The sequence below is a fragment of the Arthrobacter sp. GMC3 genome (assembly GCF_002929305.1).
In the GTDB taxonomy this organism is placed as follows: domain Bacteria; phylum Actinomycetota; class Actinomycetes; order Actinomycetales; family Micrococcaceae; genus Specibacter.
Genome location: NZ_PJIO01000001.1, coordinates 340938 through 397858, shown reverse-complemented (window position 1 = coordinate 397858; position 56921 = coordinate 340938). Strand labels below are relative to the sequence as shown.

Annotated in this window: 50 protein-coding genes and 1 tRNA gene (2 of these 51 cut by a window edge); 20 read left to right on the top strand and 31 right to left on the bottom strand. The window is 61.0% G+C overall.

From position 1 onward, the window contains the following. Positions 1-8383, bottom strand: partial view of a VWA domain-containing protein gene (locus CXQ94_RS01795; RefSeq protein WP_181034035.1) — the 5' portion only. Its footprint begins 404 nt before the window's first position; 8383 of the gene's 8787 nt are visible here — the first part of the coding sequence; its start codon is at positions 8381-8383; its stop codon lies off the left edge, out of view. 510 nt (positions 8384-8893) lie between these two features. Next, positions 8894-12346, bottom strand: coding sequence for a bifunctional proline dehydrogenase/L-glutamate gamma-semialdehyde dehydrogenase (locus CXQ94_RS01790; protein WP_258066553.1), 3453 nt, complete (start codon positions 12344-12346; stop codon positions 8894-8896). A 145-nt stretch (positions 12347-12491) separates the two neighbouring features. Here CXQ94_RS01790 and CXQ94_RS01785 point away from each other — a divergent pair, with 145 nt between their 5' ends. The 5 genes from CXQ94_RS01785 (at position 12492) to CXQ94_RS01765 (ending at position 16461) form a co-directional block, all read left to right on the top strand. Further along, positions 12492-13430: a LysR family transcriptional regulator gene (locus tag CXQ94_RS01785; protein ID WP_104086500.1), complete on the top strand. Its 939-nt coding sequence runs from the start codon at positions 12492-12494 to the stop codon at positions 13428-13430. Further along, positions 13427-14626 carry an SLC13 family permease gene (locus CXQ94_RS01780; protein WP_104086499.1) on the top strand — a complete coding sequence of 400 codons (1200 nt, stop codon included), beginning with the start codon at positions 13427-13429 and terminating at the stop codon, positions 14624-14626. Before CXQ94_RS01785 ends, CXQ94_RS01780 begins: the two co-directional genes overlap by 4 nt. A gap of 51 nt (positions 14627-14677) precedes the next feature. Continuing rightward, positions 14678-15631 (top strand): DNA-3-methyladenine glycosylase, encoded by a 954-nt coding sequence (locus CXQ94_RS01775; protein WP_104086498.1) that lies wholly within the window; start codon positions 14678-14680, stop codon positions 15629-15631. Positions 15632-15837: 206 nt separating this feature from the next. Next, entirely contained in the window at positions 15838-16140 is a 303-nt protein-coding gene (locus CXQ94_RS01770; RefSeq protein ID WP_146070210.1) for a hypothetical protein, read from the top strand. Between the two features lie 42 nt (positions 16141-16182). After that, on the top strand, positions 16183-16461 hold the full coding sequence (locus CXQ94_RS01765) for a putative quinol monooxygenase (RefSeq protein WP_104086496.1): 279 nt from the start codon (positions 16183-16185) through the stop codon (positions 16459-16461). Between the two features lie 85 nt (positions 16462-16546). Here CXQ94_RS01765 and CXQ94_RS01760 read toward each other — a convergent pair whose 3' ends face one another. The 3 genes from CXQ94_RS01760 to CXQ94_RS01750 form a co-directional block, all read right to left on the bottom strand. After that, positions 16547-16912, bottom strand: coding sequence for a co-chaperone YbbN (locus CXQ94_RS01760; protein ID WP_104086495.1), 366 nt, complete (start codon positions 16910-16912; stop codon positions 16547-16549). A 72-nt stretch (positions 16913-16984) separates the two neighbouring features. After that, the gene (locus CXQ94_RS01755; RefSeq protein ID WP_104086788.1) at positions 16985-18199 is read right to left on the bottom strand and encodes an MFS transporter; all 1215 of its coding nucleotides are present in this window, start codon (positions 18197-18199) and stop codon (positions 16985-16987) included. A gap of 83 nt (positions 18200-18282) precedes the next feature. Continuing rightward, a complete protein-coding gene (locus tag CXQ94_RS01750) occupies positions 18283-18729 on the bottom strand; it encodes a MarR family winged helix-turn-helix transcriptional regulator (protein WP_104086494.1) in 447 nt (148 codons plus the stop codon). 58 nt (positions 18730-18787) lie between these two features. Between CXQ94_RS01750 and CXQ94_RS01745 the strand changes: the two genes are divergently transcribed. After that, the gene (locus tag CXQ94_RS01745; protein ID WP_104086493.1) at positions 18788-19345 is read left to right on the top strand and encodes a GNAT family N-acetyltransferase; all 558 of its coding nucleotides are present in this window, start codon (positions 18788-18790) and stop codon (positions 19343-19345) included. Between the two features lie 93 nt (positions 19346-19438). Continuing rightward, positions 19439-19681, top strand: a complete 243-nt coding sequence (locus tag CXQ94_RS01740; protein WP_104086492.1) for a hypothetical protein — start codon at positions 19439-19441, stop codon at positions 19679-19681. 11 nt (positions 19682-19692) lie between these two features. Here CXQ94_RS01740 and CXQ94_RS01735 read toward each other — a convergent pair whose 3' ends face one another. The 3 genes from CXQ94_RS01735 to CXQ94_RS01725 all read right to left on the bottom strand — a co-directional run bounded on the left by CXQ94_RS01735 (position 19693) and on the right by CXQ94_RS01725 (position 21020). Next, positions 19693-20337 carry a hypothetical protein gene (locus tag CXQ94_RS01735; RefSeq protein ID WP_104086491.1) on the bottom strand — a complete coding sequence of 215 codons (645 nt, stop codon included), beginning with the start codon at positions 20335-20337 and terminating at the stop codon, positions 19693-19695. A 142-nt stretch (positions 20338-20479) separates the two neighbouring features. Further along, positions 20480-20564: transfer RNA gene (locus CXQ94_RS01730), tRNA-Tyr, on the bottom strand. Between the two features lie 150 nt (positions 20565-20714). Further along, a complete protein-coding gene (locus CXQ94_RS01725; RefSeq protein ID WP_104086490.1) occupies positions 20715-21020 on the bottom strand; it encodes a hypothetical protein in 306 nt (101 codons plus the stop codon). 420 nt (positions 21021-21440) lie between these two features. Between CXQ94_RS01725 and CXQ94_RS01720 the strand changes: the two genes are divergently transcribed. Continuing rightward, positions 21441-21929, top strand: coding sequence for a YajQ family cyclic di-GMP-binding protein (locus CXQ94_RS01720; RefSeq protein ID WP_103464955.1), 489 nt, complete (start codon positions 21441-21443; stop codon positions 21927-21929). A gap of 128 nt (positions 21930-22057) precedes the next feature. Beyond that, complete coding sequence (locus tag CXQ94_RS01715; RefSeq protein WP_181034034.1) at positions 22058-22834, top strand: VOC family protein; 777 nt, start codon at positions 22058-22060, stop codon at positions 22832-22834. A 90-nt stretch (positions 22835-22924) separates the two neighbouring features. On the opposite strand, the gene CXQ94_RS01710 is transcribed toward CXQ94_RS01715, so the two are convergent. Beyond that, positions 22925-26398, bottom strand: a complete 3474-nt coding sequence (locus tag CXQ94_RS01710) for a M66 family metalloprotease (protein ID WP_181034033.1) — start codon at positions 26396-26398, stop codon at positions 22925-22927. Between the two features lie 304 nt (positions 26399-26702). On the opposite strand from CXQ94_RS01710, the gene CXQ94_RS01705 reads away from it, so the two are divergent. Both CXQ94_RS01705 and CXQ94_RS01700 read left to right on the top strand, forming a co-directional pair. Continuing rightward, entirely contained in the window at positions 26703-27059 is a 357-nt protein-coding gene (locus CXQ94_RS01705) for a GntR family transcriptional regulator (RefSeq protein ID WP_104086488.1), read from the top strand. Beyond that, on the top strand, positions 27056-28030 hold the full coding sequence (locus CXQ94_RS01700; RefSeq protein ID WP_104086487.1) for a DUF1648 domain-containing protein: 975 nt from the start codon (positions 27056-27058) through the stop codon (positions 28028-28030). Before CXQ94_RS01705 ends, CXQ94_RS01700 begins: the two co-directional genes overlap by 4 nt. Positions 28031-28056: 26 nt before the next feature. Here CXQ94_RS01700 and CXQ94_RS01695 read toward each other — a convergent pair whose 3' ends face one another. From CXQ94_RS01695 to CXQ94_RS01685, 3 genes are read right to left on the bottom strand one after another with little or no spacing between them, the layout of a single operon-like run. After that, complete coding sequence (locus CXQ94_RS01695; RefSeq protein WP_104086486.1) at positions 28057-28731, bottom strand: response regulator transcription factor; 675 nt, start codon at positions 28729-28731, stop codon at positions 28057-28059. A gap of 1 nt (position 28732) precedes the next feature. Then, the gene (locus CXQ94_RS01690) at positions 28733-30052 is read right to left on the bottom strand and encodes a sensor histidine kinase (RefSeq protein WP_181034032.1); all 1320 of its coding nucleotides are present in this window, start codon (positions 30050-30052) and stop codon (positions 28733-28735) included. Further along, complete coding sequence (locus CXQ94_RS01685) at positions 30039-30740, bottom strand: histidine phosphatase family protein (protein WP_104086484.1); 702 nt, start codon at positions 30738-30740, stop codon at positions 30039-30041. The genes CXQ94_RS01690 and CXQ94_RS01685 overlap by 14 nt, the downstream gene beginning before the upstream one ends. Before the next feature lie 176 nt (positions 30741-30916). Here CXQ94_RS01685 and CXQ94_RS01680 point away from each other — a divergent pair, with 176 nt between their 5' ends. Further along, complete coding sequence (locus CXQ94_RS01680; protein WP_104086483.1) at positions 30917-32041, top strand: aminotransferase class V-fold PLP-dependent enzyme; 1125 nt, start codon at positions 30917-30919, stop codon at positions 32039-32041. A 2-nt stretch (positions 32042-32043) separates the two neighbouring features. Here CXQ94_RS01680 and htpX read toward each other — a convergent pair whose 3' ends face one another. Next, positions 32044-32916, bottom strand: a complete 873-nt coding sequence (gene htpX / locus CXQ94_RS01675) for a zinc metalloprotease HtpX (protein WP_104086482.1) — start codon at positions 32914-32916, stop codon at positions 32044-32046. Positions 32917-32981: 65 nt separating this feature from the next. Further along, on the bottom strand, positions 32982-34268 hold the full coding sequence (locus CXQ94_RS01670) for an MFS transporter (RefSeq protein WP_104086481.1): 1287 nt from the start codon (positions 34266-34268) through the stop codon (positions 32982-32984). Between the two features lie 73 nt (positions 34269-34341). Between CXQ94_RS01670 and CXQ94_RS01665 the strand changes: the two genes are divergently transcribed. Beyond that, entirely contained in the window at positions 34342-34728 is a 387-nt protein-coding gene (locus tag CXQ94_RS01665; RefSeq protein ID WP_104086480.1) for an ankyrin repeat domain-containing protein, read from the top strand. Positions 34729-34968: 240 nt separating this feature from the next. Here the strand turns inward: CXQ94_RS01665 and CXQ94_RS01660 are convergent, their stop codons facing one another. Then, entirely contained in the window at positions 34969-36435 is a 1467-nt protein-coding gene (locus CXQ94_RS01660) for a catalase (RefSeq protein ID WP_104086479.1), read from the bottom strand. 36 nt (positions 36436-36471) lie between these two features. Further along, complete coding sequence (locus CXQ94_RS01655; RefSeq protein WP_181034031.1) at positions 36472-36906, bottom strand: Fur family transcriptional regulator; 435 nt, start codon at positions 36904-36906, stop codon at positions 36472-36474. A gap of 149 nt (positions 36907-37055) precedes the next feature. Here CXQ94_RS01655 and CXQ94_RS01650 point away from each other — a divergent pair, with 149 nt between their 5' ends. Beyond that, the gene (locus tag CXQ94_RS01650; protein WP_104086478.1) at positions 37056-37691 is read left to right on the top strand and encodes a DUF2461 domain-containing protein; all 636 of its coding nucleotides are present in this window, start codon (positions 37056-37058) and stop codon (positions 37689-37691) included. Between the two features lie 101 nt (positions 37692-37792). On the opposite strand, the gene CXQ94_RS01645 is transcribed toward CXQ94_RS01650, so the two are convergent. Further along, positions 37793-38602 carry an oxygenase MpaB family protein gene (locus CXQ94_RS01645; protein WP_104086477.1) on the bottom strand — a complete coding sequence of 270 codons (810 nt, stop codon included), beginning with the start codon at positions 38600-38602 and terminating at the stop codon, positions 37793-37795. A 124-nt stretch (positions 38603-38726) separates the two neighbouring features. Here CXQ94_RS01645 and CXQ94_RS01640 point away from each other — a divergent pair, with 124 nt between their 5' ends. Further along, on the top strand, positions 38727-39893 hold the full coding sequence (locus tag CXQ94_RS01640; protein WP_104086476.1) for an N-formylglutamate amidohydrolase: 1167 nt from the start codon (positions 38727-38729) through the stop codon (positions 39891-39893). A gap of 145 nt (positions 39894-40038) precedes the next feature. On the opposite strand, the gene CXQ94_RS22390 is transcribed toward CXQ94_RS01640, so the two are convergent. From CXQ94_RS22390 to CXQ94_RS01620, 4 genes are all read right to left on the bottom strand, one after another. Then, on the bottom strand, positions 40039-41415 hold the full coding sequence (locus CXQ94_RS22390; RefSeq protein WP_181034030.1) for an Ig-like domain-containing protein: 1377 nt from the start codon (positions 41413-41415) through the stop codon (positions 40039-40041). Between the two features lie 161 nt (positions 41416-41576). After that, positions 41577-42917, bottom strand: coding sequence for an anaerobic C4-dicarboxylate transporter (locus CXQ94_RS01630; RefSeq protein ID WP_104086475.1), 1341 nt, complete (start codon positions 42915-42917; stop codon positions 41577-41579). Between the two features lie 110 nt (positions 42918-43027). Further along, positions 43028-44536, bottom strand: a complete 1509-nt coding sequence (locus CXQ94_RS01625) for an amino acid permease (protein WP_104086474.1) — start codon at positions 44534-44536, stop codon at positions 43028-43030. A gap of 151 nt (positions 44537-44687) precedes the next feature. Continuing rightward, positions 44688-46103 (bottom strand): FAD-dependent oxidoreductase, encoded by a 1416-nt coding sequence (locus tag CXQ94_RS01620; protein WP_104086473.1) that lies wholly within the window; start codon positions 46101-46103, stop codon positions 44688-44690. A gap of 237 nt (positions 46104-46340) precedes the next feature. Between CXQ94_RS01620 and rarD the strand changes: the two genes are divergently transcribed. After that, positions 46341-47315: an EamA family transporter RarD gene (gene rarD, locus CXQ94_RS01615; protein WP_258066548.1), complete on the top strand. Its 975-nt coding sequence runs from the start codon at positions 46341-46343 to the stop codon at positions 47313-47315. A gap of 36 nt (positions 47316-47351) precedes the next feature. Further along, positions 47352-48734, top strand: a complete 1383-nt coding sequence (locus CXQ94_RS01610) for an NAD(P)/FAD-dependent oxidoreductase (protein ID WP_104086471.1) — start codon at positions 47352-47354, stop codon at positions 48732-48734. Between the two features lie 147 nt (positions 48735-48881). Here CXQ94_RS01610 and CXQ94_RS01605 read toward each other — a convergent pair whose 3' ends face one another. The 3 genes from CXQ94_RS01605 to CXQ94_RS01595 all read right to left on the bottom strand — a co-directional run bounded on the left by CXQ94_RS01605 (position 48882) and on the right by CXQ94_RS01595 (position 51141). Then, positions 48882-49718 (bottom strand): universal stress protein, encoded by an 837-nt coding sequence (locus CXQ94_RS01605; protein WP_104086470.1) that lies wholly within the window; start codon positions 49716-49718, stop codon positions 48882-48884. Positions 49719-49847: 129 nt separating this feature from the next. Next, the gene (locus CXQ94_RS01600) at positions 49848-50849 is read right to left on the bottom strand and encodes a hypothetical protein (protein WP_146070208.1); all 1002 of its coding nucleotides are present in this window, start codon (positions 50847-50849) and stop codon (positions 49848-49850) included. 40 nt (positions 50850-50889) lie between these two features. Continuing rightward, entirely contained in the window at positions 50890-51141 is a 252-nt protein-coding gene (locus tag CXQ94_RS01595; RefSeq protein WP_104086468.1) for a hypothetical protein, read from the bottom strand. A gap of 199 nt (positions 51142-51340) precedes the next feature. Between CXQ94_RS01595 and CXQ94_RS01590 the strand changes: the two genes are divergently transcribed. Further along, positions 51341-51883 (top strand): NUDIX hydrolase, encoded by a 543-nt coding sequence (locus CXQ94_RS01590; RefSeq protein WP_104086467.1) that lies wholly within the window; start codon positions 51341-51343, stop codon positions 51881-51883. A 55-nt stretch (positions 51884-51938) separates the two neighbouring features. Here CXQ94_RS01590 and CXQ94_RS01585 read toward each other — a convergent pair whose 3' ends face one another. From CXQ94_RS01585 to soxR, 4 genes are all read right to left on the bottom strand, one after another. After that, positions 51939-52241: a GNAT family N-acetyltransferase gene (locus CXQ94_RS01585; RefSeq protein WP_258066610.1), complete on the bottom strand. Its 303-nt coding sequence runs from the start codon at positions 52239-52241 to the stop codon at positions 51939-51941. Positions 52242-52244: 3 nt separating this feature from the next. Continuing rightward, the gene (locus CXQ94_RS01580) at positions 52245-52880 is read right to left on the bottom strand and encodes a nucleotidyltransferase family protein (protein WP_258066546.1); all 636 of its coding nucleotides are present in this window, start codon (positions 52878-52880) and stop codon (positions 52245-52247) included. A gap of 161 nt (positions 52881-53041) precedes the next feature. Next, positions 53042-53785, bottom strand: a complete 744-nt coding sequence (locus tag CXQ94_RS23010; RefSeq protein WP_104086464.1) for a class I SAM-dependent methyltransferase — start codon at positions 53783-53785, stop codon at positions 53042-53044. Beyond that, on the bottom strand, positions 53782-54291 hold the full coding sequence (gene soxR, locus CXQ94_RS01570) for a redox-sensitive transcriptional activator SoxR (RefSeq protein ID WP_104086463.1): 510 nt from the start codon (positions 54289-54291) through the stop codon (positions 53782-53784). Before soxR ends, CXQ94_RS23010 begins: the two co-directional genes overlap by 4 nt. 138 nt (positions 54292-54429) lie before the next feature. Between soxR and CXQ94_RS01565 the strand changes: the two genes are divergently transcribed. Next, positions 54430-55110 carry a VOC family protein gene (locus CXQ94_RS01565; RefSeq protein WP_146070207.1) on the top strand — a complete coding sequence of 227 codons (681 nt, stop codon included), beginning with the start codon at positions 54430-54432 and terminating at the stop codon, positions 55108-55110. On the opposite strand, the gene CXQ94_RS01560 is transcribed toward CXQ94_RS01565, so the two are convergent. Further along, on the bottom strand, positions 55084-55605 hold the full coding sequence (locus tag CXQ94_RS01560) for a GNAT family N-acetyltransferase (protein WP_258066543.1): 522 nt from the start codon (positions 55603-55605) through the stop codon (positions 55084-55086). The genes CXQ94_RS01565 and CXQ94_RS01560 overlap by 27 nt on opposite strands. 25 nt (positions 55606-55630) lie before the next feature. After that, positions 55631-56140, bottom strand: a complete 510-nt coding sequence (locus CXQ94_RS01555) for a hypothetical protein (protein ID WP_104086460.1) — start codon at positions 56138-56140, stop codon at positions 55631-55633. Between the two features lie 205 nt (positions 56141-56345). On the opposite strand from CXQ94_RS01555, the gene CXQ94_RS22130 reads away from it, so the two are divergent. Continuing rightward, positions 56346-56669 carry a hypothetical protein gene (locus CXQ94_RS22130; protein WP_181034029.1) on the top strand — a complete coding sequence of 108 codons (324 nt, stop codon included), beginning with the start codon at positions 56346-56348 and terminating at the stop codon, positions 56667-56669. A gap of 39 nt (positions 56670-56708) precedes the next feature. On the opposite strand, the gene CXQ94_RS01550 is transcribed toward CXQ94_RS22130, so the two are convergent. Further along, a protein-coding gene (locus CXQ94_RS01550) for a hypothetical protein (protein WP_104086459.1) crosses the window boundary here: on the bottom strand, positions 56709-56921 show its end. 432 nt of this gene lie beyond the right edge of the window; only the last 213 of its 645 coding nucleotides appear in the window; its start codon lies beyond the right edge, outside the window — the gene reads right to left on this strand; its stop codon occupies positions 56709-56711.

The window sequence follows — 56921 nt, the reverse complement described above, 5'->3', positions numbered from 1 at the left end:
TATTGATGCTCAATCCCTGCGGCATGGGGTCCTTGACCAGCACTTGGTGAGTGTCGTACTTGCCGTGGTTGGTGACCACCATCTGGTAGTTGATTATCTGGCCCTTGCCGGATTCGACGGCGTCGCCCGAGATGGGCTTGTGCGTCTTCACGATGCCCATGTCGTAGGCATCGATAAGTCCACAATCATCCGCAGAGCTGGTGAATTCACCCGACGTCACCTCACCCTTGTTCAGAATCGATGTTCCATCCACTCCGTGGCACTTCTCCACAGGCGCCGTGATGTCGACATCAAGAACAATGGCGACCTGGTAGCTGAACGTGGTGGCCGGCGGAATGCTGCCGCTGGCTACCGTTGCCGTTGTACCCGGTGCCCACGACGCCGTCTTGGGTGCCGGGGTTCCGGCACCAACGGCAACTGCCGTCCAGTTGCCCTTGGCCTGGACACCGGCTGCAAGCCCCGGCGTCGTATCCTTCAAGACAAACTGTGCCGAGGTAGTTGCTGACGGGTTCTTGGCTTCGAGCAGGAACGTGACGTTCCAGGTGCCATCTGCATTGCGGTTGGAGGACAACAACTTCTTTCCGACAACGGGGATGGCCGGATCCGAACATGCCACAGCAGTCAGGTCCTTCCCTGCAACAGTAAGGACGGCAGCGTTCAGGAACCCGCCGGGAGTCGATTGGTCCGGGTTGCATGTCATGCTTCCCGAGTCGACCGCCTTCTGGGTCAGGTTCGCGTTCACACTCACCGTATACGTGTCGGTTACCCCGGCAGCGATCACGGCACCGGTAGCCAATACGTTCTTCGGATCCTCCATCGGCTTAGCCCAGGAACCCTTGGCGTCAGCAGGACCAGCCCATGCTGCCGAGTTGACCGTAATACCGGCACCAAACTTCAACGTGTCAGACAGGTTGTATTCGGCGCTGGCACCGTACGGATTAAACTCTCCCTTGGCGGGCTGTGCAACCGTAACGGCATAGACAACATCCCAGGTTCCATCGGCCTTTTGCGTGGTGGAGACCACCGTTTTGGTATGCGTGGGAAGGACATCTTCCGGATCAATACACGCCTCAGACGTCTTCTCATCTGGGCCAACGGTCAGGATGGCCTTGTTGTTCAGCCCACCGTCAGTGACGGCGCACTTGGCCAGTGTTGTTGCCTCGGCAGCAATCTTTACCGTGAACACCACGGTGTACTCATGCTTGGCGCCAGCGGCAATCTCGGTGGAGGTTCCCATAACCGTGACTTTGCCCGCCGCAAACGTTGCCTTCGCATTGTCTACGGTGACGCCTGAAACGACGGTTCCGGTGGTGAACTTCGGCTCGTCCACCAGGGTGTAGAAGTTGGAGGTCGTGTTGGCGGTGTTGTCCACCGTCAACTTGTAGGACACCTTCCATTCCTTGGGAACTGTCACGTTCGGGACCGCGCTGATGGCGGTCTTGACGATCTTGGGTGCGCCCGGAGGGGCACAGGCCGTGACCTCTGTGGTCTTACCGGCAACGGTCAGGCCCGCGGCGTTGTTGAACGCGCCGGGGTTCTTCACGTCAGCCTGGCACTTCCCAGCTTCAGCGTCGATCGCGCCCTTGGGCACGGCGACACCACTAACAGTCACGGTGTAGGCCATGCTCGCGCCAGCGGCCAGAGGCCGCCCCGATGCCAACACCGTTTTAGGCGTCGCATTCGGATCAGCCCAACTTCCGGTGCGTCCGTCACCAGCCCATGCGGCAGCACCAACGACGAACCCGGCACCGTAACGCAAGGTGTCATCGAGGTCGTACACGCCATTCACAGTTCCGGTGTTCTTCACCGTCACCGTGTAGGTGATTCCCCATGTGCCGTCGGCTGCCTGCTTCACGGAACCGGCATCAACAGTCTTCGTGTGGGTCATCGTCGGCAGAACCGGCGGTGCACACGCATCATCGATCATCTCGATGGTGCCAGTGGTCAGGGTTGCCTGGTTGAAGTAACCCGTGCCCGAACCGGCACACTCCAGCAACGAATCCTTCGTCACCTTGGAAATATCGGCCACTACCGAAACCAGGTACACATCCTTCACCGGAGCCTCAGGCGTACCGGCAGCAATCGAAGCACCCGTTGCCAGCTGCTTGGAGAGATTCCAATCCGCAATGGCCACGCCGTTCTTCGTGGCACTGCTGGAGACCACGGTGATCCCGGAAGCGTAGTCTGTTGCATCGGCTAGATCGTAGAACATCGCCTTGGCGCTGCTATTAGTCACCGTCAACGCATACGTCACAACCCAATGGCCGGTCGCGGCATCCCAGACAGGATCCCCGGACATCGACTTATCAAAGGACAGCTTCTCCGGCGGCGCACAGTCGGCCACCGTCGAATCGTTGCCAGCGACCGTCAAGGTAGCCGCATTCAAGAAACCACCATTGCTAGCTTTGTCAGGATTACAGACAGTCGTATTGTCGTCCCAGGCCTTCTGGGTCACTGTCGAATTCACACTCACCGTATACGTGTCGGTAACACCGGCAGCAATAACCGCATTCGTAGCCAACGTTGCCTTGGGGGTCTCCATCGGCTTGGCCCATGAACCCTTGGCGTCAGCGGGACCAGCCCATGCTGCCGAGTTGACCGTAATACCGCCACCAAACTTCAACGTGTCAGAGAGGTTGTACTTGGCGCTGGCACCGAACGGATTGAGCTCTCCCTTAGCAGGCTGAACAACCGTGACGTGGTACACAACATCCCAGGTACCGTCGGCCTTTTGCGTGCTGGAGACGACGGTCTTGCTGTGGCTCGGATTGGCCTCCTTCGGTTGAATACAGGCCTCGGAAGTCAACTCATCCAGACCAACAGTCAGGATTGCCTGGTTGTTCAACCCGTTGTCTGCAATCCCGCACTTCTCCAAGGCGGCTGCACCGTCAGCGATGTTCACGATGAATGCCACCGTGTATTCATGCTTGCCGCCAACAAGAATCTCCTTGGCGTCACGGACCACGGTGACCTTACCGGCTACCACGGTTGCCGGGGCGCCGTCGACGCTGGCACTGACAATGCTCGTTCCTGTGGTGAAGTTCGGCTTGTCTACCAAGGTGTAGAAGTTGGAGGTCGTGTTGGCGGTGTTGTCCACCGTCAGCTTGTATGACACCGTCCACTGTCCGGGAACCAATACGTTCGGAACCACGTCAATGGCGGTCTTGACGATCTTGGGCTTGCTGGGAGGCGCACAGGCTGCGACCTCTGTGGTCTTACCGGCAACGGTCAGGCCCGCGGCGTTGTTGAACGCCCCGGGGTTCTTCAGGTCGGCCTGGCACTTTCCAGCCTCAGTATCGATCGCACCCTTGGGCACGGCGACACCACTAACAGTCACGGTGTAGGCCATGCTTGCACCGGCAGCCAACGGCCGCGCCGATGCCAACACCGTTTTGGGCGTCGCATTCGGATCAGCCCAAACATCAGTGCGCCCGTCACCGCTCCACGAGGCGGCACCCACGAGGAACCCTTCACCGAAGCGCAAGGTGTCATCCAGGTCGTACACGCCACCATTGGTGCCCGTGTTCTTCACAGTCACCGTGTAGGTGATCCCCCACGTACCATCGGCTGCCTGCTTCACGGAACCGGCATCAACAGTCTTCGTGTGGACAAATGTCGTCGACGGCGGCGGCGCACACGCGTCGTCAATCATCTCGATAGTGCCCGTGGTCAGGGTGGCATTGTTGAAGAAGCCTGTCCCGGAACCGGCACACACCAGCAACGAGTCCTTGGTGATCGCCGAAACATCGGCCACCACCGAAACCAGGTACACATCCTTCACCGGAACCTCAGGCGTCCCGGCCGCGATAGGGGCATCATTCGCCAATTGCTGACCCAGCGCCCATCCTCCAACGGCAACGCCATTCTTCGTTGCACTGCTGGAGACCACGCTGATCCCGGAGGCGTAGGCAGTGGCATCATCCAGGTCGTAGAACTGCGCCTTGGCGCTGCTATTGGTCACCGTCAACGCATACGTCACAACCCAATGGCCAGTGGCCGCATCCCAGACAGGATCCCCGGACATCGACTTATCAAAAGTCAGCTTCTCCGGCGGCACACAATCGGACACCGTGGTCGAGTCGCCACCAACGGTCAAGGTAGCCGCATTCAAGAAACCACCATTGCTACCGCCGCCAGGAACACACACGGCAGTCTTGTTGTCCCAGGCATCCAGGGACACGGCCGCATTCACACTCACCGTGTACGTATCTGTAACTCCAGCAGCAATAAGAGTCTTCGGGGCAGGCGGGGCCAGCGTCGTCGTCGGATTCTTCATCGGCTCCGCCCACGTCCCGGACTTGGCGCCAGGGCCAGTCCACGACGCCGAATTCACCGTAATACCAGCACCAAACTTCAACGTGTCAGTTAGTTCATACTCGGCACTGACGCCGAACGGGTTCAGGTCATCACTCTTGGCTGGCTGTGCAACCTTGACCTCGTACACAACATCCCAGGTCCCGTCAGCCTTTTGCGTGCTGGAGATGACAGTTTTGGTCGGTGTCGGACGAACTTCGTCAACATCAACACAGGCGTCGGCGGTGTCGACGTCTTGGCCAACGGACAGCACTGCCTTGTTTTTGAGTCCGCCGTTGTCCTTGCACTTGGGCAAATTAGCTGCAACATCAGCGGCGATGTTCACCGTGAATGCCACGGTGTACCCGCGCTTTGCACCCCCGGCAATCTCAGTGGGGGTTCCCACCACGGTGACCTTGCCCGCTGCATACGTTGCCGGCACACCGGAAACTGTGACCCCGGCAATGGTGACGCCGGCTGGGAAGTTTGGCTCGTCATCCAATGTGTAGTAGTTGGCTGTCGTGTTGGCGCTGTTGTCCACAGTCAACTTGTACATGACGTTCCACTCACCCGGAACATTCACGTTCGGAAGTGCGCTGAGTGCCGTCTTGACGATCTTGGGCTTGCTGGGAGGTGCACAGGCCGTGACCTCCGTTCTTACACCAGTAAAGGTCAGGCCCGCGGCGTTGTTGAACGCCCCCAGGTTCTTTCCGTCAGCAGGGCACTTGCCGACAATAGTATCGATGGCACCCTTAGGCACCATGACACCACTAACCTTGACCGAGTAGACCATGCTCGCACCGGCCGCCAGTGGCCTGCCCGATGCCAATACCGTGGTGGTTGTTGTCCCCGGGTCGGCCCAGGATCCACTGCGCCCATCACCGGTCCACGAGGCGGCACCAACGTTCATGCCCGCACCGAAGCGCAGGGTGTCATCAAGGTCATACACGCCACCGTTGGTGCCTGTGTTCTTCACCGTCACCGTGTAGGTGATCCCCCACCTGCCGTCAGCGCCCTGCTTCACGGAACCGGCATCAACAGTCTTCGTGTGAACAAACTTCGTCGACGGCGGCGGCGCACACGCATCATCGACCATGTCGATGGTGCCCGTGGTCAGGGTGGCCTCGTTGAAGAAACCTGTCCCCTTGCCGTTACATTCCAGCTTCGAGCCCGGGGTGATCTTGGAAATATCGGCAATGACCGAAACCAGGTACACATCCTTTACCGGAGCTTCGGGCGTACCGGCAGCAATGGATGCACCCGTTGCCAACGGCTGGGGCAACGCCCAACCTCCAACGGCAACACCGTTCTTCGTGGCACTGCTGGAGACCACGGTGATCCCGGACGCGTAGTTCGGCTCATCCTTCAGGCTGTAGAACATCGTCTTGGCACTGCTATTGGTCACCGTCAACGCATACGTCACAACCCAATGGCCGGTCGCCGCATCCCACACAGGCGCCCCGGACATCGACTTATCAAAGGACAATTTCTCCGGCGGCGCACAATCGGCCACCACTGTCGACTTGCCCCCCACCGTCAAGGTGGCAGTGTTCAAGAAGCCACCATTGCTGGTCTTATCCGGATTGCACACATTGGTCTTGTCATCCCAGACCTTCTGCGGGACGGTCGAATTCACACTCACCGTGTACGTATCCGTAGCCCCGGCACCGATTACGGCTTTGTCAGCCAACGTTAAAGTCGGGGTCTTCATCGGATCCGCCCACGTCCCGGACTTGGCACCAGGGCCAGTCCACGACGCCGAATTCACCGTAATACCGGCACCAAACTTCAACGTGTCAGTCAGGTCGTAGGTACCCGGCACCACTGCGCTCTTGTTGATGACTTTGACGTCGTAGGAGGTGGTCCAGGTGCCGTCAACGTTTTGAGCGTTGGACGTGACCGTCTTGGTAACGTCCACGCCCTGATCGGCGTGCGCGTTGTTGATGGTACAGACCACGTTTTGGCCTGCCTTCAGGCCGGCCAAGGTGGCCGTGCCGGCTGCTCCCTTGGTGACCGTGACGGTCCCTGTGTCCGTGACACACGACCAGTCACCGGCATTGAATTCGCCAGAGTTGGCGAATCCTGCCTTGGCTGCTTCACTCAAGGAGTACTCCACGCCCGCACTGACAGCGAATTTGGGGGCCGTGTCGCCGCCAGCTGGGTTGGTAACAGTAGCTGATCCTGCTCCGGTGCCACTCAAAACCCAATTGGTATTCGGCGTCGCGGCACCGCTGACAGTCTTCTTCAGCTGCAAAGTGGGGGCGCAGTCAACCGTATTGGTGAGTGCGTATGAATTTAGGCCTGCGAGAAGCACATGGCTTCCGATGTCTCCGGAGGGGACGTTGACACAGCCTGCGGGAACCACCACAGACTCATTGACATCTACAGAGTTTCCGGCTGCATAGCCGTCATAGATGGTGCCGAACACGGGTGCACCCTGCTGAGTCAGTTCCAGCTTTGCCGTGTAGCCGCCAGGCTGAGAACCATCAGCTACCGCGGGGGCACCGTTGATCACCCATTTTTTGGTGACCACCACCTGGGCCGGGATGGGAAGCTGCCTGTTGGTGAACAAACAGCTCATCGGAACATTGGATGCCGCCTGGAATGATGCCGCTCCGGTGGCGGTGTCAAAGGTGGTGGTGACTTCTTTCCCATCAACCTTGCACGTCGCCGAAACAGGGACAAAGTTGGGCTGGAGAGTCTCCTTGATCGTCACGGTTGGCGTTGTGCCAAAAGGGATCTCGATGGGAGTGGTGGTGAACCCGTTCTTGCCGCCGGAGGTCACGGCGGTGGTAGCTGTGGCGCCAATGGTCGAGCCAGCGGAGATCGTGTTGTCGAATTTCCAGTCGTTTGAGAGCTCCGAATTCGGTACCAGATTTCCATTGATGTCCTGGATCTGCTTCTGGATGGTCATCTGGCTATTGCAAACACCCGAGACCAGTTTCGTCAGGACCTCGGCCAAATCTGACTCATTCTGCCCCGTCCCGGTCAGGAAGTAATCAACGCCCTTTGTCTGGCCGGAAAGAGAACGAAGATTAGGTTCGGAGCCAGTGCCGGCGAGCCCCATACCAATGGCAACCACCCGTGTTCCTTGGTTCTTGATGGCGTTTGCGGAGGAAATTCCTGCCTCAACATTTTGGAAAAAGGACCGCTTCCCTCCTACACCGTCGCCGTAGGAATTATCCGAAGTTGGGTTGCCATCGGTCAGCATCAGAACCAGGTCGTACGCTTTGCCCGTCACGGGGTCTCTGGTCGGCACGTCCGGGTCCGTAGCTACCTGGTAGAGACCTGCATCCCAGTTGGTCACGCCGCCGGGGGCTGGCAGATTATTGATGAAGTTGTGCAGCTTTGCTTCATTCGCGGACGTAGTGGCAGTTTGCGCCAGCTTGCGGTTGGCCGCGACCATGGCAGAGTCACTGAAGGAGTACATGGCAAGGGTGGACGGCGTGCCTGTCAGCGTCTTAATGGCGGCGTTGGCAGCAGCTTGCATTAGCGCTTGCTTGCGGTTGCCGTTGTCGCCCATAGACGCCGACTGGTCCAGGACCATGGCAATATTTGATCCGCAAGTGGCGGGTGCCGGCGGATTCACCAAGGAGCTCATCAGCGGCCCGAGGAACCAGTTGTTCTTGTCCGGATCGGAACTGTCGAAGCGAGGATCTTTGGCTCGTCCGTTCGTGCCCTGTGGCAACGTGATATTGGAATTGACCACGGCCTTGGTGCCATCGGAGTCGCCCGTATAGAAGACATACGGAACAGCGGCCACAGTGTCCTTGGTTCCCATACCAAGGGAGGGACTTGTGTACCATCCCGTGGCACCCGCCGTCTGTGAAATCTTCCATTTGCGTCCAGTGGGGACGCTGATGACACATTTGGAATTCGCATCGACAGTGCAGCTTTCCGAACGCTCGTTGGTTCCGGACACCGATGTCGCCGTGAAGACGGCCCCCTCGGGGCCCCTCCCCACATTCTTCTCAGCAGCACGGATACCACCGGACAGTACGGTGATGGTGACGTCACCTGGCGCTGCCATTACGGGGGCCAAACCACCCACCGTCAAGCCAAGGGCCACCATGGCGACAACGAAGGCCATGGCCTTGCGCCTGGTCTTCCGGAGCCGAGCCCTGACAGATGGTTGCGGCTTTGTATACCGCGTCCCGGCTTCCCGGCGACTGGCAGGGATGTTTCCTTGGTCTGACACTGTTTTCGGCCCCCCGAATAGATTTCTTGACTTAAGTCCTGGCGTGCCGAGACAAGCCGCGCGCAATTTATAAATTGCTTTTAATACCATATTAACATTGTTTATTGGATAATGAGACGATCTTCACGGTATTTTTCGGCCAATCGGGCAGGAAACGCGCCTAGGAGGCCCGCACCTTGGCCTATCGGATAGAAAATGTGGCCGACATCATGACCATTCTCAAGCGCCAGGACATACCAAGGGGTTTCGAGTGCGCGGCCGATCCAGCTCGATGAATGGCCCACAAGGAACGTCCTTAAACGAAAAATGCGCCCGTTCCCCTTTCTCGCGCCCGGCAGACCGGGGGCGAGAAAGGGGAACGGGCGCGTAATCCCGGCGGAAGCCGGTGGGAGGCCGTGGGGACTAGATCAGGCCCTCCGAGAGGTGGTTCGGGGTGCCGAAGCGGTGCGCGGTGATGCTCACGGCCTGCTCGTGCAGGAACGGCAGCATTTCAACGCGGCCGGCCTCGGTGACCTCGCCATGGTAGATGGCCAGGTCGGGGCGGCCGTCGGTTGCCTGGTACACGGCGGTGGAGTCTCCGCCGATCAAACGGATGCGTCCGGCACCGAAGCGGCGGGCGGTGGCCAGCCAGTCGGCGTCGTTCTCCACGGTGACGTTGATGCCCAAGCCCACCAGCAATGCTTGTACCGCGTTGGGAAGTACGACGCCGGAGGAGACTACCGGGGTGGCCCCGGCGGTGATGACTGCCGCGAGGACGCGCAGCAGCTTGGCGACAGACTCACCCTCGGCCAGGCGAACCAGGGGGTTCAGCGGCAGGTAGCGGAAGACGTTGCGCTCGGCGGTCAGTGCCGAAACGTCCTTGGCCACGCCGAACTCGGATGCCCATGCCGCGGCGTCGCTGTGCAGTGAACGCGTCAGGAATGCCTGATCCTCGCCGGACAATTCAGAGGCGGCGTTCAGCAACTTGGTGGCTGCCTTACTCAGGGGCGCGGTTGCCGTGGAAACGGCGGTTTCCCACGACCCCAAGCCCATGAGGTAGTTGGGGCCGCCAGCCTTGGTGCCCGCTCCCACGGCCGACTTCTTCCAACCACCAAACGGCTGGCGCTGCACAATAGCACCGGTGATGCTGCGGTTCACGTACAGGTTTCCGGCCTGGACGGTGTCCAACCACAGCCCAATTTCCGCGGAATCCAGCGAGTGCAGGCCCGAAGTGAGGCCGTAGTCGATCCGGTTGACCATCGAGATGGCCTCTTCCAACGTCTCAGCCTGCATGACACCCAGTACGGGGCCGAAGAACTCGGTCAGGTGGAAGTTGGAGCCGGAAGCCACGCCTGTGCGCACGCCTGGGGACCAGAGGCGCCCGGTGTGGTCAAGCATCCGTGGCTCGATGGCCCAGCTTTCGCCCGTGTCCAGGGTGGTCAGGGCGGCCAGCAGTTTCCCACCGGCAGCTTCAATGATCGGCCCCATCTGGGTGGTGGCGGTTTCCGGGTAGCCAACGCTGAGGCTCGCAGCGGCGTCCAGCAGCTGGTTGCGGAAGCGTGCTGACTTGGCCACGGAACCGACCATGATGACCAGTGAAGCGGCGGAGCACTTCTGGCCGGCGTGGCCGAAGGCCGACTGCACCACGTCCTTGGCCGCAAGGTCAAGGTCGGCGCTGGGGGTGACGATGATGGCGTTCTTGCCGGAGGTCTCAGCCAGCAACGGCAGGTCGGTGCGGAAGCTGCGGAACAGTTCGGCGGTCTCGTAGCCGCCGGTCAGGATCAGGCGGTCCACGCTGGGGTGTCCCACGAGGGCCTGCCCGAGCTCGTTTTCACCGAGCTGGACCAGGGCCAGCACGTCACGGGGCACGCCAGCATCCCAAAGGGCCTGAACCATGAGCGATCCGCTGCGCTGGGCCTGAGGCGCCGGCTTAATGACGACGGCGGAGCCCGCGGCAAGTGCCGACAGCGTGGATCCTGCCGGAATGGCGACGGGGAAGTTCCATGGCGGGGTCACAACGGTGAGCTTCGCGGGGACGAACGTTGCGCCGTCGACCGTTTCCAGGTCCTTGGCGCGCTCGGCGTAGTAGTGGGCAAAGTCCACGGCCTCGCTGATTTCGGGGTCGGACTGGTCCAGCGTCTTGCCGGTTTCAGAGGCCATGACCTCCATGAAGTCGGCGCGGCGGGTTTCCATCATGTCACCGGCGCGGTGCAAAATGGCTGCACGCTCGGCACCGCTCATGGCACCCCAGGCCGCAGCGGAGGCGACGGCGGTGTCAACAATCTTGTTCAGCTCGGCCAGTTCGGTCACAGTGGTGGCCGCAACAATGTCATTGGCCAGTACGGAGCCGGGGATGCGGGCCAGAATGTCCTTGCCCCAGGCGTGGTTGGCCACCAGCGACGGGTCTGTGTCCGGGGTGTTGGTGAAGGAATCCGTGGGTGCGGCAACGGCAGGCTGGTTGCGGTCCTGGACGCGGTTCGTCGGCGGAACCGTGGTGTCCAGGTCCGCCAAGGAGGCCAGGAAGCGGTTCTGCTCGCGCTCGAACAGTGCCTCGTTCTCGGAGAGTTCAAACACTGCGGACATGAAGTTGTCCTGGCTGGCACCCTCTTCCAGGCGGCGGATCAGGTAGGCGATAGCGACATCGAACTCGCCCGGGTGAACCACGGGGGTGTAGAGCAGCAACGAGCCGACATCCTTGCGGACGGCCTCGGCCTGGCCCGTGGCCATGCCGAGCAGCATCTCAAATTCCAGCTGCCCGGTGGTGGTGTCGATGCCGCGCTGCTTGGCCAGCAGCCAGGCGTGGGCCACGTCGAAGAGGTTGTGCCCGGCGACACCGATGTTGACGGCGTCGATGTGCTCGGGTGTCAGCGCGTAGTTCACGATGCGCTTGTAGTTGGTGTCCGAGTCCTGCTTGGTGCCCCAGGTGGCCAGCGGCCAGCCAAAGACGGACGCCTGGACCTGTTCCATGGGCAGGTTGGCGCCCTTGACGATGCGAACCTTGACGGCGGCACCGCCGTCGGCGCGGCGCTTGGCGGCCCACTCCTGGAGGTCGATCATGGCGGCGAGAGTGTCTGGCAGGTAGGCCTGCAACACGATGCCGGCTTCAAGGTTCTTGAACTCCGGCTTGTCCAGGATGCGCTTGAACACGGCGATGGTCATGGTGAGGTCTTTGTACTCTTCCATGTCCAGGTTGATGAACTTGGCCTTGGGGAAGGAGTTGGCCAGCGTGTACAGCGGGGTGAGCTTGTCAACGATGTGATCGACGGCGTCGTCGAATGCCCACGGGGAGTGGGGCGCCACGGTGGAGGATTCTTTGATGGAGACGTAGTCGACGTCGTCCCTGGCCAGGAGCTTGAGGGTTCCCTCAAGGCGGCGGGCGGCTTCATGGTCGCCCAAAACGGCTTCGCCGAGTAGGTTGATGTTCAGGTCAACGCCACCCTTGCGGATTTTCGCGATGGCCGGGCCCAGCTTCGCGTCGGTGGCGTCCACGATCAGGTGGCCCACCATTTCGCGGAGCACACGGCGGGCGATCGGGATGACAAGTTGCGGCAGGATCGGCGCCATGACGCCACCGATGCGAACGGCGCTGCGCATGTACCACGGCAAGAATGCCGGGACCTTGGGTGCCAGGATGGCCAGATTGCGGCCAGCCACAGCAAGGTCTTCCGGGCGGACGACGCCGTCAACGAAGCCAACTGTGAAGTCCAGCCCGTTGGGGTCCTTCAGGACACCCGCCAAACGCTGGGCGGAGACGTCGGCCGGGAACTTGGCGGCCTCTGTCAGCCAGTGCCGAACGAGGGCTATCGTTTCCTGTGCAAGATCGTTGCTAGGAACCGGAATGTTTGCGGAGATGGCCGCGGTGACGGAACTTGTCATAGTTGCTGATGCATTCATTTCTACTGGTGCCAAACGGGCGGGGTAAAGGTTTTCTAATCACCAGTATGAGACTTTTGTTCAATAAGCAAAAGTGGTGATTTATGATTAGTATTGATCAGTTTTACTAAGCTATTTGGAGGGGCCCTTGCTGGACGTCAAACGCCTGCGTTTACTGCGTGAACTACATATCCGAGGCACCCTGGCCGACGTCGCCGCTGCCCTGCAATACAGCCCCTCCGCCGTGTCACAGCAACTGGCCCTGCTAGAGAAAGAAGCCGGGGTGAAATTGTTGCGCAAGGTGGGACGGCGGGTGCAACTGACAGCGCAGGCCGAGATCCTTGTGGCACACACGGGTGAGATTCTCGAGTCCCTCGAACGGGCCGAGGCAGACCTCTCAGCATCCCTGACCACCGTGACTGGAACGGTAAAACTGGCCGTGTTCCAGTCGGCCGCCCTGGCGCTGCTCCCCGATACACTCACGGCCATGGCTCAGAGCTACCCGGACGTGCGGATCGAGATGGTGCAACGTGAACCCGAAACCGCACTTTATGAGACCTGGGCCAGGGACTTTGACCTGGTTGTGGCCGAGCAGTACCCCGGCCATGCCGCTCCCCGCCACCCGGAACTGGACAGGATCATCCTCACCACGGACGCCATCAGACTCGCAGTGCCTTCCCACGGCGTTGCCGGTGGCATGTCCCGTCTAGACCAAGCCCCCATCGCCGGCATTGCGGACACAGCGGACCTGCCCTGGGTCATGGAGCCACGCGGTGCTGCCTCCCGGCATTGGGCCGAACAAGCCTGCCGGCAGGCCGGTTTTGAGCCCGATGTGCGCTTCGAGACGGCAGATCTCCAGGCGCAGATTCGGCTCATCGAGTCGGGCAACGCGGTGGGCCTGATGCCCGATCTGATGTGGACCGGGCGTCCCCCGGCCCTGACGCTGATCGACTTGCCCGGGCTCCCGCGGCGCACGGTCTTCACCTCGGCGCGACGTGCCAGCCGCCGCCGTCCAGCCATTTCGGCGTGCCAGGAAATCTTGGAACAAACCGCCCAAAAGGTGGCCGAAATGCCGGTGCAACCATGAGGAAACTGCTGACCGCCGGCTTCCCTGGCGCACTGTTTGTTGTTGGACTAATTCTGCTGAGCACCGGGCTTTTGACGCCCAGCTCCGCACTGGAACTGGCGTCCCGTACAGTGCCCATCCTGCTGTTTGTCCTCGCCATGACCGTGGTGACGGAACTGGCGGACAGCGCCGGGCTCTTCCGCTTTATTACCGCGCGGCTGGCCCGGTTCGGCACCCGAGCTGCCCCGGGCAAGCCACCGCTTGGACGGATCGCTGTCCTCTGGCTTCTGGTTGTGGGGCTGGCCACGCTCAGCACGGTGTTCTTGTCCCTGGACACCACCGCCGTGCTGGTCACGCCCGTGGTGGTTTCGCTGGCGCGCCATGCCCGCATCAATCCACTGCCGTTTGCCTTGACCACAGTTTGGCTGGCCAATACGGCGTCGTTGTTGTTGCCCGTCTCCAACCTGACCAACCTGCTCGCCCAGCGCCAGCTGGATGTCAGCCCGTTGGGGTTCGCCCAGCTGGTGTGGGCACCTGCTGTGGTGGGCATAGTCCTTCCGCTGGTGTTTTTGGTCTTGATGTTTCGGCGGGACTTGCGGGGGAAATACTCGGCCCCTGATGTCCCGGCAGTGGCAGACAAACGGCTGCTGGTCTTGAGCGCCATCACTGTTGCCTTGCTTTTGCCCGCCCTAGTTTCGGGCGTCGCCGTATGGATCCCGGCCAGCATTGCCGCAGTGTTCCTATTGGTGGTGTTCGTGGTTCGCGAGCGCTCGGCCCTGCATTGGAAGATGCTGCCCACTCAGCCGTTGCTTCTAACCATGGGCTTGTTTCTGGTGGTTGCAACCCTGCATGACCACGGTCTCGGTGCAGCCCTGGGCCGGGTCTCCGGCACCGGCGAGGACTTCCTGAGCCTGCTCCAGCTGGCCGGTTTGGGCGCACTCAGTGCCAACGGCGTCAATAACTTACCGGCCTATTTGGCGTTGGAACCTGCGGCGGACTCCCCTGTGCGGCTGGCCGCCTTGTTGGTGGGCGTGAACCTCGGCCCGCTGGTCACCCCGTGGGCATCACTGGCCACGCTGTTGTGGCACAGCCGCCTCAAAGCAATGGGCTTGGACGTCTCATGGCGCGGTTATGCCTTGGCCGGGCTGGCGCTTGTTGTCGTTTTGCTGCCCCTGTCCGTGCTGGCGCTGTGGCTTGCTGCCGGGTTGCCGGGGTAGCCTCCTTCGGCTCATCGGAATCTTGTCAGCCCCGCATGCGACCATGGAAGCATGACCGTCACAATAGCTCTTGGACCCACCGCGGTCTGGAACGCTGGCGGACCCTACAATTTGCAGCAGACACTGGGCATCATCTGCCGCGGACCAGCGGATAGAACCGTCCGCTTGACCCATAATGCGGCTTGGCTGGCCTTCAACACCCCCGCCGGTCCCGCCACCCTCGGCATCACACAAGACGGCCCGGAATTCCACATCAGGAGCTGGGGCCCGGGTGCGGAGCTGGCGCTGAAGGGAGCTCCAGCCTTGCTGGGTGCCCACGATGACTGGTCCAGCTTTGACTCCCCCGCCTTTGCCGCAACACTCCCCCGCCTGGTGCAAGATGCCCGACGCCGGAACCCCGCACTTCGCCTTCCCGCCACTGGGCGCATGGTCGATGCACTCATCCCGGCCATTCTGGAACAAAAGGTCACCTCGCTCGAGGCACGCCGCGGCTACGCGACACTGCTGCGCAAATTTGGCAGCCCCGCGCCGGGCGTCAGTTCCGATCCGGCGGTTCCCCACGATCTTCTGGTGGCACCCTCACCGGCGCAATGGGCGGCCATCCCGTCATGGGCCTGGCACAAGGCCGGAGTCGGGCCACAGCGTTCGGCAACTATTCTGCGGATGCTGCGATCGACGTCGGGCTTGGAGCGACTGGCACAACTCCCGGCAGAGGAAGCCGCAGCGAAGATGCAGTCCATCCCGGGCATCGGGGTATGGACAGCGGCGGAGGTCACCCAACGAACGCACGGCGACGCGGATCAGGTGGCCGTGGGCGACTACCACCTGGCCGCCTACGTTGGGTGGGCGCTGGCAGGGAAAGCGGTGGATGATGCCGGGATGCTGGAGCTCTTGGAGCCGTGGCGCGGACACAGGCAGCGGGTGGTACGCATGTTGCATTTGAGTGGCTTCCGCAAACCGGCCCGCGGGCCGCGCATGACTATCCAGGACCACCGCGGCCACTAAACCCAAGCTGCGCGGTGACAGTGGGGAGTTGTGCCCATTGAACCCGGTATTGGGAGATCACTAATCTTGGGCAAGGAACAGTACATGCCGTATGTAACCGGGACAGTCGTGATTGGAATGACTTGAGAGAAGCGAGCCGCATCTTCTGGGCCGCCATGACCGTGGCGATGCTTGCCGGGTGCACGTTGCCGGCAAAGGATCAAGCAATGAACGCATCCTGCACTCAAAGCGGAACCTACAAGCTGCGACAGGGCATAGGCGTCTCGGAACCAGAACTCCCGGCAGCCACCTCGGATCCTGCACTGCGCCCGCGGGTGGGCATCATCGGCATCTTCGCCTCCCCCGAACCGGCGGCAGTCACGCTGACAGTCACCCAGCACGGTCCCTCCCCCTTGCCCAACTTCAAGGAATTGGAGCTCGGCGATACCGCTGACTTCTATGGCTACTCCATCAAGATCACCTCGATCTGCAGCACCGAAATTCGCTTTGACTTGGTGAGCGCGCCGTAAAGGAATGCTCGTTTGAACATCTGTATCGCCTAGGCTGATTCCATGAGCGAGATCATCAACCTACAGGCCACTTTCATCCCCAACGACGGCGAATTCTTCCGAGTGAAGCTAGCCCTCGACATTGCCATCGAGCAAGTCGTGGAGGAGGAAGGTTGCATCCAGTATGAAATCACGGAGGAATCCGAAGAAAAGATTGTCCTGACCGAGCAGTGGGCCTCCCAGGAAGCCCTTGACAAGCACGGCAAGGGAATCGCGGTCCAGGACCTCAACGAATCCTTGAGCGCACTGCTGGCCGAACCGGTCAAGCTGGAACGCCTCTAAAACCACAACTGCCGCTTCCCCGCATACCTGCCGTTGCAGAACAACGGGTATGCGGGAAAGCGGCAGTTTTGCGTTAAAGAGAGGGTTACTCTGCGGCTTTCTTGGCCACGGCGGCATGAACTTCACTCATGTCCAGTTCCTTCACGGCCGTGATGACCTTCTCCAGATCCGTGCCGCTCAGTGCGCCCGGCTGGGCGAACACAAGGACCTTCTCGCGGAATGCCATGAGGGTGGGGATTGAGGTGATGTTCGCTTCGGCGGCGAGCTGCTGCTCCGCCTCGGTGTCCACCTTGGCGAATACGACGCCGTCGTGCTTCTGGGAGGCCGCCTCATAGGTAGGCGCAAAGCGCACACAGGGCTGGCACCAGGAAGCCCAGAAATCAACGAACACGATGTCGTTGTCCTCGATGGTGGTGCCAAAAGATTCAGTGGTGATATCAACTGTAGCCATGCTTTAACCGTAAGGGACACGGCCAAAGCATGGCTACAAATTTCGCTCAACGCGTGAGCGGGAATATCGTTTCTACACGCCCTCGGGCTCGTGCGAGGTGAGGAAGCGGCGTCCACCAAAGATCACAGCGGCGCTGATCAGAACGGCAAATGCGGCAACGTAGAAGGTGAGCGAGGCGTTGAAGTGCTCGGCGATCTTGGCCGCCAGGAACGGCGCCAGCGCCCCGCCCATCCAACGCACAAAGTTGTAGCCGGCGCTGGCCACGGGCCGCGGGGAATCCGAGACGGACATGGCCATTTCGGTGAACAAGGTGTTGTTGATGCCCAGCAACGCCCCGGACGTAACGGTCAAGATGACGATCAGGGTGACGGAGTGTCCGGCGGCCAGGGCCAATCCCACCAGGATCAGCATCAAAATAAGCAGTGAACCCATCAAGGCACGTGTTGGGCCAAACAGGCGCTGCACCACGGGCGCCACGAACACCGAGAACACTGCCACGGCAACGCCCCAGCCGAAGAACACAGCACCAATGCCGTAGGCGTCGAAGCCCAAGATGAACGGCACAAACGCCAAGATGGTGAAGAAGCCGTAGTTGTAGAACAGCGCACTGCCGGCCGTGGTGCGCAACCCTTTGTGGCCCAGGGCCAGCAGCGGATCGCGCAGCCGTGTCTTCGCGGCCGGCAAGGCAGTCTTGGGCAGCATGATCATCACCAGAACAAAGGCGATGGCCATGGCGGTTGCGGTGCCAAAGAACGGTGCCCGCCACTGCCAGCCACCCAACAAGGCGCCCATGAGCGGGCCCAAGGAGAGCCCCAAGCCCAGTGCCGCTTCATACAAAATGATGGCCGTTGCCGCACCGCCGGAGGCCACACCCACCATGACGGCGAGCGAGGTGGCGACAAACAAGGCGTTGCCCAGGCCCCAACCTGCACGGAAGCCCACCAGCGCATCCACTGTGTTGGACATTCCGGAGAGAGCGGAGAAGACGACGATGATGCCCAAACCGATGAGCAGTGTCTTCTTGCCGCCAATCCGCGAGGACACGAAGCCCGTGATGAGCATGGCGATGGCCGTCACCAGGAAATAGCTGGTGAAGAGCAGTGAAACCTGACTGGGCGTTGCTTCCAGATTTTTTGCGATCGCCGGCAGGATGGGGTCGACCAAGCCGATGCCCATGAACGCGAAGACAGCGGCAAACGCCACCGCCCAGACGGCCTTGGGTTGCTTGAGCATTGATTGCTTCTCCGACTGGAGGGCGCCCTCATGAGACTGGGTTGCCCCCGTCATGGCATTGGCCTGCACGGTTTCTCCTAAAGTACTGTTTTCATTGTTTAACGTTCGACGGCGGGAAGCGGATTGTGCCGTGGTGCTCACGTCACAGCGGGCTGGCGCGTCAGGGCTGTATTGAGCTTGGCAATGGCCGGTATGGCGGCGGCGATGGAAGAGCGCTCGTCCGGGGTTAATGTGTGGAGCGCCGACGCCATGACGGTGTTGCGGAAGGCGTTGGATTCGGTGAGCTTGGCTCGGCCTTCATTGGTGAGTTCGACCAACACCACCCGAGCATCCGAGGCGTCTGAGATTCGCTTCACCAGACCGGCAGCCTCGAGCTTGATGATTTGCTCCGTGGCACTGGGAACGCGGATCCCCGCATTGCGGGCAATGTCACTGACGCGCATGGGGTCGGCGGCGATCATGTTCAAGGTGCTCAGCTGCCCAATACTCAGCTCGCCCTCGGCATCCATGGACCGAACCAAGTACACCGCCTGACGCAAGATGTCACGGTAACGGCCGGCCAGTTCCTGAAGATCATCGCTCATAGTTAGACAGCCTAACAATTAGGGTGCCTAACTGTCAATTAACCTCTAGCATGGGCACATGGAATTGACCACGGAAAGGCTAGTACTGCGCGAGTACACCACCACGGATTTCGACGCCGTGCATGATTTCGCCACAAACCCGCGAACTCTGGTCTTCGTGGACTGGGGCCCAAATTCGGAGCAGGACACGCTTGATTTCCTGAACTTCTGCACCACGACGGCTCATGCTGTGCCCCGGACGGGCTACACCTTGGCGATTGCCGTGGCTGGTGCGGTCATAGGATCCGTGGGGCTCACCGTTCACCACGGCACAGCAGCGGAGATCGGGTACACGATCAATCCCACCCACTGGGGCAAGGGTTACGCCACCGAAGCCGCCAATGCCTTGCTCACCTTCGGCTTTTCGGAGCTGTCCCTCGAGCGCATCACAGCCACCTGCCGGCCGGAGAATGCGGCGTCGGCGGGAGTTCTGGCAAAGTTGGGCATGACCCAAACCGGGCGCCTGGAAAATGATCGCCTCATTCGCGGCGCCTGGCTTGATTCACTGGTCTTCGGTATTGACGCGCCGAAGCCTTCACCGGAATTAGCCCCAGCATCTACATGCAATACACAGTAAATTCACTCCACTCCTGCACGCTAACGCTGTTGACTGACTACACAGTTGGATCCGAGACACCCCTCGAACCATAGCCGCACCCCAGGAGGAACCATGACCCGTCCCGCGCACCATCACGTCTTTGTCCGCCCCGACAGCAGGGATCCTTGGCCTCCGCTCACCAAAGATGAGCACGTGGCCCTTGTCAATGAGCGCGGCTGGCGGCTCAGCGGAACCGTGGAAACCCTCACTTCCGACCGGCAATGCCTATGGATTCAGCTCGACGCCGGCATGGGCCGCCAGCTTATCCACCACCAGGATGGATTCGTGCTGGAAGGCAGTACACAGGCACACTAGGGGCGTAATCCCTAGTCTTCAGGTCCAATCATGGATACAAATTCCCTGGCGTCCGCTTCACCGATGTCCGCATGGTCGCGCAGGAGGTTTGCGGCGGCGTCGTAATCCCCGCTCCGGGCAAGCGTTCGAATGTGAGCGAAGATCTCCTCATTCAACCTGGTGCTGGCTACCTCGCGCACTTCATCGCCGCGGGAGACAATGGCACGGTACCTGTAGGCGCTGGGGGCGGGAGCTAACGGCTGCGCTGCCACTGGCGCCGCAGCAATGATGTCCGCAACAGTGAGTGGTGTCTCCGTTGCGACCGGAACGGCAGGTTCCGGTGACGGCTGCGGAAACTGCGCCAAGGCGGCGACGGCGGCAGCCGATTCACCCAGGCCCGACTTGGTGGCTTTGCGGTACTCCTGAACTGCGTTGAGCATCTGCTGGCGGGCGATCAGCGAATAGATGCTCCGATGAGCCTCCGGAGAGAGCTTGGCGCTGGCTTCTTGCGCCATTTCCCGCGTAACTTCACGCCCACGCCGCCCAGTGGCCCCTTCGGCGGACTGAGTGCCGGTGGAACCCTGCGCCGCACGGGCCTTTCGCCCCATCAACCGGGCCACTACGGCCACAACAACGACGACCAGCACAACGATGAGCAACGGGACAAGGTATTCCATAGCCCAATCTTAAGGCCCCGGCCACGATCGGGCTGCCCAGAACTAGCCGTTCGCTAGCAAACCATGTCCGTTCGGACGGACTTTTCGAAAAACGCCCACTTAACCAGGAAAGCCCGGAACCGTGAGGTTCCGGACTTTCCGTTGGTGGCAGATACTGGATTCGAACCAGTGAAGGCGTTGCCAGCTGATTTACAGTCAGCCCCCTTTGGCCGCTCGGGTAATCTGCCATGGCCACCAAACCCCACAAGGGCGTCTGGTTTCGCTCCCATCAAGTGGGAGCAGTAAAACTGTACAAGGTATTTGCCCAAGAATCGAATCGAGAGCTAATTTGTCTGACAAAGTCGGCAAAAATGGTATCCGAGGGGCCAAAAACCGGCCTACGCCTCAGACTGGATCCGCCGTACCAACTGAGCTTCAAGGAAAGCCGCCTGCTCCGGGGTGACCTGCCGCAATGCCACAGCCCGGGCCATGTCTTCCTGGACGCCGGCGATCCTCGACGATGCCGAATTCGCAGGCGAAGCGAGGATCGACGCAGGATCGGAACTGAAGACGGGCCCCGACAAAACTGTTGCCGCCACCAACGCCGCGGTCGCAACGGCCGTTCCGACCGCGGTCTTCACACCCGGCCGGGGCTTCGCAACAGCTCTTGCTTGTGCGCCTGCGGTACCTTCAACACTATTCATCGGTCCTCCATGAAGCGGTAGTCTCAACTCCTCCAACCTTCGCGGAGCCACATGTACTCCCGCCCCATGAACTCTGAGTGCAGTCTGTGAGCCGTCCGCCGTCGCCTATGCGCAGTCGTACGGCCCCTGGTTGCGCATAAAGAAAGTCCCGGCCCCCTCGCTTCTCCCCAGCGTCTGCCACCCTCCCTAACCTCGCTTCTCCCTAGCGCCTACCACCCTCCCAAACCTCGCTTCTCCCCACCCGCTCCCATCGCTCGCAAGCTCGCGACGGGCCCCTCGCGGGCGTGGGCCCCCACTTTGGGGCCCTCGGGCGCTAGCGCCTACCACCCTCCCTAATCTCGCTTCGCTCGCTTTGGGGCCCTCGGGCGCTAGGCTTAGATTCAAATCAACCAGTCAAATATTTGAGTCTGTGGAGGAATCATGGCTAGTGAGTCAACGTTCGACGTCGTCAGCAAGGTCGACAAGCAAGAGGTCGCCAATGCGCTGCACCAGGCACAGAAGGAAGTAGTCCAGCGCTACGACTTCAAGGGCGTAGGTGCCGAGATCGATTTCAGTGGCGAGAAGATCCTGATCAAGGCCAACTCCGAAGAGCGGGTCATGGCTGTCATGGACGTCTTCGAATCCAAGCTGATCAAGCGCGGCATCTCGCTGAAGTCCCTGGACGCCGGTGAGCCCTACGCCTCAGGCAAGGAATACCGCCTCGAGGCAGAAATCGTTGAGGGCATCGCCCAGGACATCGCCAAGAAGATCAACAAGCTGATCCGCGACGAAGGCCCCAAGGGCGTCAAGTCCACCATCCAGGGCGACGAGCTCCGGGTGAGCTCCAAGAGCCGCGATGACCTCCAGGAAGTCATGGCCCTCTTGCGCAAGTTCGAGGACGCCGACCTGCAGTTCGTCAACATGCGCTAGTCCACGCTGACCCAAAGCAAATACTGGGGAAACTCCCAGCAAGCATGCGCCCGTTACCCTTGTGGGGTGGCGGGCGCAGGCATATGCTCTTGATTTGTTCCCTCTTTCCTCGCCCTTTAGGAGCATTCATGAGCACTGAGCAAATCCCCGCCGGAGCACCTTGTTGGATTGACCTGATGACCTCAGATCCGGCCAAGGCCCGCGAGTTCTACACCGCCCTCTTTGGCTGGTCGTATGAGGTGGGCGATCAAGAAACGTACGGCGGCTACATCATGGCGTTTAAGGACGGGAAGAGCGTCGCCGGCCTGATGCAGAGCAGCCAGGACGACGCCGGCTACCCGGATATGTGGACCACCTACCTTCGCGTGGAGGACATTGACGCCACCGTCGCCGCTGCCACAGCAGCCGGTGCCGTCACCTACATGCCCCCCATGGACGTTCCCGAACAGGGCAAGATGGCCATGCTGGGCGATCCCGGCGGCGCGTCCGTTGGCGTCTGGGAATTTGGTGGCCACACGGGTTTCCAGGCCCATGCCGTCAATGGTGCCGCCAACTGGCACGAGCTCTGGAGCAAGAACTACCCGGCCGCCGTGAAGTTCTACGAGGACGTCTTTGGCTGGAACACCTCGGTCATGGCGGACACCCCTGACTTCAAGTACACGACCCTTGGCGAGGGGCAGGAAGCGCTGGCCGGCATCATGGACGCCGCCAACGAACTCCCGGAGCAGGTTCCGTCCAACTGGCAGGTGTACTTCCAGGTGGACGACACCGATGCCGCCGTTGCCACGGCCCTGTCCCTCGGCGCCACCGTAATCCAGCCTGCCGCGGACACCCCCTTTGGCCGGCTTGCCGGGTTGACCGACCCCACGGGTGCCATGTTTAAAATCATGCAGCCGCCGGCGTAAAGGCGTTGCCCCAATGAAAATGCTCCCGCGGTTGGCCACCGAGTTTCGCTGGCCAGCCGCGGGAGCATTTTTGTTCGTCGGGTGGCATGCCTAGAGCCCCAATTCACCCAATTTCTTCAGCACCGCCGCATCAAGCAGCACCAAAGCAGGCGAGGAACTGTAGGACAGGCCCACCCATTTTTGGTTGCTCCCTGAGGCGGTCCCATACAGGATGGGCTTCCGGGTGGCCCGGTTCAAGTCCATGGACTTGCCCGGGGAAGCCACTGAGTTCAGGTGCCCGTCGGCGTGGTACAGCCATTTTTGTTGTCCATCCGTGACCGCGCAACGGGTGGGCCTGCTCGGATCGGCACTGGTGAGGCAGAGATCCGGCCGTGCCCCATTGTGGACGGCACCGCGACCATCCATCAACCAGGTCTCGTTGGCGGCGCCTGTGCATTCGGTGCCCGAGGTGGCCGGCGTCGGGACGCGGGCTTCCAGGGTGCCGTCGTCGTTCGCGTACAGCTTCAGGCAGTAACCGGCATTCGAGTTGCTCGCATCCACGCGAACCGCACCTCCAGCGGAAATCACCTTTGAACCTGCGTTCACTAGCTTGCCGTCGGCGAGCAGGGCCTGCAGGCGGGCCTGGGTAGGCGCGGTAGACAGCGAATCCCGGTAATAGGAAAGGAACTTTTCCACGTTCGTTGCCGCTGCGGAGTGGCCATCCAGTTTGGCTACCATCGCTTGTGCGGGGGCGCTTAAGGTTCCCAGCTGCGACCGCCAGGTGTTCAGCATCATGGCGCCGTCACTGGTCAGGACAGGCATGGTCTGACTGGATAGTGATTCGAGCTCGGTCTGAAGCTTGGGCAGCTCTGCCTGCTGCAAAGCCGAATACCCTGCCTCCTGGCCAACTGTCACGGCATCCGGCATCGGGGCCAGGTCGGTGGCGATGGTGACATGGTTGCCGTAGGCCTTGGTGGCACCGTTGCTCTTGCACAATAGATCCGCGCCCGTGGGCTTCTCCGAGGCGGCAATATTGATATTGAACTGCAGGGCGTTGCTGGCAGGAACCCCAGCCACGCCGCCGCTGAGGGCGTATTGCTTGGTGCGACCGTCCAGGAAGCTCACGTCCATCCAGCAAACCCGGCTTGCGGCGGGCCCATCCGTAGCAGGCGCCGGGTAGTCAAAGCTGTTGCCCCAGTTGGAGCGGAATGACGGGTAGAGCACCGCCTTGGCCGGATCCGCGGGCACGTAGCCGCCCAGCAACGTCACCACGGGCACGCCCACGGCGGCCGGGCGCAGGTAGTTGAACGCAGCGTTCTTGGCCTTGGCGTCAACGAAGCCACCCGTCGCAGCGTCCCAGTCGCGGTAGCCGCTGGGGTAGGCCAGATCGGCAACCACGGTCTTGAAGTTGTCTTGGATCCGTTTTGCGCTGTAGCCGGTGTGCAGCGTGAATTTGGAGGCGTTGCTGGCCACCGAGCCGCCGGACATGGCGTCGGTCATGTAATTGTAGGACCCGGCAAAGTTTTGCAAGAACGGCAACCCGTTGACGCTGGTCCCCTGTGCGTTGAAGGGCCCGGAGGTGTTCAAGTTGGTTCGCAACAGGCCCCGGTATGCGTTGTAACCCCAGCCGGAATCGGCGTGGTGGGTGGCGTTGATCGTGGCCGCGTCCCCGGGCAGCGCGCTGTTTTGTCCCGGGTAGTGTCCCAGCCCGTAGGAGTGGCCCAGCTCGTGGCTGAGTTCGTTGCCGCTGGTGCTGTAAACGGTGGCCATGCCGTTGCCACCGGAGAGTCCATGTTCGGCACGGCCGTTGGCGTAGAGGCCTGCGGAGTGGTGAATGATCCGCTGGTTGTAGACGCTGGGCTGGGACTGGTTCATGGGGCCGGAGGTGATGCCGAAGTTGGCCAGGTTAATGCCGGTGGACACCTGGGCCTTGCCTACGTTTTCGCGCATATCCCCCGAGTAGACATCGCCATTGGTGACGGACGGGTTTTCCGGGGTGTAGATGTTCCCGTTGGCCACAATCACCTTGTTCAGCTGGACCGACTCATATTTGGCCATGATCAGTTTGGACACGGGGATGGTCTGGAAGTAGTCCGACGCCGACGCTGCCGGGTTGTTGATGAAATAGTGGTCCCCGTTCATATTGGGGGTGGTGAGCATGCCCAGCTCAATGTTGTTGACCACCATCTCGGTGGGAGCGCCAATGGTGATTGCCGTCGCAGGCAGCGTTCCGGCGGCCCCGGCGCTGTCGGTGAAGGCAAGCTCCAGCCCGGGCATCACGGAGTCCCAGGGCAAGTCAATGCTCCAGGCGCGCTTGGAATATACGACGGCGGGGCGTGCACCCGTGTACTTGGCGTCGGTTTGTGCCAGTTCGGCGGGCGGTTTCAGTGCCAGGGTTCCCTTGTCTACGCCCTTGACGGTGACGCGTACGCTCACTCCCGTTGTCTCCTGGGTGGGCGTGAAAAGCAGTAGCGCCGCCCTCGCAGCTACCAGGTTCGGCATCTCCTTGACCCCGTTGCCAGCCGGGTCGATCGTGTGGCTTTGCGCAAATTCCACCATCCCGCTCAGCGGGCCAGTGGCGAGGTCATTGCGGATGTCCCGGGGAGTTCCGTCCTTGGTGACGTCGTGGAAGCCCAGCCCGCGGTCCTTGCCCGGCTCCGCCAGGTACGCGTTATTAGGGTCCGCCAGCGGGGTCCCGAGCTTGAGCGCATCCGTGGTCACCGATGCGCTCTGCGTTCCCGCAGTCCAGTTCGTGACCGGAACCATGAAGCCGCGATCGAGTTCCTCTCGAGTCACGGCGTGCCGAGCCGTCGCGCAGGTGTAGCTGGCACCGGGTGCTAGACCCGTGTAGGAGCAGTTTCCTGGGCCGTCAGCCGGCAGGAATGGGGCAAAGCTGCCCGCTGTTGGGGCAACATCCACTGCGCCGGCTCCGGTGTTGGTGACGGTGAAGGAGTAGGGCAGTGCCTCACCAACTGCGTAGGGGGCGGTTGTGGTGTCTCGTTGCGGCACCGCAGGAGTGCCGGAGATGCGGACCTGCCCGACGTCGGTGGCGACGTTCGCTCGCACTGTCACCGGCGGAGTCGCCAGGGTCTTGGTGACTGCTCCCACCTGCCATTCGCTGGCCGTTGCGAAGCTGCCTGCGTCAATCTCGGCCGGGGTCACAGTGTGGCTGGTAGTGGTGCAGTTGTAGCTGGCACCCGGTTTGAGGTTGACGAAGCGGCAATTTCCTCCGCCGTCTGCCGGGACGAAGGGCTTGAATGGGCCGGAAGTTGGCAACACCGTGACAGTTTCGGTCCGGCGATTGCTGACAGTGAAGGTGTACTTCACCTTTTCCCCAGCTACGTAGGGCCTCAGCAACACGTCGCGGGCAACGTCCGCCAGCTGTCCAGTGACGCTGACACCTTCCAGGTCTATGGTTGCGGTACCGGCTGCCAATACAGCGGCCGATGCCGTGGCGGGGATGGCAGGAGCGGCAACAGCGGGGACGGTCCCTAAGGCGCTTGCCGCGACTGCGAGGGACAAGACTGTGCCGGAAATGACCCGTTGGTAGGATCGTCGCCCGGGTCTGCGCATGGGTCTGTTCATGGAGTTCCTTAGCAAAGTGGGGCCACCGTTGGCATACGTCATCACCGAAGGACGACGTTGGGCTGAAGGCAGCAGTGCAAGTGACGTGTGGCTTCAAAGCGCGAGCCTCACATAGGACATGGGATCTAACCGAGGCGCAATGGTGCCGCCCCACGCCATCCGGTCCCCCGCGAACAACTCGAAATGAAAAGTATCACCGTTGTTTTCACTTGCGATTACTGTGACCAAGTTGACAGAACCACCCGGATCTGGCCTCGCCCTTCCGCCTTGTTGGCGACCGCATTGTTCTACTATCATTACAAACATGCTATTTCGTGTTGATGCGACGTCGGCGCTCTCCCTTGCCGATCAGATCGCGGTTCAGATACGGGCCGGCGTCGTCGATGACACCCTGGCACCTGGCGAGCGTCTACCTCCTGCGAGGGACCTGGCAAAGGGGCTCCAGATCAACATGCACACGGTGCTGCGCGCCTATGCGCAGTTGCGTGATGAAGGTGTCATTGAGATGCGTCAGGGGCGTGGTGCCTTTATCCGCCAGGAGGCCGGTCCGGGGTTGATCAGGGTGACCGAACTAGCCACGCAATTAATGGACGAAGCGCGCAAGCTGGGCATGTCCGGGCAAGATATTGTGCGATTGATTGGGAGAGTTGAAAACGCATGACGGAAACACCAGCAACCACTACCACGGCCCGGGGTGTCGTCGCCGGATTGACTGTGCTGCTGCCGCTAATCGCGGTTCTGGCATCCTGGTTCCTCTGGCAGGACAAGCTCCCGGCGGAGCTTGCCTCGCACTGGTCGGGCAATGGCCCCGCGGACGGGACAATGAAGACCACCAGCATGTTGATGCTTTCGCTGTCCCTGACGGGCATACCGGCAGTGGGCAGCATTGTGACCGCCGTCTGGCGCGGGGTCAGTGCGGTAGTGTTGCGCGGAGTTCTGGCTGCCTGTGGTGCCATTGCTGGCATAGGGGCCGTGGCCTGGCTGCTGTCCGCCAGTTTGACCATGCAGGCAGGAGGCACGCATGGCGTTGTGCTGGGATGGTGGCAGCTGGCACTGCCCGCATCGCTGCTTTTTGGCGCAATTCCTTACTTCATTGCACCCAAGCCGTCCTTCATAACCCATGAATACACCGGCGGTATAGCGCTGGGACCCCAGGAGACTGGAGCCTGGTCGAGCACCATCACGTCCAAGACATTGATGCTGATTCCTGCGGGCATGCTCATCCTCACGGCCGTCCTTTTTGCTCCCGAAGTGGCAGGCGGTAACGGAAAATCGGCAGCGTTTGGCATAGCGACGATGCTTGCAGTCACGGTCCTCGTGATCCTCATGGCCCGGCTGCAAGTTACGGTGGACTGGCGAGGGCTGCGCGTGATCTCGGCCCTGGGCAGGATCCCGCTTAAACGAATCCCTTTGGACAACATTGCCTCGGTGGAGGTTGCCCAACTGCGGCCCACCGAGTGGGGAGGCTGGGGTTATCGGGTGATGCCGGGGAGGTCGGCGATCATCATGGGCGCGGGCCCCGGCCTCATCGTCACCACCACGAACGGCAAACAATTTGCCGTGACCGTAGCCAATCCTAAGGTCCCAGCGGGATTGCTGCTGGCCCTGCGAAGAAAAGCCAACAAAAAGTAGCAACCGCCACCACGGCACGGCCGGCTCTAGCCGCCGGGTTCAACCAACCCGGTATCGTAGGCCAGCACCACCATTTGAACCCTGTCCCGCAGGCCCAGCTTGGCCAGAATCTTGCTGACGTGAGTCTTGACCGTTTGTTCAGCGATAAAGAGGTCCGCGGCAATCTCGTGGTTGGAGAACCCCCTGCCCACCAAAGTCATGACCTCGCGCTCACGTTCGGTCAAACCGTCAAGCTTTTCGCGGGAGCGCGCCGGGCGAGGGCCGGATTGGGCAAATTGTTCAATGAGCCTTTTGGTCACCGACGGCGCTAGCAGGGCATCGCCCGCAGCCACGATGCGCACGGCGGCCACCAGCTCGTCGGCGAGCGCATCCTTGAGTAGGAATCCGCTGGCTCCAATCTTCAATGCGTCGTACACGTAGTCGTCCACATCGAAGGTTGTCAGCATCAACACGTGGGGCACGGACTGGCCGGCCTCGGGAGTGTCCGCCAAGATAATTCTGGCGGCTTCCAGCCCGTCCATCACCGGCATGCGGACATCCATGAGCACCACGTCCGGGCGGTGCTCGGCCGCCATTTCCACGGCCCGGGCGCCATCCTCGGCCTGCCCCACAATCTCAATGTCGACCTGCGCCCCCAGGAGCGCGGCAAATCCTTCGCGCACCATGGCCTGGTCATCGACCACTAAAACTCGAATACTCACGTTATCGCTTTCCAGGATTGGTTTTGTTTGCGGCAATGAGCGGCAAGGTGGCAACCACGGAGAACCCGCCCTGCGGCGTCGGGGTGCAAAAGACCGAGCCGCCCACGATGGCTGCCCGTTCCCTCATTCCCATCAGTCCCTGCCCCACATGGGAGCCACGGTCCAGCTGGGCCATGACGGCACCAACGGCCGACGGCGTATTGACCACGGAAAGTTCCAGCCGCTCACCGTTGCTGTTGAAGGTGATGGCCACCTCGGCTCCTGGCGCATGCCGAATCACGTTGCTAAGTGCCTCCTGCACAATTCTGTACGCCGTCAAAGCGATGACCTCGCCCACGCGGTCAAGGTCGACGCCGGACAGGTCCGGCTCGTCGACCTGAACTCCCGCCGTGCGTGCGGAGGATAGCAACCCGGGCAAATCGTTGAACCCCGGCTGGGGGCCCATCTCGCGTCCGTCACCGGCGCTGCGCAAGGATCCGAGCATGCTGCGCATTTCCGTCATGGCCCGCCGGGAATTCGCCGCAATGTCATCGAACTCCTGTTTGAGCTCGTCGCTGAGCCCCGCATGCCTGTAGGCGGCCGTCGTCGCCTGAACCACCACCACCGACATGCCGTGGGCCACCACATCGTGGAGTTCGCGGGCAATCCGTGTCCGCTCCTCGGCCAGTCGACGCCGGGACTGCTCGTCGGCGCTGAGAGTCCTTTCGGCGGCCAACTCGGTACGCAGATGCTGCCACTGCTGGGCCACCACGGCGGCCACCATGAGCCCTCCGGACACGGCCGCGAAGATGACAACGTTTATTTGTGCGCCCTGAGACTGGCCCTCGGGCATGGCCAAGTAGTTGGCAGTGACCCCGACGCCCACGCTCATGAGCCAGGCTGCGGCAGCAACCATCCAGTGGCTGCGCAGCCCTGCCACACACACCACCAAGACCTGGGTGACCATGGCCACCACGCTGAACGGCATGGGCGCCGCGCCCACGGGGTTGGACACCAGCGGCATGATCATCAGCGGAATCAGGGAAACCAGCACACCAGCCACTGGCCTGGCCGCCGTCAAACCCAGCGATGCCGAATGCAAGATCGCCATGCCCAAACCGAACGGGAGCACCATTTGATACAGGCTCATGTTCAGCGGGGCACCCACGGCCAGCAAGGCGATACAGACCGCAGCGGTGGCCAGCCACACCCAGCTGAGCTTCTTCATCCGCCAAAGGTTGACAGTGCTAAAAGGCGTCTGGGCCACGAAGGTCTCGAGGGCATGCCCGCCCGATCGCGTCCCGGCGCCTGTTGTTACTTGCCCGCCTTTATCCTTCGGCATGGTCGGTGTGGAATGCCTTTGCGGCGAGTTCCGCCGTCGGACCATCAAAGTCGACGCCGCCCACGCCACCAGCCGGTGAACCCTGCCAGGATTCAATGTGCCAGCCCCCGCGGGCGGAGCCGTCGCCGGGTTCACCCTCGAGGACAACAATGCCGGTGTTGGAGAGTTCATGGTAGGTGGGGTCCGACCAGTCGATGTTTTCTGAGCGATGCCCGGCCCAGAACCTGATCATCGCACCGTGGCTGACCATGGCCACCGTGCCGTCCGGGTACGCGGTGGCGGCTTCACGAACCACAGCATCAAAACGGTCCAGGACATCAAATCCGGTGTCCGCGCCAGGCATGCGAACAGCGAGATCACCCGTCAGCCAGGACTTCATGGTTGTCATGTATGCCATGACCGATTCCATGTCGCCCTTCATCTCCAACGATCCGGCGCTGATCTCCCGCAGGCCCTCGCGCATGATCGGCGTCAGTCCACGATCGCGGGCAAGTGGCTGCGCCGTCAGGGCAGTTCTGGTCAGGTTGGAGACGTAGATCGCCTGAATCTGCTCCTCGCGCAAAGCATCCGGAACCGCGGCCGCCTGGTCCTCCCCGAGTTTCGTCAGCCCGGGGCCAGGAACCGCAGTGTCCAAGAGGTTCAGGATGTTGTTGGGTGTCTGGCCGTGTCGAATCAAGATCAATCGCATACCCCCATTCTGTACTACTCCCCTGACGGTTTGCGTGTAGGTCCCCACCAGTGTGCATTTGGCGGGTCAACCAGTTGTGGCGGCGGCGAATGCGATAACGTTTTGTGCAGTCGGAAATCGGCACCAGCGCCGGGTCCGGATGCCCACCCTCCAGTGCACACCGTCAGGACCACCTCATGCCGCAAGCCACAACACTTCCCGCAAGCTACCTGGCACAGTTCAGTGAACAGCCCGGCTACCTGAATTTCGCCAGCTACGGTCCGCCGTCTCGCGATGTGCTTGCGACATCCGCCCAGCTAATGGCCGACGCTGCCGCCGGCGCGGTGGGCACCGCCGACAAGCTGCATGCCGAGGACCTCCGCGCGAGGGCGGCCTTTGCCCGGCTGGTTGGCTTTGATCTTGATAACGTGACCCTGCTGCCAGCCACCGCCTACGGCCTCATGCAATTGGCGTTTGGGGTGGGCGGCAAGGTTCTGGTCAGCGCCGGGGAGTTTCCGGCCAACGTGTACCCGTGGTTGCGGGCGCAGCAGGCCGGGGTTGGTGAGGTTGCCTTCATGGGCGGTGCCCGCAAAATGGTCACCCCGGAACTGGTGGCCGCGTCGCTGACACAGGAGATCACCGCCGTGGCCGTGAGCGCCGTCGACTTTCAGACGGGCTACCGTGCCGACTTGGCGGGCATCAGGGACGTGATGGGGCCGCACCGTCTGCTGCTAGTTGACGGGATTCAGGGTTTCGCGGCGGTCGACCAGGACTGGAGCATGGCCGACGCCGTAGCCGTGGGAAGCCAAAAATGGGTACGTGGCGGGTGGGGCGCGGGAGCCATGGCCTTCTCTGACGCCGGCCTGGAGCGCATCAAGCCCGTCCTGGGCAGCTGGACGGGGGTGGAGAATCCCACCAGCTATGACGGCCTCCCCCACGAACCCCGTCGGGACGCGCTGAAATTTAACGTCTCAAATCTCTCCCCCTTTGCCACGGGCGCGTTTGCCAGTGCACTAGAGCTGATTGAGGAGGCCGGCATCGACGCTATTGCCGCCTCCATCGCGGCAACCACCGGGGTTCTTATCGAGAAATTGGAGGGCGCTGGGGTGGACATTCTTTCTCCCCTGGAAGCCAGCCAGCGCGCGGGGATTGTGGTGGCCGGATTCCCCACCGGAAATGCCGCCGAGGCTCACACGGCCTTGGCCCTGGCCGGAATCTCGGCAACGCTCCACGGCTCACAGCGGATCAGGCTCTCAGCTCACGCCACCACGGATAACGAAACGCTTTCTCACGCGGCACTTATCCTGGCTGGCTTCGCGTAGAGTCACTGCCCCAACGGGCGCCCTGCCATCTTCTCCAACCGGGCAATCCGCTCGTTCATGGGCGGGTGGGTAGAGAACAGTTTCTTGGCCCCACCGTTGGCGAATGGGTTGGCGATCATCATGTGGCTCGCGTTAACCAGGTTCTGTTCCTGCGGCAGTGGCGCCCGTTGGACGCCGAGTTCCAGTTTGCGCAGTGCCGAAGCCAGAGCCAGCGGGTCATCGGTGAGCTTGGCACCGTCCTCGTCGGCGTCGAACTCGCGGGTGCGGCTAATGGCCAGCTGGATCATGGAGGCTGCCATGGGGGCAAAGATGGCCATGGCAATCATCGCCAGCGGGTTGGCGTTCCTACGATCCCCACCGCCAAAGAACATCATCATCTGCGCCACGGAGGTGATGACGCCGGCCACGGCAGCAGCAACCGATGAGGTGAGGATGTCGCGGTTGTAAACATGCATCAGCTCGTGACCCAGCACGCCCCGCAGCTCGCGCTCATCGAGGATGTTCAAAATTCCCTCGGTGCAGCAAACCGCCGCATTCTTTGGATTACGGCCGGTGGCAAAGGCGTTCGGAGCCTGTGTGGGGGAAATGTAGATGGCGGGCATGGGCTGGTTGGCCTTGACCGAAAGCTCGCGCACAATCTGGTAAATGGCGGGGGCCTGCTGCTCCGTAACCGGATAGGCTTGCATGGATCTGATGGCGATCTTGTCGCTGTTCCAGTAGCCGTAGGCCGTGGTGCCAACACCAATGAGCGCGAAGATCCACAACGGTGCTGCGCTATTGGTCCCGGCGGAAATGATGGCACCAATGCCTAGCAATACGGCCCACAAAACACCAAAGAGCGCGGCTGTTTTGAGTCCGTTGAAGTGGCTTCGCATAACGGATCCTTTCACTTAATTCTTGTAGCAACTTAAACGCACCGGTCCGGACCGTTGTTCCCAGCCTACGGCTCCGGATGGCGTGCGTCATAGCGCAGGAAGCCCCGCTGCCACAGCGCCAGCCCCCACACGGCGGCAATGCAGAGCAGACCGCCAATCACCGCCGCCCATCCTTCACCGCGCCATTGGCCCATAGATCCGGAAAATACGTCCCCTAGGCGCGGACCACCGGTCACCACCACCACGAAGATCCCCTGCAACCGCCCACGGAGGTGGTCGGGGGTGGCTGACTGCAAAATGGTGGAGCGGAAAACGGAGCTGATGGTGTCGGCCACCCCGGCCACTACCAGGGCCGCAACGGCACCCACCAACCAGGGCGAGGTCACGCCGTCGTGCGTGTGTCCACCGGCCAAAACGGTCCCGCCCAGTCCAACAATGGCAGCACCCCACAGCGTGATGGACCACACCACTGCCAGGCCTTGGCGTCGCACACCACCCAAGGGGCCGGAGAACAGGGCGGCCAGGAAGGATCCGGCCGCAATGGAGGCCAGCAAGATGCCAGCCGTCTGCTCACCGCCGCCCAGCCACACGGCACCAATCGCCGGGAGCAGCGCACGGGGAAGGGCGAACACCATGGCGCACATGTCCACCAGGAACGTCATGCGCAGGTTCTTTCGGGAGCCCAGGAACGCGAATCCCTCGAGCACCGATTTCAGGCCCGCCCGCTGCACCTCTCCGCCACCTTCCCGGGCCAGAGGCGGGAGTGGCGGGAGCTTGAACAGCGCCCACAACGACGCCGTGAACGTCAGCACATCCACTGTGTACGTCCACCCGTAGCCAACGTTGGCCACCAAGATCCCGGCCATCAAGGGCCCAATGGTGGTGCCCAAACCCATGACAATCATGCTCAACGCGTTCGCCGACGGCAGCAGGGCAGGGCGCACCAGCCGCGGCACAATGGCACTGCGCGCCGAGCCATTCACCCCTGCCGCCGCGGATTGCACAGCGATCAGGCCGTACAGAATCCAAATATTTCCCAGGCCAAGCCACGCCTGTAACGCAATGCAAATGGTCACCAACCAAAGCACCGTGGAGGAGTACAGGGCCACCTTCCGGCGGTCGTGGGCGTCTGCGATGGAACCGCCATACAGTCCCGCAAACACCAGCGGAATCAGGGCCACCAAGCCCAGCATGCCCACTGACAGCGTGGACCCGGTGAGGTCGTAAATCTCCAGGCTCACGGCCACCACCGTCAGCTGGGTGCCAATGGAGGAGAGCCCGTTGCCAATCCAGAGCCGCCTAAACGCCGGACTTTCACGGAGCGGGGTTATGTCGGCGAGGATTCTTGGCACTGCCCTAGCCTAGTCCAGGCGCGGTTTTGCCAGCGCCCGCTCTTTCACAGGGCACATCGCCTACTGTGGAGGAATGACTTCAAACGCATCCTTGAACGACGACCAGAGCGCCCAGGTCACCGCCCTTGCCATGGATCTGGCCCGCGACGGCAAGGCGGAAGAGTTGGCAGAATTCCTTAACCACGGGCTGGCAGTGGACGTCCAGGACGCCGACGGCAACACGCTGTTGATGCTGGCTGCGTACCGGGGACAGGCCGGGACGGTGTCCATGCTGCTGGGCCGCGGAGCCAACCCAGACACCTGCAATTCCCGGGGTCAGTCCCCCATCGCAGGGGCTCTATTCAAGGGCGAGGACGCCGTGGTGGCCCTTTTGGTGGCCGCTGGCGCGGACCTTGACGCAGGGACACCCTCCGCCCGGGCCACGGCGGCCATGTTTGGCCGCGAGCACCTCCTCGGCTGACGCCGTATCACTTTTGGCGCGCTTCTGAGCGACGCCGTATCACTTTTGGCGCGCTTCTGAGCGACGCCGTATCACTTTTGGCGCGCTTTCCGCCAACGCCGTATCAAAAAACGACGGCGGCACTCACCGTCCGCTGAAAAGCGAAAGGTGAGCGCCGCCGTCGTTCCTGGCTGGGCCCACGCGCCCGAGGGACCCAAGACGGAGGCGCGCCAGCGGCTCCGTCTTGGGAGGGCGTGCGAACTAGGCCTTGGACGCCTGGTGGGCTTCGATGGCCGCACGGACACCCGCACCGTAAGCCGGATCTGCCTGGGTGCAGTTGTAGATGTGACGCTCGATCGTGGCCTGTGAGGCACCGTCGATGGCGCGAGCGGTGTTCTCGAAGAGCACCTGGCGCTGGGCGTCGTTCATCTTCTCGCGGAACAAGATGCCGGGCTGCTCAAAGTAGTTGGCATCGTCTTCGCGGAAGTTGAAGCGGTCGGCTGTGGCACCAATGGCCTGTGCCGGATCGGCGTAGGCGGGCTGCTCGGGCCAGCGACCGTAGGAGTTCGGCTCGATGCCGGGCGTGCGGCCCTGGTTGCCATCAACGCGGCCCTGACCATCGCGGTGGTAGGTGTTGACGGCGTTCTTGGGTGCGTTGACCGGGATCTGGTGGTGGTTCACACCGACACGGTAGCGCTGGGCGTCGCCGTAGGAGAACAGACGGCCCTGGAGCATGCGGTCCGGGGAGAAGCTGATGCCCGGAACAACGTTGGCCGGTGCGAAAGCAGCCTGCTCAACATCAGCGTGGTAGTTCTCGGCGTTGCGGTTCAGTTCCCACTCGCCAACCTCGATCAGCGGGTAGTCCTTCTTGGACCAGACCTTGGTGAGGTCGAACGGGTGGTACTTGTAAGTCTCGGCGTCCGCTTCGGGCATGATCTGGACCATGAGCTTCCACTTCGGGAAGTCACCGTTCTCGATCGAGTCGAACAGATCGCGCTGGCTGGACTCACGGTCTGCAGCAACGAGTGCGCCGGCCTCGGCGTCGGTCAGGTTCTTGATGCCCTGCTGGGTGCGGTGGTGGAACTTGACCCAGAAGCGCTCGCCCGCGGCATTGATCAGGGAGAAGGTGTGTGAGCCGAAGCCGTGCATGTGGCGGTAGCTGGCCGGGATGCCGCGATCTGACATGACGATCGTGACCTGGTGGAGGGACTCGGGCAGGTTGGTCCAGAAGTCCCAGTTGTTCTCGGCGCTGCGCATGTTGGTGCGCGGGTCACGCTTGACGGCGCGGTTCAGGTCCGGGAACTTCAACGGGTCACGGAAGAAGAACACGGGGGTGTTGTTGCCAACCAGATCCCAGTTGCCCTCTTCGGTGTAGAACTTCAGGGCGAAGCCGCGGATGTCACGCTCGGCGTCGGCAGCGCCGCGCTCACCGGCAACTGTGGAGAAGCGGGCAAACATTTCGGTCTTCTTGCCAACCTCGGAGAAGATGTCAGCCTTGGTGTACTTGGAGATGTCGTTGGTGACCGTGAAGGTACCGAACGCACCGGAGCCCTTGGCGTGCATGCGACGCTCGGGGATGACCTCGCGGCTGAAGTGGGCCAGCTTCTCAAGGAACCAAACGTCCTGCAGCAGCATCGGCCCGCGCGGACCTGCCGTGAGGCTGTCCTGGTTGTTGGCAACGGGCGCGCCTGCGGCCGTGGTCAGTGGGGAGGTGTTTTCGACAGTCATCTTTACTTATCGCTCCTAGTGAGGGTTGGATCTTGTTCAGTGGCGAAGATTGCTGGTGGTGCAGTTCGGGCATATGCCCCAGTAGATGACCTCGGCCTCATCGATGATGAAGCCATGGTCATTGGAGGCATGCAAACAGGGCGCTTCGCCCACAGCGCAGTCGACGTCGGCGATCTCACCACAGCTGCGGCAGATCACATGGTGATGGTTGTCGCCCACACGTGCCTCGAAGCGTGCCGGCGAACCTGAGGGCTCGATCCGGCGCACTAGTCGGGCTTCGCTGAGCGCCGCCAAGACGTCATAGACCGCTTGTTTCGAGACGCTGCCAAGTTCTTCTCTTACCGCACCAATAATGGTGTCGGCATCGGCATGTGGGTGTGCTCGGACCGCTTCCAGGACAGCAACCCGCGGGGCCGTCACGCGCAGCGCGGCTGCTCGCAACATCTCCTCGGGATTCTGCAATTCGTCCATAACCCCACTCTCGCACGTTTTCTGGACTGAGTCCAGTAAAGTAGTTTGCTTGGGCGAGTCCCCTGCACAGGGGTGGCTACCGGCACCCCTGGCCACATCCTTGGCGGCACACCTAGTGCCGGCCCCCGGGAATCCGTAGGCTCCTTGCTATGGACACAACGGTCGGCATTCCAACAGCAGCCTGCGAGTTTTATGCCGAACTCGAACAAAACAACAATCGTGAGTGGTGGCTGGCTCACAAGGAGCAGTATCTTCTGCTTGTGAAGGGTCCGCTGGAGAATCTTCTGGGGGAACTTGAACCGATTTTCGGGCCTGCAAAGCTCTTCAGGCCGAACCGTGACGTCCGGTTTTCCCCCGACAAATCGCCCTATAAGACCGCCCAGGGCGCCTTTGTCTCCAACTATGAGGGCGTAGGCTTCTACCTCCAGATCAGCGCAGACGGTCTACTCATCGGCGGCGGCTACCATTCTCATTCCCCTGCTCAACTGGCCAGATTCAGATCTGCTGTGGATGCTCCTGTCAGTGGGGGCTCGCTTGAAAGAATAGTTCGCGATCTGTCCGCCGCGGGGTTCCTCATAGAGGGCGAAAGACTAAAAACCGTTCCACGCGGATTCCCCAAAGACCACACCCGTGCCGAACTCCTCAAACATAAGACGCTTAGCGCTGCAGTGCTGCCAGGGAGTCCGGATTGGCTTGAAACTTCAAGGGCCGCCAGCGAGGTTGCTGCCCGATGGGAGCAGTTGCGTCCGTTGGTTGACTGGGTGATCCGGTACGCGGCACCGTGAACCCGGGCCGTGAAGGCCTTTTGTGGAGGCCGCCGAGTCCCGCGTCGCGAGCAGCGCAGTCGCAGGCGATTGGCCGACGTCCCGGCTAGTTGCTCAACATGTCAGCGTAAGCGTTTGAGATAAAAGTGCATCGGGGCGTGACGGATAAAAACGGGCGCGATCCGAACCAGGACCGCGGCGAGCTTGAAAGTTGCGGTGAGCTTTTTCTCCTGTTGGGCGGACCATTTGAAGCCGTACATCTCACGGACCTCCGCAGGAAGGAGCCCCACCGTCAGGAACCGGGCCAGCGGCATGACGGCCTTCACCCATAAGGGTGCATGCTTGGCTGCCAGCAATTCACGTGCCACTGCCTTGATGGTGTCATCGACCCGCAATTGGCCCAGCTGGGAATCCCAATACTCGTCAAAATCGGCGCGGGTGGCCGGCCAGAGCCCGGCAGGCATGCCCAGTGCAGTACCAAGTACGCTGTAGTCGCGGTAAACGGTGTCGGCCACTTCCGTCTCCAGTTCCGGGAACAACGCGCAGTAGCTTTGCATCCCGGAATCGTAGAGCGTGGCCGCTACCCACAGCTGAAGCCTGGGATCACTGGCCGAGTAGTCAGGATGGGCCTCGGACTGTTGTCCTTTGACGGGCCGGTGCGCGCGCTGAACCCGGATCCTAACCAGCTTCTGCTGCTCTGGGGTCCCATTGGTCAGCGCATAAATGTAGCTGAGCGTCCCATGGAGCCGCTTGAGTGGTTCCTGCGCAAAGTTGGAGTGCTGTGCAACACCGTAACCCACTCCGGGATTGGCCAGCTGCAAGAGGATTGCCCGGCCAGCACCGGCCAGCATGACCGCCTCCGGGGCAATGTCGCTGATGCCTTTAATGGGTGTGCGCCGGGACACAGGCCCACCGCCCAACGATTCGCTCATAAGTTCCTGCCACGGTGCTAGCTTGGCACAGTCATCTGGGAACGAACCAAACGCTTCTCAGCATCCCCTCGCGCAGGTAGGCTCAAGACACTTTGCTGAGCATCTTAGAGAGGTCCGGTCACCCATGCCCCTTTCCCAAATATCCAACGGCCCTGGCTCCCCCGTGCTGATTCCCGCTGGCACTTCATTTAGTGCCGACGACATCACCTACTATCAGGGCAAAGACGCAGGACGAACGCTTGCCGAGGCCATCAACGAAGCAGATCTGGTGGTTTCCTGCCCGCACTCCGGCGATGCCATTCCCGAAGAACTCGCCGAATTCTTGGCACCGGAGTTTACGCACAGGCTGCAATTCGACTACAGCGACAGAACCACTGGCCCCATCTGCCAAGCGTGGGCCGAAGTGGACAGCCGGATTCTCTATGTACAAAATCCCCACCCTCGGCTCCTGCGGGACCCTAACCGTGCCAAACCAGAGGACCTGGGTGCACAACTGCGAGAGGCCTTTGCCCGGGTCCGTGCAGCGGGCACCTGGAACCGGGTGGATTTGAGCGGCGTTGACACCATTCGTCCAGTTACCTTTTCTTTTTATCCTTTGCTCAAGGTTCCCGAAACGGACGCCGAGCTGAATCGAATGGTGGCAGCCTTTGCCGACGTTGCCAGTCGCGGTTTGGAAGTCTATGAAAAGACCAGAGATGAACTGCGGGACGCGTTGCTGGAGTCGGCCACGGCACGAATCACGGCGACGGGGCAGCCCGGGCACGTCGTTTCCTTGTCATTCCACGACACCATGAACCACACCACCACCAGGGATGGTGCCGTCAATGTGGAACGTGCCGAGCCGGATAGGCTCCCAGCCGTGGTCGCATTGTCGAACCGAGGAGACGGGAACGGTGAGCGTCGCGGCGACGAAGTAGTCACAATGGACCCGGAAATGCTCCGAATCCTTGCCGATTGCCACCGGGTCGGCTTCAACACGGAGGACCCTGCTGCAGTGGCACTTAACAAGCCCTATCTGGGTAGCCAGGAGATTATCGCGGCAGGGGCGCAATTCCGTTCCCTGACCGATTCCACCTTCCGAAGGGCCGTCGACACCAGCCAGCTGGCAGTGGGCGCTGTGCAGGCGGAGTTCCTGCGCGAATTCTTGCTGGGCGAGGCGGCGACTGCCGCACTTCAGCAACCTGGCACGGGATGGCCGGAGGAAGACTCGGCATGGACAGCGCATCTGGCGCATGCCTGCAAAAACAGCTGGGACGAGTTCCGCGCCTATCTGGCCAATCCGCCCCAGTAAAGCGAGGCCCTTGCCGGTTACTGCTCTGCCCATGCTTCAGTGAGCGCATGGCGGGAACATCAAAGGGGCAGGTGGCTCGCCTTGACGAGCCACCTGCCCCTTTGATGTTCCTGGTCGCATGACGAGCGTGCGGCGCTGTTAGAGACTAGTGTTGGCGGGCACGCCCACGGGCGACGCCAATTACGACAGCTCCAAGGATCAGCAAGATCCCTGCTCCGAAAATCAAGGAGCTATTGCTAGAGCCTGTGTAGGCCAGCCCGCCGGCGGCAGCGACTGAGGCTGCAGGCGTTGTCGCCGGCGTCGTAGCAGGCGTCGTCGCCGGAGTTGTTGCAGGCGTCGTCGCCGGAGTTGTTGCAGGCGTCGTCGCCGGCGTCGTAGCAGGCGTTGTCGCCGGCGTCGTAGCAGGCGTTGTCGCCGGCGTCGTAGCAGGCGTTGTCGCCGGCGTCGTAGCAGGCGTCGTCGCCGGAGTTGTTGCAGGCGTCGTCGCCGGCGTCGTAGCAGGCGTTGTCGCCGGGGTTGTCGCCGGGGGTGTGGGCGCCGTCGTAGCCGTGCCGTTGCCGGTTCCACCGGCTGTGGTGTAATCCTGCTGTGCGCCGACGGGGAATCCGTGACCGTTCATGGTCACGACCCCGTTATTGCTGTAGCTACCCAGATTTGTGTTGCTTGGAGTAGCTTGCACGAACAACTGGACGTACATGCCCTTGGGGAGTTCCTGCGCCCCCTCCCAAATGACGGTAAGTCCGGTGGGGGAGCAAGCGACGCTGGTTGCGGGGTACTTGTCTGTCGGGTCAGTGATGGTCCCGTTGGCACCGATCGTGGTCCCCACCACAACGTACTCGCTAGCACAGTCCAGAGCCAGGCCGTTGGCTGGCGTATCCGTGATGGTGAGGCTGTTGAGGTCTTCTGTGGTCATGGGGGTGATGATCTGAGACTGGAGCTTGGTCTGTGTGCCGTCCACCCACCACATGTATTTGACCGCTTCCGTGGGCGGAACACCCGTGCAGTTTTGAGTGCACGGACCGTTGTCAATAATTGGAACCCTTACTTCCGTGGACCCGACGGGAAAGACCAATGTCTCTTCGCCGGGAGCCGTCTGGGCTGCCACATACTGAGTGGAAAATGCGCAGGTGCCTGAAATATCAAGCGGGTGAGTGGTGACGAAGTCCGTCAGGGTGAACACGACAAGTCCGGCATCGTTGACTTGGGCCGTGGCCACCACATCACCATTTGTGTTGGTGAGATCAAAGCTCTTGGCACCCCACCACGCCAGCTGCGCGGGCAGCTGCATGGTGAAGGTGTCGCCAGCTTTGGAGTTGTTCGGAACCGCCCAAGAACACGTGAAATTAACCAAGTTCCATTGGCTGACGGTCCTTGCCGTGGTGTTGATGGATGTAATCGCTGACGGAATCACGTCCGCTGAAGCACTGCCTGCGCCTGCCAGAAAACCGGCGAACAGCAAGGGCACCCCCATTATCAACAGTAGGAATGCTGCCAACCTGCGGTGCCTGCTCTGCGTGATCATGCGCCTAACTCCTTAGTTTGTGAACCGAGTTCTGGTTTCACCCGGTCCTCATGCCACGTTCCGGCATGAAAAGGTGTCACCTACTAAGGAAGAGTGGTTTATTGCTCGATCATGACGCGCAGAGCAGAAACTAGTTTTCGCGGCTCGGCCGCATCCCGGGTTTAGCTGAGAATGGCACCCAGGATGGCTCCTGGGATAAGGGTGCACACGGCCAAGACTAGGGTCGGAACAAAGAAGGAATGATCGTAGAGCTTGGTGCCCAATTTGGTTGAGCCGCTGGCGTCAAAGTTCGCGGCTGCGATCTGCGAACCGTTGGTGGGCAGTAGGTAGATTCCGGCGAAGGCGCCGGCCCACATTCCTGTTAGCAGCGCCGGCGCCATCCCGGCAGCCAAGCCAATGGGTACCACCGTACGGGTGGCCGTGGACTGGCTGGTGGTCAGAACGCAGACAAGGAAAACGCCCAAGGCGAAGATCCAGGGCGCCTGTTGGACCAAAGCTCCAACGCCGGTTGCAATTTGCTCGGTGTGGGCGCTCAAGAAGGTGTCGGTCAACCAGGCTAGGCCAAACAGTGCAATGGCGGAAACCATGCCTGCCTTGAACACGGTGGTACTGGGAACTTCGGAGATCTTTGGCTTGCAGACCAGCAGGATCAGCGTTCCTACGAGCAGCATGATGACCTCAATCATCGGCGTCATGGCCATCGGGTTCCCTGACGCATCAAGGGGCCGAATACCCTTCCACAAGCCGAAAATCACGATTGCGGCCACGCCCACGAAGAAGATGAGTGCAGCGTTGCGGCCTTCCTTGGTCACCGTCACCTGGACTTCGGCGGCCGTTCCGGTGGTGTCGGGAGCGGCAATGACGCCCGCGGCGATTTTGGCCTGAATTTCGGGATCGTTCTCGATCTCCTTGCCCAGCTTGTTAACCACAAATGCGGCTGCAATGATGCCGATCAGGGCTGCAGGGAAGGTGACTTTGATGATGTCGATGAGTTCAAAGTTGTAGGGTCCGACGGCGGTCAGGGTCACCATGGCTGCCATGGCCGCGGACACCGGGCTGCACGCCAGCGCCACACCCGTTGCCACCACGGAAAGGGACAACGGGCGCGAGGGGCGTACGCCGTTGCGGTAGGACAGATCGGAAATAACCGGCAGCAACGGGTACAAGATGTTACTGGTTCCGGCACCCACGGCAAAGAGGAAGGAGACAAGGGGTGCTACGAAGGTAATGCGTTTGGGATTGGCTGCAATGAGCTTGGCGGCAATGGAGACCATCCAGTCGATGCCGCCGGCCACCTGCATGGTGGCGCTGGCAACAATGACGGCCATGACAATCAACAAAGCATCAACGGGCGGGGAACCCACCGGAAGTCCCATGACGAACACCAGGACGGCAACACCGGCGCCACCCCACAGGCCCAAGCCGACCCCGCTGGATCGTGTGCCCATGATGATGGCCGCCAGAACCACCAGTAACTCAATAATGAAGCGTACGGTATCCATCAATGCCCCCACCCAAAGTGATGATTTCAGGCCAGATTACAGCAGGGGGCGCCTCAATTGGAGAATATTTCGCGGAAATAAAAATGATTCAATTCCGCCAAACCGCTCGCCTAGCTTAGGTTTCGGGGGATGCTCGTGGCAATGCCCGCGGCTTCTTCACGACGCAGCCGCGAATTCCAATGCCCGTAAGAGAAGTAAAACACCAGCCCTACCGCCAGCCAGATGGCAAAGAACACCCAAGTCAGGGTGGCCAGGTTGAACATGAGGTAGATGCACAGGAGAGCCGAAAGGGAGGGGATGACCGGGCCAAACGGGACCCGGAAGGCAGGCTTGAGGTCGGGACGTTTGTGCCGCAAGACCATAATGCCGATGCTGACCATGACAAAGGCACTGAGCGTGCCGATGTTGATCATTTCGCTGAGCAGTTCCACGGGGGTGAACCCTGCCAAGATGGCCACCAGGGCGCCACACATGATCTGGGTCCGGGCAGGCGTGGCGTGTTTGTCTGAGGTCCGGCTCAGACCGCGGGGCAGCAGTCCGTCACGGCTCATCGCCATGGTGACCCGGGCAAGGCCCATGAGCAACACCATGATCACGGTGGTCAGGCCAATGAGTGAGCCGATGGAAATGATCACCACGGCCCAGTCGGCACCGACCAGGGCAAACGCCGTCGACAGTGAAGGATCAGGCTGGGCGGCTAAATCCTTGTAGGAGACCATGCCGGTGACGGCCAAGGTAACCAAGATGTACAGCACGGTGACCACTGCCAGTCCGGCGAAGATGCCGCGGGGCAGTGTCTTTGAGGGGTTCTTGACCTCTTCTGCACTGGTGGCAACGACGTCGAAGCCAATGAAGGCAAAGAACACCAGGGCGGCACCGGAGATGATGCCGGCAAAGCCGTACATGGCCGGTTCACCGCCGGTCAGCAGGGAAATGAAGGGCTGGTGTTGCCAGGCAACGTCGGTCACTTCTGACGGCCGGGACGCCGGAATGAAGGGTGAGTAGTTTTCGGCTTTGACGTAGAAGAAGCCCACCACGATCACAAAAAGGACGATGCCGATTTTGATCATCGTAAACACATTGTTAATCCGCGCCGAAAGCTTGGTTCCGATGACCAGGACCACGGTGAATGCGGCAACAACAATGAGCGGGCCCCAATAGACGTGGACTCCGCCGACGGCGAAGTTCGACGGCACATGGATATTGACTGCGCTCAAGAAGTTACTCAAGTACACGCCCCAATATTTGGCGATCACCGAGGCTGCCATGAGCAATTCCAGAATCAGGTTCCAGCCAATGATCCAGGCCAGCAACTCCCCCACCGTGGCGTACGTGAAGACGTAGGCGCTTCCAGTGACAGGGATTGCGGTAGCAAATTCTGCGTAACACATGATCGCCAGGGCGCAGGTGACCGCTGCCAGGATGAAGGAAATGGTGACGGCCGGCCCTGCGTAGTCAGCGGCCGCCTTGGCGCCCACAGAAAAAATGCCGGCACCGACGGCCACGGCGATCCCCATGATCATCAAGTCCCACGTACTCAAGGTGCGTTTGAGTGAGTGCCCTGGCTCATCTGCATCTGCCAAGGATCGTTCAATGGATTTGGTTCGGAACAAGTTCATGGAAACCGCTTAATCTTCAGGTGCGAACAACTGAACCACAGTAGCGAAGCACTATCAGAATAGTCGCATTGTTCCGATTTCATCTCACAATGTGGGAATCAATTCTTTAATAAACGGCTAAAGAGTCGTCATATAAGGAAGCCCCCGCGCCTCACATGTTGGATATTTTGACCATCTGGTCACGGTCAACCACCTTGACGCGTTCACGGATCACCTCGACACCGGTCTCGGGTACATAGCTGGCACCCAGCGCTTTCTCATGGGCGTCGAGCTTGTTCCAGCCTTCCCACGTGGTGTACTCGACCCCGCGGGCCTCGAGTACATCCACAATTTCGCGCTCATCCGGGCGTTCCGCGGTGGGTAGGCCCGCCCGATCTTCCAAGAGGCAGCCAATGGTTTCCAACGCGTCACCTTTGGTGTGCCCGATCAGCCCAATCGGTCCGCGCTTGATCCAACCCGTTGCGTACAGTCCCGGGATTGGATTCCCGTCGGCGTCCACGACACGGCCGGCAACGTTGGGAATCACGCCGCGCTTGTCATCGAAATCGACCTCGGGCAGCTCTGAGCCAAAGTAGCCGACCGCGCGGTAGACGGCCTGGACCGGATACTCGAGGAACTCGCCGGTGCCGCGCACATTGCCTGTGCCGTCAAGTTCATTGCGTTCAAATTTGATGGCAGCAACTTTGCCATCCACACCCCGAATTTCCACCGGGGTATGTAAAAAGTGCAGGTGAAGCCGGTGGGTGGCCGGTGTGCGGGCGTCGTCGTGGTCTTCCGCCAGCCAATTGGTCAAGGTGTTAACCATGGTCTTAATTTGGTTGTTGGATTTGATGGCAGCATCGGAGGCCTCGTCAAAGTCGAAGTCTTCCTCGTAGAGCACTATGTCCACGTCGCGGGAGTGGCTGAGTTCGCGCAGCTCAAGGGGCGTGAACTTCACCTGGGCGGGCCCGCGGCGGCCGAAGATGTGCACGTCGGTGGCCGGTGACTCCTTCAGCCCCGCGTACACGTTCTGGGGGATCTCGGTGACAAGCAGGTCTTCGGCATGTTTTGACAGCATCCGGGCAATGTCCAGTGCCACGTTTCCGTTGCCAATGACAGCAATCTCCTTGGCCCGCAACGGCCACTCGCGCGACACGTCCGGGTGGCCGTCGTACCAGGAGACAAAGTCTGCCCCACCGTAGGAGCCATCGAGTTCGACGCCGGGAATGTTCAGCTCCGCGTCCTTGAGGGCTCCTGTGGCGAAAATGACGGCGTCGTAGTGGGTGCGCAGGTCCGCCAGGGACAGATCGCGGCCGTAGTTCACATTGCCAAAGAAACGGATGTCGCCGCGATCCAAAACTTTGTGGAGGGCGTTCATGATGCCCTTGATGCGGGGGTGGTCGGGGGCCACTCCGTAGCGGATCAGGCCGTACGGTGCCGGTTGGGCCTCGAAAATGTCAATACTGACGGCCACCTCACCGCCTGCAACCTCTTGGGACTTGGTCAAGATATCCGCGGCATAGACCCCCGCCGGACCGGACCCGATGATGGCGACACGGAACGGGCGAGCGGTGCTGGAGTGAGACAAGAAGGAGTCCTTCCGAACTGTGAATCGCGGGACCAAATCGGCGGCTCGGGAGGTGCACCTGCAGATCCGTCGCCGCTTTCCTTAGTGTAATTCCCCAAGCGCGACGCCGGTAAGTAGCTTTTGCGGAAAGTCGCCAACCGCTCCCACTGCCCTGTTGCGCAGCCAGCGGCGCGAACTCAATCCAGTCCCCGCCAAGTGGTTATGGAATTTCGGCAACAATCCTGCTGTTATGAGACTGTGGCAGTTAGCGAATCCCCCTTAGAAAGTGTTCAGAAGTCTCACGGCAAGGCGTCAAAGCCCGCACGTTCTGAGGCTGCGACCGGCGTGCTCTACGGGGTTGGCGCCTACGGGCTCTGGGGTCTGCTTCCGCTGTACTTCATCTTGCTTGTCCCGGCCAACAGCATCGAAATTGTTGCCAACCGCGTGGTCTGGTCCGTTCTTTTTTGCGCCTTGATCATCACCGTGACCCGTGGGTGGGGCAAATTCGGCGCCGCTGTGAGGAACCCGCGCATCTTAGGCACGCTCACCGTGGCCGCGTTCCTCATTGTCATCAACTGGCTCACCTACGTCTATGCCGTGACCACTGGCAACGCCATTGAGGCATCGCTGGGCTACTTCATCAATCCGCTCGTCTCAGTGCTTATTGGTGTCATCGTCCTGAAGGAAAAACTTCGCCCCCTGCAGTGGGTGGCAATCGGCGTGGGGTTCGTGGCCGTCGTCGTCCTTACCGCCAGTTACGGCAAACTGCCCTGGATCGCGCTTGTGCTGGCCTTTAGCTTTGGCACGTATGGCTTCGTGAAGAACAGGGTTGGTGGCAAGGTGGAAGCCATCACCAGCCTGAGCGTGGAAACAACGGTGCTGGCACCCTTCGCCATCGTGGCCATGCTGGTTTTGGCAGGGATGGGGCAGGCAACGCTGACAGGACTCGGGGCTGGCCATTTCTGGCTGCTCGCCGCCTCCGGCATCGTCACGGCCGTCCCTCTACTTTTCTTTGGCGCCTCGGCCAGCAGACTGTCCATGACCAGCATTGGCCTGCTTCAGTTCATGACACCGGTGGTCCAGTTCCTCATTGCCATCACGCTCATGGGCGAGCATATGGGACTGGACCGGTGGATTGGGTTCTCGATCGTTTGGGTCGCCCTGATCATTCTCACGGCGGACATGATGCGCAACTACCGGCACACAGCCCGGCTGCGCAGGGCCGCCGCCTAACTCCCCCGCCCGCTGTTTTCCACGAAAGGCACGCACATGGATATCGAGGATTTTGACCTTCTGGTGATCGGTGGCGGGAAGGCAGGCAAATCGCTGGCCATGGACTGGGCCGGCGCGGGACAGCGGGTGGCCATGGTGGAGCGTGGCATGATCGGCGGCACCTGCATCAACGTCGCCTGCATCCCCACCAAAACCCTGGTCAACAGTGCCCGCCTGCTGGCACTAACCCGCCGTGCCACAGAATTTGGCATCACCGGCGCCGAAACACCAGCCATCGACCTGACGTTGCTGCGGGAACGCAAGGAAAGCGTGGTGTCAACCATGGTTGCCGGGCAGCGGAAATCGTTCCTGGATTCGGGCATGGATTTGGTGATCGGCCAGGCCCGCTTCATCGCCCCTCGAACCGTCCAGGTCACCGGCGACGACGGCACCCTGCGAACGTTGCGAGGAACCAAAGTGGTCATCAACACCGGCATGGTGCCATTTGTCCCCGACATTCCAGGGATGCGGGCGGTCACGCCTTTGACGAGCACCACCATTTTGGAGTTGGAATCCCTTCCCGCCAGCATCGTCATCGTGGGCGGCGGATACATTGGCTGCGAGTTCGCCTCCATGCTCTCCATCATGGGCGTAGCCGTGACGCTTTTGCAGCGTGGGCCTTCCCTGCTGCCGCGCGAAGACGCCGATGTGGCGGCCGCGGTGGCCACCGCCATGAAGAACGACGGCGTCACCATCCGTTTGGGCGTAGAGGCGACTTCTGTCTCCCGTGCGTCAGGCTCCGTGAGCGTGCAACTGTCCGATGGCTCCGAGGTATCCGCTGGAGATATTCTGGTTGCGGTGGGCCGCGTCCCCGTCACCGACGGGTTGGGCTTGGACGCTGCTGGAGTGGAGCTCAATGATCGCGCCTTGGTTAAGGTCGATGAGTTCCTGCAGACCACGGCAGACGGTGTCTGGGCTGCCGGCGACGTAGCGGGGAGCCCGCAGTTCACCCACGCTTCGTGGAACGACTTCCGGATTCTCAAAAGCAACCTGGCCGGAGGTTCGTGGAGCACCCGCGGACGGCTGATCCCCTACTGCGTGTTTACCACCCCGGAACTGGGACGCGTGGGAATGAGCGAAAGCGAAGCCAGGGCCGCCGGGCGCGAGATCCGGATAGCCTCCATGCCTGTCGCCGCCATCCCCCGGGCACGGACGGTTGGCGAGCTCGCCGGCCATTGGAAGGCAGTGGTGGAACGCGGCACCGACCTTATCCTGGGTGTTTCCCTGCTGGGCCACGAATCCAGCGAGGTGATCGCCGTGGTGCAGATGGCCATGCTGGGCGGCCTCACATACCAGCAACTGCGAGACGCCGTCATTGCTCACCCCACCATGTCCGAGGGCCTGCAACTGCTCTTCAGCGACGCGTTCCTGGAACAGTAGCTAGCACCCGTGCCCCAGGTCCTCGGCGAAGCGGGGAAGGGGCTGGCGGCGTGGTGGGCGTCGCAGCGTCCGCTCCGACGAAGTCGTGTGCGGCGCGCGCGGGCACCAGCCCCTCCCCCGTGAAGCCGGTGGACCTCACCGCTGGCGCTAGATCCCCTGTTCCTGGAAGTCGCGTGGAACTACCACCATGGGCACCGGCAGTGATCGCAGGATCTTGTTGGCCGTTGAGCCGAGGAAGATCTTGCTGTTCTCGGCGAGCCTGCTGGAGCCGACAATCACGATTTCCCCGGACTTCCAGCCGATTCCGTCGATGGCTTCCTCAATGTTTTTTCCATGGGCCAAGGTGACCGTGACTTTGTCTTTGGGTAGTTTTGCGGCCGCCTGGGCCAGGACCGTCTTCACATGTTGGCGGGCGGGGCTCAGCGCGTTGTCCAGGTCAAAATCGCTTTGCTCAAGTTGGTCAATTTCCACCACTGAAACCAGGCGCAGCGGCACGCTCCGGCGCGCGGCGGCGCTTGTTCCGACGTCGAGCACTGCCTGCCAGCCCTCACGCATGCCCGTCATTACGGTCAGCCGGGAGAGCGGATCCTTGCGGTTGTAGCCGCGCGGGGCGAGTGCCACTGGGACGGGTGAGGCGTGCAGCAGGCCGTTGGCCACGGACCCTACTGTAAAGCGTTTGAAGAGTCCGTTGCTGGCAGCGCCCACCACGATCAGCGCGGCGTTGTCCTCTTTTGCAGCCTCGATGAGCCCGTGGACGAACGACTCGTGGTTTCGGGTGGTGAATGTTGCCTTGACTTCAGCGGGCACCAGGCTCAGGGCCCGGTGTGAGAGATCGTCCACCGCGGACCCGCTGTCCTTGGATGCGCCGCCGTGGACAACATTGACCAGGTGCAGCTCGGCGCCCTGCGTTTTTGCAATGACGGCGGCCAGGGCGATGGCGTCGGCGCCACGCTCATCCGGCCGGTAACCAACCACATATTTCATGTAATCAACCCTTCGATAGGCCCTGACGTGACCGAACAACAACCGGCTCGCGTCAAGGCGTTCGTAGCACTGACTGTACAGCCGCCGAACCCTTGCGTGAATAGGGTCATGTTCGTGTGGTCTGCAACCCTAGAGCTCGACGGCGGCCGAGGCTTGGCTGGCAGCGGAGTTGCGGACGGCGAGGTGGATGGCGGCCCAGGCCAGGGTCCCCAGGGAAACGACTAGGAGCGGAGGGGACAGGTACTGCATCAGCTCCGGCCATGACGGGAACACCGTCACAACGGAGTCCCCCTCTCCGGACCGCATGTTCTGTGGCTGTTGAAAGAGGGTCGGCGCCACCAAGGCCATGACGCCCGCCACGGCGGCGACTAGTCCAAAGCAGATTCCCCGTCCGATGGACGGCTTGCCGCTGGCCTGCACCGTGCCGGAATCTTCCGCGCCCGCAGGATTTATTGGCCACCGCCGCGGCACCACTATGAGGACGGCCAGCATTACCAGTGCCACGGTCAAAAGGGCCGGACCGCACGGCATCACTACAAAGGGCCAAGGGGTGCGCCGCGGCGTACCATCGTAGGCTGCGCCAGAAAACTGTGCCTGCTCGGGAAACAAATAGAACGCATACAAGGCGATCCAACCAGCCACGCCTAGGCACAGGGCGAGAACGACGAACGCGTTTCTGGCCGCAGTTTCGGTTGCTGGCCGGTTCCGGGATGCCAAAAAGAGCACAACCGCCAGCAGCCCGAATCCAACGGTCAGCAGGGCTGGCGCCGCGCGGTTCACACTTTGGCCCCACGGTTCAGGTTCGACTCCCAGGCTATCTGCCGGGCCAACGACCATGGAGGCAGCCAACCAATACTGCGCCGTGATCACGAAAACGCCCGCGCTCAGCATGGCAGCAGCGGCCGCCAACGGGGCAATCCAACCCCGCCAAAGTCCAGGGGTCTCGACCGACGGGGCCAATGGTTGGGCCGTCGTCGTGGGCGAAGATGAAGTTTCTACATCCACCGGGTGGGCTGGCCCAACGGACGACGTTCTCGGTTCAGACTTAGATGCGGTCGTGGTGACTCGGGGTAGCTCGTTTCCTCCCGGCTGAAAAATGGCCGGGTATCGCTGATCGAACTTCTCTTCCATGCCAGGGCCTTCCCGCAGACGAGGTCACTGGTGCGTCCAGTCACCAGTCGAGGGGACTCCGACGGTTGGGCGGGGTGTCCCGACGCCTCGAAAGCGCAGGGTTTCCCTTGACCGCTACGGACCACGCGCCGAGCGCAAACGCGCAGGCAATCACAGCGTCAAAGAGGACTTGCGTCGCCCCGGCACCAGTGAACGCGTGGAACAGCCCCATGACTACAAAAGTAGCCGCCGCGACGGCCACGCAAAGGGAGAGAATGAGCGCCCACCGGGGCGTGTTCCGAAGTTCTTTCATCGTCGCCAACTCCTCGAGAAAAGCAAGAATGGGGCATTGGTCAACACCCTACACTCCTCGGTCCGCGTCTACCTAGGGTTCATCAAATTCGCATACGAAAGTACTCGTGAATCATCGAAGTTGGTCCGAAGCGTAGATTAGTTCGTGTGGGTCATTGGCGCTCTTCAGCCAGCACATCGACAAATCATGGGGGACCTCTATGGTCATCAAATGGACGATTGAAACGAGCCGTTTTGTGCTCGAGGATCCCTGGATCCGGGTGCGAGCTGACCTCTGCACCGGCGCTAATGGTCGGGTGATCGACCCCTACTACGTCATTTGCTCAAACGATTGGGTATCAATCCTCCCCCTGACACCTGAGGGGAAAGTGCTAGTAACTGAGGAATATCACCACGGTGGCGGTGTGGTCGCTCCGGGCCTTCCGGGTGGCGGAATCGAATCCGGCGAGGATCCCTCGACTGCGGCTGAGCGAGAACTTCTTGAGGAAACGGGGTATCGCCCCTCGGAGCTGTTGACCCTCGGAAGTGCCTATGCGAATTGGGGAAACCAGAACAACCTGGTCCATTACTTTGTGGCCCTCGGATGCGAACGTATCGGGGAACAATCACTCGATGCGAACGAAGAGATCGACGTTCGCCTCGAACGCGTTGAAGACATCCTCCAGCCAGGCTTCTTCAAGCAAAGCTTCCATCTCGCCAATATCCTTCTCGCACTCCCGCATTTACAAAGACGCGACGGATGACTGCCGGCTCCCGACGCAGAATCGACCGTGGCCAGTGAGACGAAAGGACCCCCTACTAGGCCGTAGTGGTTGCTTCGGAGGCTCGGTTAAGTATCAGGGCCATGAGTACCTCGTCCCGGTCACCCTCCGGCAATCTGAGTGCGGCAGGCCAGCGGCCGATTTCCTTCCAGCCACATGACTGGTAGAAGTCTTCAAGGCCCATGCCTGAACGCAGATCCAGGTGTAGCTGTTCAAGAGCGAATTCCTCGGTGGCGGCTCGTGCCACTTCGGTCATGAGCGCACGTCCGATGCCGTGTTTTCTGAATCCAAGGGCGGTTCGGACTTGCTCATTCGAAACGGGTGGGAAGGGAAAGGGAATCGGTCATCGTTGCTGTTCCCCAGCCAACGCGGAAGTCATAGCGGGTTTACCCACAATGGCTTCCGTGGGCCATGGCAGCACCTTCAGAGATGGCCATTCCGCGCTCCATCTCTTTGTCTTTGCCTCGTACACATCGCGCGGAGCAAGCACTGGATTCGGCACCACGTTCCGCGCGAACAAGCCGTCGTAGCCGTGTGGGGCATAGATTGCCAGGCGGCCCGTTTCGTCCGAGGTGACGGCGAAGCAGCAAGTCTTTGCAGCGAAATGATCGATCGCATCAGTGGTGCTGGTGAAGGGGGTGGCCGGGACACCAAAGTGATCCTCGTACCAAAGGTGAACTCGGGCTTCGTTTCGAACTTCGACGTCGACGCCCAGGTCTTTGAACAACTCACGTGCCCGGAGAATGACGGCGTTCTCCGCTTCATAGGACGTATCTGCGTCGAAGTAGAATAGGTCGTAGTCACGGATGCCGGCGCGGGGGTCTTTGCCCTCCATCACGTTCCACACGGTTTGGAACAGCGCACCCGCCGTTAGCCACCAATCCGAGACGCCAAGTGCCGGTGCCAACTTAAGGATTTGCCGGTTGATCGGGTTCTTTTCAATATGAGCTAGAAAGAGCTGCTCGTCTTTGGTAGTCACCGCTTCATCCTGCCCCAACTTTGGGAGTATGTTGTTGAATGCGACGGGCGATTCGCTTCGCGGAGATACCCCGTTGGCAGAGTGGCGGTCCGGGGCGCCCGCGCTCTGGAGCTGGGATCTTGTGCCGTCCCGGGACAGTACTCCACCTACCCCACGACTCCTTAGCTTGGCCGTTGCAGGCGAAAAGCAGCCGTGATGTGGGGGAACCCAACAAGGCCCGTGACGGGTGACTCCGTTTGTTCGCCCAGGCGACGGATTTTCGCCAAGACGTCGAGTTGGTCGGGTCTCTGTGCAACGAAAGCCCATGAGCTGGCCAGTTGAACGAGCTGGTCAACCTGCAATTCGTAATTGAAGGGGAAGTCCTTGCGTTCAAAGGTGCCCCGTCCGGCGAACTCTCCGGGTACGCTTCGAGTTTGATCGGCGGGGATTCCGTCTGGCTCGACGATTGCGGCGAGCGCCTTCACCCACTCGCTGGTGCGGTCCCAGGTGTGCCAGGCCAGACCCATCATGCCGTTAGGTGTGAGTACACGATCGCATTCAGCCGTAGCCCGTACGGCGTCTACCCAGTGCCAGGCTTGGAGACAGGTAATGGCCTCGACACTCTGATTTCCCAAAGGGATGCATTCCGCCGAGCCCCTCGCAGTCTCGATACGAGCAGCGGCTCCGGGTGGCAGCCCCTCATTGGCCATTCGGAGCACTGACAGCATATCTTCGGCCGTATCGACTGCTGTGACGGAGTGTCCGAGAGCTGCAATGGTCCGGGTTCCTAGGCCTGTTCCAGCGCCCAGATCCAGGACTGCCAGCAGGTGGTCGGGCAGTGGTGACCCCAGCAACCACGAAATCACCTCCGCCGACCACACAGGGCGAACATCATCATGCAGAACAGCGCTATGGATCCGATTCATGCCTTCCAGCCTAACGACGGCGTTCGGCCCTCAGTCTCATCTCCGTCGTCGTCCAAGCTCTTTCGGATCCAGCGCGAACCTGGACCCTCAGCGGCCGCCTCGTCTTGAGGATTGAAGAGATGACACTTCTTGAGGGAGAGGCAACCGCAGCCGATGCAATCGTCGAGTGATCCTTGAAGCTTTTCCAGCTGACGGATTCTTCGTGCCACCAGCAGTGCCCAGTGCGTGCTGAGCTGATGCCAATCGTCCTGCGTTGGGGCCTTGTCTGCGGGGAGTTCGGCCAGTGCCTCCGCAATTTCAGCCAGGGTGAGGCCTACTCGTTGTCCTGCGGCAATTACGGCCAATCGCCGCAAGGTGTAGCGGCGAAAGACACGCTTGTTGCCGGACGTTCGTTCAGAGGTGATGAGGTTTCGCGATTCGTAGTACCTCACAGCGGGTACCGACAAACCTGCCCTGCTCGCAATTTCACCAATGGGCAGCAGGCTCTTGGATGTGCCGGTGGTCATGAGCTGATATTTTCATACCCCCACGCTTGACCTCAAGCTAGCTTTAGCTAGTTCTATGGTGCCTACGCCCGCGAACACAAGGGCGGATGCTCAAGTCGAACAGTGAGCATCCCGTAGGACCCGCTTCTAAGAGAAGGCATGCGAAGTATGAAAATCCTCAACGTATCCATCACCGTCTGTGACGTTGCGAAAGCAGCGCAGTTCTACCGCGATATTCTGCTGTTACCGGTTGACGTGACTCCCACTGGAGCAGAGGTCGTCATTGGCTCAAGCCGACTGACGCTGACCGCCGGAGATAGTTTTGAGGGCGTCCATCACCTCGCCTTCGGAATCCTTCCCTCTGAATTTGAATTGGCCCACGAATGGCTAGCCCGACGTGTTTCCCTGCTCCAGGCAGGCAGCTCGGACGTCTTCTTCGGTGGCGATGATTGGAAATCTCGTTCGTTGTATTTTTTGGGCCCCGAGGGCATCATTTTGGAGTTTATCGCCCGCGACGCTGATGCGTCCACAGCTTCCAGCAACGGTGAAACCCCGCAAATGCTTTCTATCAGCGAAGTTGGTATTGGCGTAGACGTCGTACCGGACACCGTAGCGACGCTGTCCGAAGAGTTGGCCATCCCTACCTTCTACGATTACTCCAACACCTTCGCCGCAATGGGGAGCCACGACGGTCTCCTGATCGTCGTGGATCAGGAACGGCTCTGGTTTCCCAACAAGATATCTCAGCCGGCTCGCGGACCTCTCACCGTTCAGATCGAATCACCAACCCGAAAATCAAGGCTAGTTCTCGGCTCAAGAATCTCGATTGTCAGCGGCTAGCAGGGCCTTCCGCATTGCGTAGTTGCTTAGCTGCACGCCGACCATCACCGGGTGTTGTTCCGCTTCGACGACGAATCCGTAGCGCTCGAAGAAGGGTCGGGCCGTGATGCTGACATCGGCGGTCAGCTCTGTCACGCGCTCTGCGCGCGCGTGCGCCTCCACATGGCCAAGCAGCTGTCTTGCCACCCCGAGTCGTAGGTAGATCGGGGCCACGAACATCATGTCTATATACCCTTGCGGGTCTACGTCGGTGAAGCCTGCGAGTGCCCCATTCACGGTCGCAACGTAACTGTTCCGCGCTTCCATCGCGGCGTGCCAGCTGGATAGTTCCCGTGTTTCTGGCCGTGCCCACGCCTGAATCTGCTCCGGCGAATAATCGGCGGCAGCGGTTTGGGTCACTGCGCCAAGGAAGATCGCCATGGTGTCTGCAGCATCTCCGAGACGGTACGGACGAATGGCAACTGCTGGCGCATGGGTGTTTGTACTCAAGTCCACAGAACTAGCATCCCACTTCGACCAACTACATGGAGCGTGACTCGTCCGCCACACGAACCAATCCTGTCGCCGCCAAACGCCCCAAAGCAGCGGCAACAAAAGCAGTTGAAGAAATACCGACAACGACGAAGGTACGTTCCGGGTCGAGAGGCATCAGCATAAGAAGGATCAGGAATGTGATGAGTCCACTGACTGTAGCGATTACGAGAACATGGATACACTGTTGGCGGACACGGACTAGGAGCAAGCCCGCTACGAGAATGGCAATAGCTGAAGGTATGCCGACTTCAAGGGCAAGGGCGATTGGGACCCCTACGACCGCCAGTCCGCCGTCAAAATCGCTTCCAATACCGGGATCGCTGAACAGAAAGAGCACGGCCGGAATGGGGAAGACAATAACCCAGACCAGAGCGCCAATGAAGAACGCTGCGAGCCCAAAGGTGACCTTATGCCGCGGGTTTTGTGGTCGGGATCGTCTAAGTTTGCGTTCCTGTGCGGCGAGTTGCGCCAGCGTTGGCCCGCTCTCCCCTGTCATAGCAATATCCTAGGACTCTTTCCTATCCGAGGTCCCAGGACCCACACCCCGTGGCCGATAAGCGAAAAATGGGTCTCCGCGTTCAAGCCAAACGAATTGTCCCCAAGCTCATTCGGACGAGTGCGGTGTGACGGCCAGGAGTTCGAGGGATTCCCGATAGGTTTATTCAATGGGAAAGCGCCGTAGACACCTAATCCTCATAGCCGTGTCCTTGCTGACTTTTGCATGGGTGGTCAGTGCTGGATTGACCTTCATCGACGAGGGGAGAACGCCACCTGAATCAGCGTTCCCGACCGTCCCCGGCCCAGCCTTAGTGAAGAGCGTCTCCAAGCAATGCGCCTCAGGTGGATGCTGGCGCGAAATGGCCATCGAAACCGGTTCGACTGCTGAGACCAAAGAGCTCATCAACGAGATGGATCTGTCCCAGGAGCGCTGTGGCGCCAGGAACCTGCTGACATTGATCCGAATTTGCACTGGTTCCGGCTTCGAAGGCAAAGAGTTGGGCATATACCTGCGCTACGACTACTAGGCCGGAGCAACCGGTACAGACACTATCTTCCAGCTCGGGTCAGTAACCTGCCGCCGGCTTCTGCTCAATGTAGTTAATGATGAAGAAACCGTCAAAGGGCACCAGCTCCACGTACCAACGGGTTGGCTTGGCCAGCCCGTCCCAGTCCGCCGGATCTGCCGGAGTGCCGGGCGCCGGGCGGTAGATGGCATCAAACTTCAGGAACGTGCCGTTCGCTGTGGCACTGGAAGAGACTTCCTTGAGCAGTTCAAA

What these genes read in the sequence shown, in the direction of transcription:
- CXQ94_RS01605 (WP_104086470.1), bottom strand. Translation starts at nt 49,718, where the DNA reads ATGAAATATGTGGTTGGTTACCGGCCGGATGAGCGTGGCGCCGACGCC.
- CXQ94_RS01610 (WP_104086471.1), top strand. Translation starts at nt 47,352, where the DNA reads ATGGATATCGAGGATTTTGACCTTCTGGTGATCGGTGGCGGGAAGGCA.
- CXQ94_RS01740 (WP_104086492.1), top strand. Translation starts at nt 19,439, where the DNA reads ATGACCCGTCCCGCGCACCATCACGTCTTTGTCCGCCCCGACAGCAGG.
- CXQ94_RS01770 (WP_146070210.1), top strand. Translation starts at nt 15,838, where the DNA reads ATGAACGCATCCTGCACTCAAAGCGGAACCTACAAGCTGCGACAGGGC.
- CXQ94_RS01640 (WP_104086476.1), top strand. Translation starts at nt 38,727, where the DNA reads ATGCCCCTTTCCCAAATATCCAACGGCCCTGGCTCCCCCGTGCTGATT.
- CXQ94_RS01775 (WP_104086498.1), top strand. Translation starts at nt 14,678, where the DNA reads ATGACCGTCACAATAGCTCTTGGACCCACCGCGGTCTGGAACGCTGGC.
- CXQ94_RS01595 (WP_104086468.1), bottom strand. Translation starts at nt 51,141, where the DNA reads ATGAAAGAACTTCGGAACACGCCCCGGTGGGCGCTCATTCTCTCCCTT.
- soxR (WP_104086463.1), bottom strand. Translation starts at nt 54,291, where the DNA reads ATGACCACCGGCACATCCAAGAGCCTGCTGCCCATTGGTGAAATTGCG.
- CXQ94_RS01680 (WP_104086483.1), top strand. Translation starts at nt 30,917, where the DNA reads ATGCCGCAAGCCACAACACTTCCCGCAAGCTACCTGGCACAGTTCAGT.
- CXQ94_RS01655 (WP_181034031.1), bottom strand. Translation starts at nt 36,906, where the DNA reads ATGGACGAATTGCAGAATCCCGAGGAGATGTTGCGAGCAGCCGCGCTG.
- CXQ94_RS01600 (WP_146070208.1), bottom strand. Translation starts at nt 50,849, where the DNA reads ATGGAAGAGAAGTTCGATCAGCGATACCCGGCCATTTTTCAGCCGGGA.
- CXQ94_RS01630 (WP_104086475.1), bottom strand. Translation starts at nt 42,917, where the DNA reads ATGGATACCGTACGCTTCATTATTGAGTTACTGGTGGTTCTGGCGGCC.
- CXQ94_RS01765 (WP_104086496.1), top strand. Translation starts at nt 16,183, where the DNA reads ATGAGCGAGATCATCAACCTACAGGCCACTTTCATCCCCAACGACGGC.
- CXQ94_RS01650 (WP_104086478.1), top strand. Translation starts at nt 37,056, where the DNA reads ATGGACACAACGGTCGGCATTCCAACAGCAGCCTGCGAGTTTTATGCC.
- CXQ94_RS01700 (WP_104086487.1), top strand. Translation starts at nt 27,056, where the DNA reads ATGACGGAAACACCAGCAACCACTACCACGGCCCGGGGTGTCGTCGCC.
- CXQ94_RS01780 (WP_104086499.1), top strand. Translation starts at nt 13,427, where the DNA reads ATGAGGAAACTGCTGACCGCCGGCTTCCCTGGCGCACTGTTTGTTGTT.
- CXQ94_RS01590 (WP_104086467.1), top strand. Translation starts at nt 51,341, where the DNA reads ATGGTCATCAAATGGACGATTGAAACGAGCCGTTTTGTGCTCGAGGAT.
- CXQ94_RS01660 (WP_104086479.1), bottom strand. Translation starts at nt 36,435, where the DNA reads ATGACTGTCGAAAACACCTCCCCACTGACCACGGCCGCAGGCGCGCCC.
- CXQ94_RS01690 (WP_181034032.1), bottom strand. Translation starts at nt 30,052, where the DNA reads ATGCCGAAGGATAAAGGCGGGCAAGTAACAACAGGCGCCGGGACGCGA.
- CXQ94_RS01715 (WP_181034034.1), top strand. Translation starts at nt 22,058, where the DNA reads ATGAGCACTGAGCAAATCCCCGCCGGAGCACCTTGTTGGATTGACCTG.
- CXQ94_RS01665 (WP_104086480.1), top strand. Translation starts at nt 34,342, where the DNA reads ATGACTTCAAACGCATCCTTGAACGACGACCAGAGCGCCCAGGTCACC.
- CXQ94_RS01555 (WP_104086460.1), bottom strand. Translation starts at nt 56,140, where the DNA reads ATGACAGGGGAGAGCGGGCCAACGCTGGCGCAACTCGCCGCACAGGAA.
- CXQ94_RS01745 (WP_104086493.1), top strand. Translation starts at nt 18,788, where the DNA reads ATGGAATTGACCACGGAAAGGCTAGTACTGCGCGAGTACACCACCACG.
- CXQ94_RS01705 (WP_104086488.1), top strand. Translation starts at nt 26,703, where the DNA reads ATGCTATTTCGTGTTGATGCGACGTCGGCGCTCTCCCTTGCCGATCAG.
- CXQ94_RS01760 (WP_104086495.1), bottom strand. Translation starts at nt 16,912, where the DNA reads ATGGCTACAGTTGATATCACCACTGAATCTTTTGGCACCACCATCGAG.
- CXQ94_RS01750 (WP_104086494.1), bottom strand. Translation starts at nt 18,729, where the DNA reads ATGAGCGATGATCTTCAGGAACTGGCCGGCCGTTACCGTGACATCTTG.
- CXQ94_RS01645 (WP_104086477.1), bottom strand. Translation starts at nt 38,602, where the DNA reads ATGAGCGAATCGTTGGGCGGTGGGCCTGTGTCCCGGCGCACACCCATT.
- CXQ94_RS01725 (WP_104086490.1), bottom strand. Translation starts at nt 21,020, where the DNA reads ATGAATAGTGTTGAAGGTACCGCAGGCGCACAAGCAAGAGCTGTTGCG.
- CXQ94_RS01755 (WP_104086788.1), bottom strand. Translation starts at nt 18,199, where the DNA reads ATGACGGGGGCAACCCAGTCTCATGAGGGCGCCCTCCAGTCGGAGAAG.
- CXQ94_RS01625 (WP_104086474.1), bottom strand. Translation starts at nt 44,536, where the DNA reads ATGAACTTGTTCCGAACCAAATCCATTGAACGATCCTTGGCAGATGCA.
- CXQ94_RS01685 (WP_104086484.1), bottom strand. Translation starts at nt 30,740, where the DNA reads ATGCGATTGATCTTGATTCGACACGGCCAGACACCCAACAACATCCTG.
- CXQ94_RS23010 (WP_104086464.1), bottom strand. Translation starts at nt 53,785, where the DNA reads ATGAATCGGATCCATAGCGCTGTTCTGCATGATGATGTTCGCCCTGTG.
- CXQ94_RS01735 (WP_104086491.1), bottom strand. Translation starts at nt 20,337, where the DNA reads ATGGAATACCTTGTCCCGTTGCTCATCGTTGTGCTGGTCGTCGTTGTT.
- CXQ94_RS01720 (WP_103464955.1), top strand. Translation starts at nt 21,441, where the DNA reads ATGGCTAGTGAGTCAACGTTCGACGTCGTCAGCAAGGTCGACAAGCAA.
- CXQ94_RS01710 (WP_181034033.1), bottom strand. Translation starts at nt 26,398, where the DNA reads ATGAACAGACCCATGCGCAGACCCGGGCGACGATCCTACCAACGGGTC.
- CXQ94_RS01565 (WP_146070207.1), top strand. Translation starts at nt 54,430, where the DNA reads ATGCGAAGTATGAAAATCCTCAACGTATCCATCACCGTCTGTGACGTT.
- htpX (WP_104086482.1), bottom strand. Translation starts at nt 32,916, where the DNA reads ATGCGAAGCCACTTCAACGGACTCAAAACAGCCGCGCTCTTTGGTGTT.
- CXQ94_RS01790 (WP_258066553.1), bottom strand. Translation starts at nt 12,346, where the DNA reads ATGACAAGTTCCGTCACCGCGGCCATCTCCGCAAACATTCCGGTTCCT.
- CXQ94_RS22390 (WP_181034030.1), bottom strand. Translation starts at nt 41,415, where the DNA reads ATGATCACGCAGAGCAGGCACCGCAGGTTGGCAGCATTCCTACTGTTG.